The organism is Mycobacterium innocens, assembly GCF_900566055.1.
Taxonomy (GTDB): domain Bacteria; phylum Actinomycetota; class Actinomycetes; order Mycobacteriales; family Mycobacteriaceae; genus Mycobacterium; species Mycobacterium innocens.
Genome location: NZ_UPHQ01000056.1, coordinates 1 through 57671, shown reverse-complemented (window position 1 = coordinate 57671; position 57671 = coordinate 1). Strand labels below are relative to the sequence as shown.

The following is a 57671-nucleotide window of genomic DNA, read 5'->3' as shown; positions in this document are numbered from 1 at the left end:
TGCCAGGTGTAGCCGCCCCAGAGCACGGTGTTCTTGCCATGCTCGTCGAGATACCAGCTGCTGCAGCCGCCGCTGTTCCAGACCGAGCCGGCCAACTTGCGTTGCAGCTCGTCGTTGAAACGATCCTGGGCGGCGCGCGTGGGAGCCAGCGCCTGCGCGCCCAACTTGTCGCACTTGGCGATCGCGTCGGCGACGTAGTGGATCTGCGACTCGATCATGAACACCACGGAGTTGTGCCCCAGCCCGGTGTTGGGGCCGAGCAGGAAGAACAGGTTGGGCATCTCGGCCACGGTGATTCCGCGATGCGCCCCGATGCCCTCGCGGTTCCACCGGTCGACCAGATCCTCACCGTGGCGGCCCTTGATCTGCACGTAGGTGTAGGAGTCGGTGACGTGGAAGCCGGTGGCGTACACGATCACGTCGGCCGGGTGCTCAATGCCGTCGGCGGTGACGATCCCGTCGCGGGTGATCCGGGTGATGCGGTCGGTGATCAACGTGGTCTTGGGGTTCGCGACGGCCGGGTAATAGGTGGAGGAGTTGAGGATCCGCTTGCAGCCGATGCGATAGTGCGGGGTCAGCTTGCGGCGTAGCTCGCGGTCTTTCACCGAGCGGCGAATGTTGTATTTGGCGTAGGCCTCGATGAACCTCAGCGCGTTCGGACGCTTGGTCATGCCGAAGGCCAGCGCCTCCTGCGCCCAGTACAAACCCAGGCGCGCCAGCGCACGCAGCCCGGGAACGTTCTCCATAGCCTGGCGTAGCGCCGGCGGGATCTCGGGGTTGGAACGCGGCACCACCCACGGCGGAGTGCGTTGGTAGAGCTGAAGTTCGGCGACCTGGTCGACGATCTCCGGCACGATCTGGATCGCGCTGGCGCCGGTCCCGATGATGGCCACCCGCTTGCCGGTGAGGTCGACGCTGTGGTCCCACTCCGCGGAATGGAAAGCGGGGCCGGCGAATTCATGGCGCCCCTCGATGTCGGGGAAGGACGGGATGTGCAGCGCTCCGGCTCCCGAGATCAAGAACTGGGCAACATACTCGCGGCCGTCGGTGGTGAAGACGTGCCAGCGGTATTCCTCGTCGTCCCAGTAAGCGCGGTCGACCAAAGAATTGAACTCGATGTAGCGGCGCAGCCCGTACTTCTCGGTGACGCCCTTGAGGTAGTCCCAGATCTCGGGCTGGTAGGAGAACGGGTTCCTCCAGTCCGGCTTGGGCTCGAACGAAAACGAGTACAGGTGCGACGGGATGTCGCAGGCACAGCCGGGATAGCTGTTGTCGCGCCAGGTGCCCCCGACGTCGTCGGCCTTCTCCAAGATGATGAAGTCTCGGCCGGAGAAGCCCTGCTTCTGCAGCGCGATAGCCATGCCCAGACCGGAGAATCCGGTCCCGATGATGACGGCGCGGGTGTGCACCGGCGGCTGGTCGGACTGCGGCGCCGGGCCGGCTTCTGTGACGGCATTGGTCATGGTGGATCGGTCTTTCCTAGTGAGGCGAGCTTTGGGCCGCGCGGCCCAAGTACCCAGTACCCAGGGTATCGGTTAGAACGAGTGTTGACGATCCTTGCGGCGATGTCAACGCGGCCGGCACTCAGCTGACAGCGCGATTGCTGGGTACCGCGTCGTGGATCGGCTTTTCGGGGTCCATGGTGATACCCAGCGCCTCGGCGGTGCCGACGATGACGCCCATCATGATCGTGGTCAGATGCGCGACGAACTGCTCACGCGGCATCCGTCGCGGGCTGTCGGGCTCGGGACCCAGCCACCATTCGGTGGCCGAGGCGGCCGCTCCGAACGCGCTGTGCGCGGCGAGCTCGAGCGCCGCACGATTCAGATCCATCTCACGCAGTTCGTTGTTGAACAACTCGGCGAAGGTCAAAGTGATCTCCCGGCCTTCATTGAGCGTGCGCACCGTCGCCTCGGACTGCTTTGCGGAACGGCCCTGAATAAAGACCCGCAGCACATTGGGGTGCTTGTCGACGAGGATGACGTACTCCTCGACGCTGCGCCGGATGACCTCGCGGGCCGAGTCGGTGGCGAGGTTGATCGACGGGAAGATCGCCGCCCACAACATGTCGCGCAGCCGCTCCCCGATCGCGACGAACAGGTCGGACTTATCGGTGAAATGCCGGTAAATCTTGGGCTTGGCGGTGCCGGCTTCCTCGGCGATTTCCCGCACACTCAGCTCGGGCCCCAGGCGGTCGATGGCACGGAATGCCGCTTCGACGATTTCGTTGCGCACCTTCTTGCGGTGTTCGCGCCAGCGTTCACTGCGCGCGTCGACTTTGACCCCGGGCTTCACGCTGGGGTGGGGTCGGCTGATTCTCACCACGTCAAGCACCTTACCCCGTTGCGGCCGCTGACCTGGGCAGACTCCTCACCGAGTGTGTATCTGGCGACGCGACACCTTCCGGGTGGGCATCGCCGGATACACACTCGGCTTGCGCGCCTAGAGCATGCAGGACACGCACCCCTCCACTTCGGTTCCTTCCAGGGCCATCTGCCGCAGCCGGATGTAGTAGAGCGTCTTGATCCCCTTGCGCCAGGCGTAGATCTGCGCCTTGTTCACGTCACGGGTGGTGGCGGTGTCCATGAAGAACAACGTCAGCGAAAGCCCTTGATCCACATGCTGAGTGGCCGCGGCATAGGTGTCGATGATCTTCTCGTAGCCGATCTCGTAGGCGTCCTGGTAGTACTCCAGGTTGTCGTTGGTCATATACGGCGCCGGGTAGTAGACCCGGCCGATCTTGCCTTCCTTGCGGATCTCGACCTTGGACACAATCGGGTGGATCGACGACGTCGAGTGGTTGATGTAGGAAATCGACCCGGTGGGTGGCACCGCCTGCAGGTTCTGGTTGTAGATGCCGTGCGCCTGCACCGATTCCTTGAGCCGCCGCCAGTCGTCCTGAGTCGGGATGTGAATGTCGGCGTCGGCGAATAGCCGGCGCACCTTCTCGGTTTTCGGCTCCCAAATCTCCTCGGTGTACTTGTCGAAGAACTCCCCCGACGCGTATTTGGACCGCTCGAAACCCTTGAAGTGCGTGCCGCGTTCGATCGCGATCCGATTCGACGCGCGCAGCGCGTGGTAGAGCACCGTGTAGAAGTAGATGTTGGTGAAGTCGATGCCCTCCTCGGACCCGTAGAAGATGCGCTCACGCGCCAGGTAGCCGTGCAGGTTCATCTGACCCAACCCGATTGCGTGGGAGTCGTTGTTGCCCTGCTCAATTGAGGGCACCGACGTGATGTGGGTCTGGTCGCTCACCGCGGTCAGCGCTCGGATGGCCACCTCGATCGTCTGGGCGAAGTTCGGCGAATCCATCGTCTTGGCGATGTTCAGCGACCCCAGGTTGCACGAAATGTCTTTCCCCACTTTGACATACGACAAGTCCTCGTTGAAGTATGACGGCGTGGACACCTGCAGGATCTCCGAGCACAGGTTCGAGTGGGTGATCTTGCCGTCAATAGGATTAGCGCGATTGACGGTGTCCTCGAACATGATGTAGGGGTAGCCGGACTCGAACTGCAACTCGGCCAGCGTCTGGAAGAACTCCCGCGCCTTGATCTTGGTCTTGCGGATCCGCGGGTTGTCGACCATCTCGTAGTACTTCTCGGTGACCGAGATGTCGGCGAACGGCACCCCGTAGACCCGCTCGACGTCGTAGGGCGAGAACAGGTACATGTCGTCGTCGCGCTTGGCCAACTCGAAGGTGATGTCGGGGATCACCACGCCCAGGCTCAGCGTCTTGATGCGGATCTTCTCGTCGGCGTTTTCCCGCTTGGTGTCCAGGAAGCGGTAGATGTCGGGGTGATGGGCGTGCAGGTACACCGCGCCGGCACCCTGGCGCGCGCCCAGCTGGTTGGCATAAGAGAACGAATCCTCGAGCAGCTTCATGATCGGGATGACGCCCGAGCTTTGGTTCTCGATGTTCTTGATCGGCGCGCCGTGCTCGCGAATGTTGGTCAGCAGCAGCGCAACTCCGCCGCCGCGCTTGGACAGCTGCAGTGCGGAGTTGATCGATCGCCCGATCGACTCCATGTTGTCCTCGATGCGCAACAGAAAGCAATTGTGCACGACCGTGCCGCGAATCGTGTACGTGTGCGTCTCCTTGACGTGGAGGTTGTAGACCTTCGTCGGGGCTTCCCGCGTGCGCCGCAACTCACGGATCCCGTACACGTGCCGCCCATGCACAACCTGATAGGTCGTGCGCGTCGTCCCCTTCTGGCCGATATAGTTGTGCAGGTTCTTGCCGACGTCGAAGATGAACTCTTCGTTGGCGCCGGGCAGCCCGGGCACGAACACCTGTCCCGTCACGTTGCCTGCCCGGTTAACGTACTGGCGGATCCTGGAGACTATCCCGATTCGGCGCAAAAGAAGCTGCACCTGATCAATCAGTTCCGGGCCCAGGTCAAACTCCGGGCCAAGGTCGAGCACCATGCCGCCGCTGGTACTGCAGCCGTCGCCGCGGAACAGTCCGGCAAGCAATCCACGCTGAAACTCGTCATCGGCCGTTAAGACGTCGGGGGACAACCGCTTCGACCGATATCCCGTGCCCACCAAGGAGAGGAACAACGACGCAACGACCTTACTGTTGCAAATCATACGAACCGACTGGTCCGACACACTCTGGTGGATCGCGAGGTCCGCGGCAAACACGCGTTTGAAAGCCGCCGCCAACTCCTGCTGGTACTCGAGTTCGTGTGTGCCGATCGTAAAGTGGATGCCATTGGGCGTTCGGTCCGCGGGTCCCGATCGCTTGGAGATATGACCTTCGGCGAGGTACCAGCCGAGGACGAGGCCAAGATCGTACGACTCTTCGACGTAGCGATTCACCGATACGAAGCTCATATGGTGGCGCTGCTTGTCGCGGTGCTTGCGATCAGAGTTGACCTTACGTATGAGCCCATCGACCTCTTCGTATTCGCCCGCGCCGGCGTGCTCCATCAGGTCGTAGACCCGCCGCGCCCGTCCCTCCATTGGGGCTGCCGTCACGATGAAGTCCGAGGGACGAATGTCTTTGGCAGCCAACCACACGAAGCCGTTGAAGGGGTCCGCGCCGTCACCATCGATAAGTGTCTGCACATCGCGCGTGGTCCACACCAGGATTGGATGCTCGGGGGTGCACAGGATCGGTTCCCTGTGCCCGAAGTGTGAGATCGAAATGAGTGCTTGGTCATTGGGGTTCTCGACGACGGCTTCGACGGCGGCGAAGGACCCGTCGTGCGAGAGCACCCGGTCGCCCACCTGCAGAGTTTCGATTGCCTTAGGGCCGTCGGGGGTATCCACTGGGGTTCCGGCCGGGAAGCAACTCACCGGCTCACCGCGCTGTTTCTTGCCCGAGTTCAAAAACGTCGGGGTGGCCGGCTGGAAGCGGCCTTCGATGATCTCGTCGACCAGCTGCTCGGCCAGCGTGGTGTCACCGCCCGCCAACGTGAGCGAAACCATGACCACCCGGTCCTCGAAACGCTCCAGATACCGCCTCCCGTCGAAAGTCTTCAGGGTGTAGGACGTGTAGTACTTGAAGGCGCCCAAAAACGTCGGGAACCGGAACTTCTTGGCGTAGGCACGGTCCAGCAGCGACTTGACGAAGTTACGCGAGTACTGGTCGAGAACCTCACGCTCGTAATAGTTCTCGCGGATCAGGTAATCGAGCTTCTCGTCCTGGTTGTGGAAGAAGACGGTGTTCTGGTTGACGTGCTGCAGGAAGTACTGGCGCGCCGCGAGTACGTCCTTGTCGAACTGGATCTTGCCGTCCGCGTCGTACAAGTTCAGCATCGCGTTCAGCGCGTGATAATCCAGTTCCGCCTGGCCCCCCGAGAGGTGCGAGTGCGCGCCGGAGGTTACAGGCTCTGCAATGACGGTTGGTGACACGTCTGCTCCTTCCAAAATTCAGCCAGGCCCGCACGGACGGCGGCCACGTCGTCCTCGGTGCCCATCAATTCGAAGCGGTAAAGGTAGGGAACGTCGCATTTGCGCGCGACGACGTCACCGGCGTAGCCGAACTCCGGACCAAAGTTGGTGTTGCCGGCCGCGATGACCCCGCGCAGCAGCGCTCGATTGTGCTCGTTGTTCAAAAAGGCGATGACCTGCTTGGGGACATAGCCGCCGGCATTCAGTTTGGGTGCAACCCGGCCGCCGCCGTAGGTGGGCAGTATCAGTACGTAGGGCTCGTCGACCTCGATGCTGCCGTGCAGCGGTATCCGCGTGGCGGGCAGACCCAGCTTCTGCACGAAGCGGTGGGTGTTCTCCGACACGCTGGAGAAATAGACCAGGTTGCACGGCCTGATATCCATGGCACCGCTGTCTCCTTACCTAGCGCCTGCCCGTGTTATGCGCTCAGCGCAGCCAGGGCGAGCGCCTTGATGCGGTCGGGCCGGAAGCCGGACCAGTGGTCGTCCCCGGCCACCACGACCGGCGCCTGCAGATAGCCCAACGCCATCACGTAGTCCCGCGCCTCGGAATCCAGACTGATGTCGACCTTCTCGTAGGCGATGCCGTTCTTGTCCAGCGCCTTGTAGGTCGCGCTGCACTGCACGCATGCGGGCTTGGTGTAGACGGTGATGGTCATGGGCGTACCGCTCCTTTGCGGGAATCGGGGAACAGGAACTGGCAACGACTCAGGTGGTGCATCTTCGCTATGTTCAGCGGCCCGGCATGCTCCCAGATTCCCGTCGTGGGCCACCATGCTGATCGGACATGGCGATGCCGATTCCGGGAAGTTCAGCGGGCCCCGTGAACCTGGTGGGAGCCGGTGAACCTGGGATCTGCCGGTGCCCGAAACACTACACCTAGGGGGTCGTGACGAGAAGAGATACAAGATGTTCTGAATGACATTCTTGAAATTCGCAGGTCGTGGGCGTGTGTCCGAGCCGGTGTCGGCGTGTCGCAGATCACACAACCCGGCCGTGGTATCCATGTCGCCCGGTATATCACCGACCACCGACAGGCCCGTGGGTCGTCGTCCGGCAAGGCGGGCCCAGCAAAGGCGCAGTTCGCGCCCGGCCAGCGCCGTCAGGGGTTGGCGGAGCGGCGCGCCGGCCCGCCCGCGGTAACCGGGTCAGCCCACTTCGGCGGCCAGCTTGCCGACGATGTCTCGTAGATTGGCCGACATCTCGGAGCTGTCCGCGGGCGCCTTGCCCGCCAGGGACTGGAACGGCACCGACAGCTTGATCGCGTCGATCACCCGCGCGCCGGCGATCGCGAACGACTTGCGGGTCTCGTCGTGGGCCCATACCCCGCCGTATCGGCCCACAGACCCGCCGATGACGGCCAGCGGCTTGGCTTTCAATGCACCGTCGCCGAACGGGCGTGACAGCCAGTCGATGGCGTTCTTGATGACAGCGGGGATGGTGCCGTTGTATTCGGGGGTGACCACCAGAGCCGCATCCGCTTGCGCCGCGGCCTGTCGCAACGCGATCACCGCTTTGGGAACGCCATCAGGGGTATCGATGTCCTCGTTGTAAAACGGCAACTCCGCCAGCCCTTCGAACACCGTTACGCTGACGCCGTCGGGCGCAACGGCGGCCGCAAGCTCGGCGATCTGGCGGTTGACCGAACCCGTGCGCAGGCTTCCCACCAGCGCCAAGACTCTGATGCCGGAGATGCCGGAGATGCCGGAGATGCCGGAGAAATCGGAGATATCGGACATATTGCTTTCCCTTCGCGTCGGTCTCATCTTTGCACGGCTCAACCGGACTCTGGTCCGCTTTATTCCATCCGCGTTACTGTGCAGGGATGAGTGACGAGTTGCCGGCGTCGACTCGGCCGGAGCGCGGTGACGCGGCGCGCAATCGCGCCCTGCTGCTGGACGCGGCGCGCCGACTGGTCGCCAACCGTGGCGCCGACGCGATCACCATGGACGACGTCGCCGCCGCGGCCGGTGTCGGCAAGGGCACGCTGTTTCGCCGGTTCGGCAGCCGGGCCGGTCTGATGACGGTATTGCTCGACGAAGACGAGCGGGCCAGTCAGCAGGCATTTCTGTTCGGCCCGCCGCCGCTGGGCCCGGATGCGCCGCCGCTGGAACGCCTGATCGCGTTCGGCCGGCAGCGGATCTGCTTCGTCCATGCCCACCGCGAGCTGCTGTCGCAGGCCAACCGGGACCCGAAGACCCGTCACAGTGCGGCGGCGTCGGTGCACCGCACGCATGTGCGGGTGCTGTTGCGGTCGGCTCACACGACCGGCGACCTCGATGTCCAGACCGATGCCCTGCTGGCCCTGCTCGACGTCGACTACGTCGAGCACCAGCTCAACGAACACGGTCACAGCATGCAAACGTTGGGCGACGCGTGGGAAGGCCTGGCGCGCAAGCTCTGCGGGCGGTGACCGATCCCGATGCCGCGATGGATACTGCATGTCGACCTCGACCAGTTTCAGGCGTCGGTGGAGCGGCGCCGACATCCAGAACTGGCCGGGCTGCCGCTCATCATCGGCGGCAACGGCGATCCCTCCGAACCCCGCAAGGTAGTCACCTGCGCTTCCTACGAGGCTCGCGAGTTCGGCGTGCGGGCGGGAATGCCGCTACGTGCCGCCGCCCGCCGCTGCCCCGGCGCCGTATTTCTGGCGTTGGATCCGCCCGCCTATGACGCGGCCTCCGACCAGGTGATGGCGTTGTTGCGCGACCTGGGGCATCCGGTCGAGGTGTGGGGCTGGGACGAGGCGTATGTCGGCGTGGCTACCGGGGATCCCACCGACGTCGCCGAACAGATCCGCGCTGTGGTCTTCTCCGAGACCCAACTGTCGTGCTCGATCGGCATCAGCGACAACAAGCAACGCGCCAAAGTCGCCACCGGCTTCGCGAAACCGGCCGGCATCTTTGCGCTCACCGACACCAACTGGATGGCTCTGATGGCCGACCGCTCGGTCGACGCGCTCTGGGGAGTGGGTCCGAAGACAGCGAAAAAGCTTGCGGCCCTTGACATCACCTCGGTCAGAGGGCTCGCGAACGCCGCCGCCGAGGAGCTGACGTCGGCGTTCGGCCCGAGAACAGGGCTGTGGCTGCTCCTGCTCGCCAAGGGAGGCGGCGACACCGAAGTCAGCGCGACCCCTTGGGTCCCGCGCTCCCGCAGCCACGTCATCACCTTTCCGAAAGACCTCACCGAACGAACCGAAATGGAGTCAGCGGTAAGGGAATTGGCCAGCAAGGCACTCGACGAGGTGGTGGCCTCGGGGCGGCTCGTCACCCGGGTGGCCGTTGTCGTACGCACCGCAACGTTCTACACCCGCACCAAAGTCCGCAAGCTCGATGCACCCACCACCGACGCCGACGTCGTCATCGCCGCCGCCCTGCGGGTCCTGAACCTGTTCGAGCTGGACCGCCCGGTACGGCTACTCGGCGTGCGCCTCGAACTCCACATGCCCGCATAGCCCGATGCCGGGGCGGGCCGCCGCGCGCGTGAGATCTGGCATTGAATACGTACCGCGCGGCGCCGATACCGGGACCGCGAACTGGGCATTTCACAATTCGCGAAGGCTTGCCGAAGCATGGCCGGGCACAGTCGATCGTGACAACAAACTGCTCACGAGTGAACAACCTCGCCCGACGGTCATGGTCCACGGTTCACCATGCGGTGAGCGTCACGGCCGGTCGGGATGCGGTTGGGGCTTGGTCTGGGCAGCCCGACGGCGCCCGTTCTCCCGGCGCACGAGGAAACACCGCTTAACGGAGGACGGGCGAATGAATTTCTTGGTACTGCCACCGGAGATCAATTCCGCTCGGATCTTCGCCGGTGCCGGTGCGGGCCCAATGCTGCAGGCGGCGACAGCCTGGGACGGGCTGGCCGCGGAGTTGCGCATAGCGGCGGCCTCGTTCGGGTCGGTGGCGTCTGGTCTGGCGAATGGGTCTTGGCAGGGTGCGGCCTCGGCTGCGATGGCGGCCGCGGCGACGCCCCACTTGGCGTGGCTGCAGTCGGCGGCGGCCCAAGCCGAGCAAGCGGCCGGACACGCGAAAATCGCAGTCGACGTCTACGAGGCAGTGTGCACCGAGATGGTGCATCCGGCGTTCGTCGCGGCCAACCGTTCTTCGCTGGTGCGGCTATTGTGGTCGAACCTCTTCGGCCAGAATGCGCCGGCAATCGCCACAGCCGAGGCCCAGTACGAGGAGATGTGGGCGCAAGACGTCGCCGCAATGCTTGGCTACCATTCCACGGCTTCCACAGTCGCCACCGCGTTGAAGCCTTTCGCCCGCCCGCTGCAGAGCCTGGCGGGCCGGGCTCTGGGCCTGCTCGACGTTGGCAACTCGATAGCTGCCGGCGCGAGCGCGGCCCCGGCGGCAGCCGTTGCCGCGCCTGCGGGGCTTCTTCCGCCTGGCAGGTCGAGCATCCTCAATATCGGCTTCGCCAATTTTGGCGGCCTGAATTTCGGAAACGCCAACCTCGGTGATCTCAACCAGGGCAACGGCAACGTCGGCAACCTCAACTTCGGCTCGGGCAACCTGGGCAGCTTCAACCTGGGCTCGGGCAATCTGGGCAGCTTCAACATCGGCCTCGGCAACCTCGGCAGCAACAATTTCGGCTTTGGCAACAACGGCAGCTTCAACATCGGCTTCGGCAACACCGGCAGCGGCAACATCGGAATCGGCAACACCGGCAACGGCAACATCGGTTTCGGAAACGGCGGCTTCGGGGGGGACAACAACTTCGGGATCGGGCTGGGCGGCAGCAACCAGCTGGGCTTCGGCGGGCTCAACTCCGGCACCGGCAACACCGGACTGTTCAACTCGGGCAGCGGCAACACCGGCTTCGGAAACTCCGGTACCGGAAACTTCGGCCTCGGCAATTCGGGTTCGTTCAACACCGGCTCCGGTAATTCCGGTAGGGCGAATACTGGCTTCTTCAATGCCGGCATCGTCAACACCGGCATCGGCAACGTCGGCAACTACAACACCGGGAACTACAACGTCGGCGACTTCAACACGGGCGAGTTCAACCCGGGCGACACCAACACGGGGTCCTACAACACCGGCAACATCAACACGGGCTGGGCCAACACCGGCGATCTCAACACCGGAGCCTTCAACGTCGGCGACATGAACAACGGCTTTTTCGCCCGGGGCGACGGTGCGGGAAATGCTGGGTTCTCCTACACCATGACGATTCCAGAAATTCCGATAAATCTACCGTTGAGTGTTCCGTTGCATATTCCTGTCGAGGGTCGCACCACCGAAATCGTCCTAGCGTCGTTCAAGATCCCCGCAATCCCGTTGGGCTTCCCCGCTCTGAGAGGTACTGTCGGGCCAATACAAATGCCTCCCATCAGAGTAACGGGACCTTTCATCTCGATCACCGTAGGAAGCCCTCAAACGAAATTGGGTGTTTTTGTTGCCGGGGGTGTCGGCCCGATCAACATCCCGATCATCAATATCCCGGCCACGCCGGGTTTCGGGAACTCGACCGACGCGCCCTCGTCAGGCTTCTTCAATAGCGACAGCGGGGGCACTTCGGGTTTCGGCAACTTCGGACCCGACACCTCGGGCTTCTTCAACTTCACCCGCAACCTTGGCAGTTCAGGCGCCTTGAATGCCGGCCTGCTGCAATCGGGTATCCACAACTTCGGCAACTCCATCTCGGGCTTCGAGAACACCAGCAATCTCGATCTCGAATTCCGGGTCTTGAATTCGGGATTGGGCAATGTCGGCAGCCGCCTTTCGGGCGTTTTCCATAACAGCGCGGGCGCATCGACGTTCAACTTTGGCTCCGCCAACGGAGGTGGCCTTAACTTCGGCAGCGCGAACCTGGGTAGCTTCAACCTGGGCAACGGAAACATCGGCGGCTTCAACATCGGCGACGCAAATCATGGCAGCGCAAACTTCGGTTTCGCCAACTTTGGTGACAGCAATTTTGGTTTCGGCAACCTGGGCGATTTCAACCTGGGTTTCGGCAATACCGGCGTCGGCAACATCGGCTTCGGCAACACCGGGGACTACAACATCGGGTTCGGCAATACCGGCAGCGGAAACATCGGCTTGGCCAATACCGGAAACGGAAACTGGGGTGTCGGGTTCACCGGCAGCAATCTGTTCGGCTTTGGTGACCTGAATTCGGGGACAAACAATACCGGGCTGTTCAACTCCGGCGACGGCAACACCGGCTTCTTCAACTCCGGTAAGGGCAACTTCGGCATCGGCAACACGGGCAGCTACAACACCGGCGTCGGTAATGCCAGCACCGCTAACACCGGCATCGGAAACACCGGCTCGTTCAATACTGGCCTGTTCAATTCCGGCAGTTTGAACACCGGTTTGTCCAACACCGGCAGCACCAATACCGGTAATCTCAACAGCGGGTCCCTCAACACCGGAGATTTCAACACCGGAAGTGCTAATACCGGCTACTACAATAATGGCAACCTGAACACCGGCTCGTTCAACTCTGGAAAACCGCAACAACGGCTATTTCTGGCGCGGTGACAACCGGGGACAATTCGGCTTCGACTTTGGCATCACGATGCCCGGAATCCCTTTGAATATAGGCGTTAATGTCGATCTCGCAATACCCGTCACTGGCTTTATCGACGGCATAGCAGTCCAGCCGTTCAGCATGGACGTCCCGATAGACCTCAAGCTATTCATCGATTTACCTAGTCCCATTCCGAATGTGACCATTCCGCTGGGCGAGGGTGAGTCAATCACCGTCAATATACCCAAAATAGTTATCAACCGTTTCGACTTGACCGGGTTCAACGTAGGAAACGTAGGCGGCATACCATTCAGCAGGATGCACATTGAAATCATCAACAGCGTGGGCCCCATCTCGGTCCCGATCCTTCACATTCCCGCAGCACCAGGCGTCGGCAATTCCACCATTAATCCAACGTCGGGATTCTTCAATAGTGGCACCGGGGGCGGCTCGGGATTCTTCAACGCGGGTCAATTCATTTCCGGGTTCTCCAACCAAGGTGGGCGCTTTCTCTCCGGGGTCGAAAACATCGGCCAACTGACGTCGGGCATGGGAAACATCGGCAGTATCGTCACCGGCTGGTACAACACCAGCACTGCAGGATTGACCGGCGCGCTGCTCTCCGGCATCGGAAACGTCGGCAGCAGACTCGCCGGCTTCTTGCTCAGCGGCACCGGCCAGTAACAGGTCAGCGCGGCAACGGGCTGGGCTGAAGCGCGCGGGTGAAGATGGCGTTAACCTGGCGCATCACCACGCTGTAAGGCCACCACGCCAGCCGCTTGAATGCGTACAGCGCGCGGATATCCGGCGATGTGTAGATCAGGTACCGGTTCTTCGCCACGCCGACCAGGATTTTTTCGGCAGCCCTCTCCGGCGAGACGGCGTGGCCGCTGAAGCGGTCCACCCAACGCTTGACGTGGGGGTCGTCGCGGTCCACGCCGGCGATCTCGACCGTGTTGACCAGCGGTGTCCGCACCGCGCCCGGCACCACGACCGACACCCCGATGCGGTGTCGTGCGAGATCGAAGCGCAGCACCTCGGAAAGCCCGCGTAGGCCGTACTTGCTCGCGCTGTAAGCCGCATGCCAGGGCAGCGCGACCAGCCCGGCCGCCGAGGACACGTTGACCAGATGCCCGCCCCGGCCGGCTGCGACCATCGGCGGAACGAATGTCTCGATCACGTGGATGGGACCCATCAGGTTGATCGCGACCATCCTGCTCCACTGGTCGTGGGTCAGCCGGTCGACAGTCCCCCACGCCGAGACGCCGGCGATGTTGAGCACGACGTCCATGCTGGGGTGGCTGGCATGGACGTCCGCCGCGAACGCGGCCACCTGTGCGTAGTCGGAGATATCGAGGACCCGATGCTCGGGCACCTGCGCGCCGAGCGCACACGCGTCGGACACGGTCTGCCCCAAGCCGTCCGCGTCGCGGTCAGTCAGATAGAGTTCGGCACTCTGCGCCGCGAGCCGTAACGCGGTGGCACGGCCGATGCCGCTGGCCGCACCCGTGACCAGGCACCGTTTCCCTGCGTAATACCGCGGTTGCGCCATGGCGGTGACAATACCGGCGGCTCAGGCCTTGGGCGCACCGCCCCAGAGCGCGTTGAGCCACATCTGTTCGAGCACCCGCACCCGGCGGTCGGGGTCGCTGTCGCGGCCGACGAGCAGCGGGTCGCCGGTCAGCACGAGCGCGGTGGTGCCCGCCAGGGTACGAATCAATGTCGGCAGGTCGTCGCTGATCGGGTTGGCGGTGCCGGCTCGCATTTCGGCCTCGACGACGCCGACGATCTCGCGCAGCACCACGTCGAACTGCCGCTCGAGGATCTCGCGGATCTCAATGTCGGTGTGGCGGGCGGCATTACAGGCCACCATCACCGGGTCGTTGTGCGCGTAGACGACGGCGGCGCTACCGACCATCCGCTTGGCGAACTGCTGCGGCGACTCACCCGGCTGGCGCGGGGCGAAGTAGTGGGTGAGTTCTTCGAGTTCCTCGGCTGCCTCCGCCAATATCTGGGCCAGCACCGCGTACTTGGAGTCGAAGTAGAAGTAGAACCCCGAGCGGGCTACCCCGGCCCGGTTGCTGATGGTGCTGACCGACAGTTCCGCGAACGGCCGCTCCTGCAGTAGCTCCCGCACCGCCTGCAGGATCGCCAGCCGATGCTTGTCGCCACGCCGCCGCAATGCCGGCACAGCTTGCTGGGCGCGGGCGTGCTCACTCACATGCTGACCATGCACCAAGCCGCGCGAAAAGAAAACTTGACAGCCGTCAAGTTCGTTCCAAGGATGGATCTAGGTAGTGATGGCCGCCACAACCGGTAAGGAGCGTCATGGCCACGAGCAGGGCGACGATCAGCACCCCGGCATATCTCCTTGACCAAGCCCAGCGCCGGCTGACCCCGTCGTTCAACAACTTTCCCGGCATGGGCCTGGTGGAGCGTTGGCTGCTGAACACGCAATTTCCGGAGAAGAAGCTGGCCGACCCGCCGCCGGGCAGCGGGCTCAAGCCGGTCGTGGGTGACGCTGGGCTGCCGATCATCGGGCACATGATCGAAATGCTGCGCGGCGGACCGGACTATCTGATGTTCCTGTACAACACCAAGGGGCCGGTCATCTACGGGGACTCGCCGGTCTTGCCGTTCGTCGCGGCGCTGGGCCCGGACGCCGCTCAGGTCATCTATTCCAACCGCAACAAGGACTACTCGCAGCAGGGCTGGGTCCCGGTGATCGGCCCGTTCTTCCGGCGCGGGCTGATGCTGCTCGACTTCGAGGAGCACATGTTTCACCGGCGGATCATGCAGGAGGCGTTCGTCCGGTCGCGGCTGGTCGGTTACGTCGAGCAGATGGACCACGTGGTGTCGAAGGTGATCGCCGAGGACTGGGTGATCAACGATGCGCGCTTCCTTCTCTATCCGGCGATGAAAGAACTAACGCTCAACATCGCCTCGATGGTGTTCATGGGCCACGAACCCGGCACCGACCATGAGCTGGTCACCAAGGTGAACAAGGCGTTCACGACGACGACCCGCGCCGGCAACGCCGTCATCCGCACCAGCCTGCCGCCGTTCACCTGGTGGCGGGGCCTCAAGGCCCGGGAACTGCTCGAGCACTATTTCGCCGAGCGGGTCAAGGAACGCCGCGGCCAGGAAGGCAACGACCTGCTGACGGTGTTGTGCCAGACCGAGGACGAGGACGGCAACCGGTTCTCCGACGAGGACATCGTCAATCACATGATCTTTTTGATGATGGCCGCCCACGACACGTCGACGTCGACGGCCACCACGATGGCCTACCACCTGGCGGCTCACCCGGAGTGGCAGCAGCGCTGCCGCGATGAATCCGACCGCCTCGGCGACGGGCCGCTGGACATCGAATCGCTGGAGAAGCTGGAATCTCTCGACCTGGTGATGAACGAGTCGATCCGGTTGGTGACTCCGGTCCAGTGGGCGATGCGGCAGACCGTTCGCGATGCCGAATTGCTGGGCTACTACCTGCCCAAGGGCACCAACGTCATCGCGTTTCCCGGCTTGAATCACCGCCTGCCTGAATTCTGGACCGAGCCAATGACATTCGACCCGGAGCGATTCACCGAGCCACGCAACGAGCACAAACGACACCGCTACGCGTTCACGCCCTTCGGCGGCGGCGCACACAAGTGTCTTGGGATGGTGTTCGGCCAATTGGAGATCAAGACGATCCTGCACCGATTGCTGCGCCGCTACCGGCTGGAACTGCCGCGGCCGGATTACCACCCGAGCTGGGACTACGGCGGTATGCCGGTCCCCAAGGACGGCATGCCCGTAGTCCTCCGCCCGCTGTGACCGCCTGAGGCCGGCGAGCAGACACACAATCGCACGCAGCGAGCCGGCAGTGTGCGATTGTGTGTCTGCTCGCGGTCATGGGGTGAGCAGCCGGTTGGCGCACGCGATCAGCGCACGCAGCGCGGATTGAGTCGGATCCCGCGACCAGCCCATTGCCCACTCGCTGGCGATCCCATCGCTGCCACAGACGAAGGTGGCGGTGCATCCATCGGAGTACATCTGGTGGAACTTCAATGTCTCCACGGTGATCCCGCGGTCGTGCAACATCGAGGTCAGAGCCGCGATCGGGCCGCCGGCGGCCGCGGTCGACGTGCTGATGCGACCCGCGACCGCAATCATGGCCCGGAAATTCCGGGCCTGCGGACCGAGTCGCGCGGCAGGCCGATCCGGATCCGTGCACTCCCAGTGCCCCAACCGAACTGGGCCGGCGGTATGACCGTAGGTCGCGACGAAGCGTTCCCAAGACATGGCTGCGGCCTGTTCTCGCAGACCTCGCGGCACGTCCGCGCCGAAGTGCTCGGCAAACCAGGCGCCGGCGGTCGGCTGCGCCGGACCACTGGTCGGGTCGCGGTCGAGGGCGGGGAAAGTCATAGTGCCGGTCTTCTCTGATCAGTAGGAGCGACCGACGGTAGTAGCTTGCGACCCACAGCGGGGGGTCGGTCCGGATCAGACCCCGCTGCGGGTGCTGGCTACTACGGCACGCTCGAGAAGACGCACGAAGGGTGACACTAGACGTCCCGCGGCGACGCGCGCAAGGCGATTCTCAGCGTCGACGCGGCCATGCCGACCTGTGCCCGGCCCCGGCAACTCCGGCGTGTCGACCGTTGCGGGCCGACCGAGCTGAGTCACGGCCTTGCCGGGCGCCCTGCGCACCACGCGCACCCGCCAGGTTCCGCTGCGGCCAAGGGTGCATCCCCGCGACCGGATTCCACTGCTCAACGTCCCAAAACACCACGCCGTTCGGTGCTTTGGCGATAGCATCTGATGCGGCGGAATCGCCAACTATGGGTGCGGTCCAGCAAACGAAAGGCACGGTCGATGAGCGCAAAAGAGACCAGCAGGACGGTGCAGGCGGTCAAGACGGTGGTCGTAGTACTGGCCGCGGCGTCCGCGGTGCTAGCGGCCGGGTGCGCCGCTGAACGCGAGCCTGCCAACCCGATTACGAGCGTGGTGCCACAGTAGGGGTTGGCCCGCGCCGGGGTTTCGACCACGCCGCCACGCGCACCGGCAATTACAGATTTCGACCAGCCGTGAAATCATGACCTCGGCGACAGTTTGCGACGTACGCCGGCTAGCGCATTTCGCGTTCGGACCAGCTGCATCGCCGGCTCGCCGCATCTGGGCGAAGATAAGCCGCCGGACAGTTTCCCCCCGGCCCATATCCCTCAGGATCGCTCCGCGCGGGTTTGATTTTGCGGCAGGCCAGAGCCATTAAGACAAAACGGCCCGCCGCGGGAAGCGACGGCATAACATCTGCAGACAGTCATCGTCGGAATTCACACATCTGCGCAATGGCAATCGAAAGGCACCACCGATGAATGCAAAAAGCAAAGGGTCCCGGGCAGTTCGGATAGTTGTCGCGGCGCTGATCGCGGCGTTTGCAGCCACCGCGGCGGTGAGCTGCAACAGCACCGATAACTGCAAAACCACCACGTGTACGATTCCGGAGGTGCCGGCACCGAGCGGGTCGGTGGGATAGGTTCGACGCCCGTCCGCTGTGGACCTACCCCCACGGACGGACTCGCTAGCCCACGGAAGCCGCCGACGGCTTGAGCCGAAGGTATGCCTGAATGGTGGTGCCGTTTCCCGTGGTGTGGGTACGCACCAAATCCGCCATAGCGTTGACCAAGAACAGCCCGCGGCTTGCGGTTGCGCTGGTGCCCGGGAGTTGACGTCCAACGAGCGGCTGATCGAACCGTCCGCTGTCGCGCGCCTCGCAGACCAGGTGCTCATCATGACGCCAGAAGGCAAGCTGGCATGCTCCGTCGGCGTATTGCAGGCTGTTGGTGGCCAGCTCGGTGGTGATCAATCGCAAATCCTCCAGGCCGTCTTGCGACAGTCCGACCCATCCGGCGTAGTCCACGGCAAACGAACGCGCACGCCGCAGGTCTGTGCTGTCGCGCACCAGATAGGTCACGGCGCCCGGGTTACGCGGTAGCGGCTGATTGCAGCGCGCCAACGTCTCATCCGGGGCGTAATCGGCACTGTGATCAGCCGACCCGCATTTCCACAACAACGGATGGGTGGCACGGGCATCCGCCAGCAATTCGTCATCGAGCCGCTCGGCGTCGAAGAGACACAGCGCCATCACGCTGTGATCTGCCAATGCCCGGTTGACCAACGCCTCCTGCTGCACGCAGGCCAGACACTCGTCGGCGCTGCGGCCGGGCCAGACGAGTTGGCTGACGATCCGGACCCGCCGATCGGGGTACTTCGCCGCGAAGGAACTCGCTGTGGCCAGGAATCGGCTCGGATTGCGTGCGGCACGGGAAATGTCGATCATGCGCAGCTCCGCCGCAGCGCGACCGCGGGCACCCAGTTCGCCGCGCAGCAATGCCAGCCGGTCCGCTGGTAGCGCGACCAGAACCGGCTCCCCGAGCGCCAACCCGTCGGCCACGAAGCGTCCGACGAAATCCAGATACTCCCGCTGGGAGTGGTACAGCAGCGCGGAATGGACGAAGCCTTGTCGCTCGGTTTCCGTGCCAATCGTCATGTCAGCGCTCCCGCCCCTGCGCCGGCACCCGTGCTGGACCGGCTTTTCGTTCAGGTAAGCAGGTACCCGCCGGGGGCGTTGATTATGCGCGAGTTTGGCTCGACCGAGTTTCTAGAGCCACCATGACGTCGCCGCGTCCAGATGGCGACGGATGCGGTAGCGGGCCAGGCTGTCGTCGCCGGCGCGGATTGCCTGCAGAATTCGCAGGTGGGCGTGTTCGACGGCGACGACGTCGGCTGCGGTCGGTGGCTGCCCTCCGGTGCTGGACCAGTGCCGGCGAAAAAGTTCGGCGATTATCCGCAGAAACAGCTCCAACAGCGCATTGCCGGCCAGCTGAGCCAGGCCGATATGGAACCGGAATTCCTCGGCCGCGGCCTTACGCATTTCGCCTGCCGCCGCGTCGGCGGCGAAATCCGTGGACGGGTCCAGCGTGTCGAGCATGGCCGCCACGTCGGGCTCGTTGCGAAGCTGCACGACTTTCGCCACGTTGGCGATCTCGATCGCATCCCCCACGCAGCGTAGGTCTTCGCGACTCGGCTTGCGGTACTGCAGGTACAGCGCGATGGTGTCGATGCTGGCCTGCGCCTGGGGCCGGGTGACGACCAGCCCACCGCCGGGCCCCCGGCGCATGTGGGCGATCGTGTGGAATTCCAGCAGCCGCACCGCTTCCCGCAGCACCGCGCGGCTCACGCGATAACGCTCCAGCAACGCAGCCTCGGTTCCGAAAACCGAGTCGACCTGCCAACCGCTGGCGGCGATATCGTCGGCGATCGCGGCGGCCAGCACTTCGGCCAGCTTGCCGCGGGGCGCCTCGGGGTCCAGCCGCCGTACCTGTCGGGGCCTTGCCCGCCCGGACCGATCGGCGCGCCGATGCTGCCGCAGCCAGGCGGTCACCGCTTGCACGTGCCGCTCGCTGAGCGCCTTGGCGCGCGCGGAATCACCGGCGGTGACTGCCGCGGCGATTCCCGAATGGTCGTGGTGCAGCCGGTCCAGCGCCTCCAGCGCCTCGGTCGCCGAGTCGGTCCGCGAGGACAGCACGTAGCGCCTGGTCAGTCGCATCGAGACTTCGATAAACAGCTGTAGGACGGGGCTTTTCGATTGCTGTGCAAGCGCCACATGGAACTCGTCGCGCGCGGCGGGCAACCCCGGCTGCTGCTGCTCCGCACCCAACACCGCTCGCAGCCGCTCGATTCCGGCTTCGTCGATCTGTTCGGCGGCAAGAGCGGCGGCCAGCGGCTCGAGCACCAGACGCGCGTCGAGTAGGTCGTCCAGGGTGGTGCCCCGGTATTCGAGATAGATGACCACCGCGCGGGTCGCCGGTCCGGCATCGGGTGCACAGATGAGCAGGCCGCCGTTGGGTCCGCGACGCATCCGCGCCACCTGATGGTGCTCGACGAGCCGAACGGCTTCGCGCAGCACCGACCGGCTGGCGCCATATCGCTCTTGCAGAGCGCTTTCCGAGCCCAACGATGCCCCGACGGGCCAGCCGCGGCGGACGACCTCGGCCTCGATGCAGCGGGCGATCTGCGCGGCGCGCTTGTCGGTCCGGGCCGCCGGTGGCTCTACACTCAATGGAACTGCCCCACAACGCGTTTCAGCATGTCAGCAGCATGCATCCCGCCACCGGGCCCCCGCCCACGGACACCACGCCGACCTCCGGGCGCTGAGCCACCTGCCGCTCCCCCGCCTCGCCGCGCAACTGCAGACACCCTTCGTGCAACGCCCAGTAGCCGTGCATGCGCCCCGCCGAAAGTTGGCCTCCGTAGGTGTTCAACGGCAGCTCGCCGTCACGGGCGATCCGCGCCCCGCCCTCGACGAACGGGCCGGCGTCGCCGTCTGTGCAGATACCCAGCGCCTCCAGCCAGGCGATGGTCAGGAACGTAAAGCCGTCGTACAGCTGGGCGACGTCCAGGTCGGCCGGTGTCAGTTCGGTCCGCGACCACATCTGCGCCGCCGCGTCCGACATCGCCATCTTGGGATAGTCGTCGCGATGAAACCACCCGCCGGCGCCGTCGGATCCACCAATCGCCTCGACCGCCACGGCCCGGTGCGGGCAATCGCGGGCATACCCGGCGCTCGAGACCACCACCGCGATGGAACCGTCAATGGGCACATCGCAATCCAGCAGCCCGAATGGCGTCGACACCGGCCGCGCGCCCAGATAGTCGGCCATCGTCATCGGTTCGCGGTAGACCGCCAGCGGATTCAACGCCGCGTTGCGCCGGCCGTTGAGGGCAATCCAGCCCAACTGCTCCTTGGTGGTTCCGTAGAGCTCCATGTGCCGGCGGCAATTCAGCGCCAGCCAGTTCGCCGCCGAATAGGCGTGTGCGGCAATCAGATCGGTGATGTCGTCCATCGGCCCGACGGCGGGCCGCGGGGTGCCTTCCGGGAGGTCCAGCATCCGCGCCAGCGGCGGGGCCGGCGCATCGTCTTGCGGTTTCACCGGGACGGTGCCGCCCAGCATCTGGATGGTCCGGTAGACCACCACATGCCGGGCGCGCCGCTCGGCCACCGCCCGGCACGCCGACATCACCGGACTCAGCAAACCGCCCGTGCCGAAGCCGGATCCGCAATCCCCCGCGTCGATCCGCAGCTCGGCGTTGACCTCGGCGGCGGGGGTGTCGCCCAGGGTCGCGATGCCGTCGATGTCGGCGGCGACCAGACCGGCGTCGTCGATGGCGGTCCGCACCGCTTCCATGGTCAACTCGAGCCCCGGGATGCCGGTGCGCCGCCCGATGCGGGAGATGCCCAGGCCGGACAGGATCGCGTCCTTCTCGAAATAGTTCACGTGCACCGTCCGCCAGGCCATCCGTCCATGAATCAATAGACATGAATCAATAGAGTGTACTGTATTGAGCGTGTCCGCCCAGCCTCTGCTCATCGAGCATTGTGACAGTTGCGGATGCTGGGTGCATCCGGCGACCGGTGAATGCCGCGGCTGCGGCGGGCCTCTGGTGGCACGGCCGGTGTCCGGGCACGGCACGGTGTTCACCTATACGGTCAACTACCACCCGTACAACCCGGACATCCCGACCCCCTATGTGATTGCCCTGGTGGAACTCAGCGAACAGAGCGGGCTCCGTGTTGCGGCCAATATCGTTGGGTGTGAACCGGATTCGGTGACATGCGGAATGCCGGTGGTGATCCGGCCGGAGCAGGGTTCCGGCGGCGCGCCGCTGTTCGAGCCCCGCGCCTAGTGGCGCGAGCAGACGCAAAATCGCCCAAAATCCGCGATTTTGAGGCGATTTTGCGTCTGCTCGCGAGCGCAGGCCCCTGCTCGCCGAGCCCTAGTTGATCAACGGGTCACGCGGCATGCCGAGAATCCGCTCGGCGATCTGGTTGCGGGTCACCTCGGAGGTGCCCCCCGCGATCGCCATGCCGCGCGCGCCCATCACCATCCGGCCGACCACCGCACCGGGACCGTCGAGCAGCGCGATCTCGGGCCCCAGCAATGCCGCCGAGAGGGCAGCGCCTTCGATCATGTGCTCGGCCAGCTTCAATTTGGTGACATTGCCTTCCGGTCCCGGGCCTGCACCTTCGACGCTGCGCGCCGCACGACGCAGGTTCAGCAGCCGTAGCGCGTGATCTTCGGCCAGGAAGTACCCGACCCGAACCTCGGCTCCCGCCAACCGATCTGCTCTCCGTTGGGCCAGCTGCACCAGTTTGGCTGCCAGTCCTTCGTAGAACGACCCACTGCCGCCGATACTGACTCGCTCGTTGCCCAGCGTCGCCCGTGCGACCGTCCACCCGGAGTTGGGCGCTCCGACGACGTCCTCGTCGGGAACGAACACGTCGTTGAAGAACACCTCGTTGAATTCCGAGCCCCCGGTGATCTGTCGCAGCGGGCGCACCTCGACGCCGGGCGATTTCATGTCGATGATCACCGTGGTGATGCCGGCGTGCTTGGGGACGTCCGGGTCGGTGCGCACGGTGGCCAGGCCGCGGGCGCAATACTGTGCCCCGCTGGTCCACACCTTCTGCCCGTTGATCTTCCAGCCGCCATCCACCCGGGTGGCACGGGTCTTGACCGACGCCGCGTCCGAGCCGGCGTCGGGCTCGGAGAACAACTGGCACCAGATTTCTTCCTGACGCAGTGCCTTCTCCACGAATCTTTCGATTTGCCAAGCTGTTCCATGCTGGATCAGGGTCAGGATCACCCAGCCGGTGATCGAGTAGTCCGGGCGTTTGATGCCGGCCTTACCGAACTCCTCCTCGATCACCAACTGCTCTACCGCATCCGCGGCGCGGCCCCACGGTTTGGGCCAGTGCGGCATCACGTACCCGGTCTCGATCAGCTTGTCCAGTTGCGCCTTCTTGTCCAGAGCCGCGATCTCGGCGGCGTCGGCGCGGATCCGGGTGCGCAACTCTTCCGCCTCGGGCGGCAGGTCGAGGCTGTTGGCGCGGGTGGCCCCGGCCGCGGTGCGGTCGAAGACATTGCGGGCCGGCGCATCTCCGCCCAGCAATCCAGCGGTCACCAGCGCCCGGCGCAGGTGCAGATGGGCATCGTGCTCCCAGGTGAAGCCGATGCCGCCGTGCACCTGGATATTGAGCTCGGCGTTGCGCGCATAGGCCGGAAACGCCAGCGCCGCGGCCACCGCCGCGATCAGGCGGAACTGTTCTTCATCTTCGGATGCCGCACGGGCGGCATCCCACACCGCGGCAATGCCGGACTCCACCGCCACCAGCATGTTGGCGCAATGATGTTTTACCGCTTGGAAAGTCGCGATGGTGCGGCCGAATTGCTGCCGCACCTTGGCGTAGGCGACGGCGGCGTCGACACAGTCGGCCGCGCCGCCGACCGCCTCGGCGGCAAGCAACGTCCGTGCCCGCGCCAGCGCCGATTCGCGTGCCCCCGCCAGGATGTCGTCGGCGCTGACGCTCACCTTGGTCAGCCGAACGCGCCCGGAACGCCGGGTGGGATCGAGGTTTTCCGGCACGTCTATCGACACACCTGCCCGGCCGCGGTCGAGCACCAGCACGTCGTCCCCGGCCGTGACCAGCAGCAGATCGGCCAGCCCGGCACCCAGGACGACACCCGCGTCGCCGTCGGCGACGCCATCGGTGACCTGCACCCGGCCGTCGAGACCCACGCCCGCGGTGACGCTTCCGTTGATCAGGCCCGGCAGCAGCCGGGCTTTCTGCTCGGCAATGCCCTCCTTGGCGATCACCGCCGAAGCGATGACGGTGGGCACAAACGGTCCCGGCGCCACCGCGCGGCCGAGTTCTTCGATCACCACCACGAGTTCGGGCAGCCCGTAGCCGGACCCGCCGTGCTCTTCGCCGATGTGCAGACCCAGCCAGCCGAGTTCGACCACCTGAGGCCAGAAGGGCGGTCGCTGTTCCTCGGCCGCGTCGAGCAGTGACCGCGCTGCCCAGCGGGCCTTTTGGGCCGTCAGAAACCCGCGGGCTACCTCGGCGAGTTCGCGGTGGTCGTCGGTGAGTGCGATACCCATCAGGGCCCTCCTCGCGGCACTGCGCGGCCCGCGCCGTCGCGGGTCCTGCTGATTTTCTAAAGAGTGTACTCAATGCCCGGCGTGGGCCCGGCCGGCTCGTCGGTTACTTGGGCGCGAACCGCTGGCCGGCGTCCAGGCGGATGCACTGGCCGTTGAGCATCGGGTTGTCCACGATGGCCGCCGCCAGCTTTGCGTACTCGATGGGCCGGCCCATCCGCTTCGGGAAGGCCGCGTCTTTGACCAGCTGGGCCGCCATCTCGTCGGGAACCATGGCGGTCAGCCCGGTCAGGAACAGGCTCGGCGCGATGGCCAGCACCCGGATTCCCATCGATCCCAGATCACGGGCCATGGTCAGGCACATGCCGGCGATCGCGGCCTTGGCGGCGGTATAGGCGACCTGCCCGATCTGGCCCTCGAAGGCCGCGATGGATGCGGTGTTGATGATGACGCCGCGCTCCCCCGTTGATTCGGGGTCTTCCGGGTCGTTCTTGGCCATGTGCGCGGCCGCCAGCCGGCTGATGTTGAAGGTGGCGATGAGGTTGAGATCGATGACCGACTGGAAGGATTCGAGGTCGTGTGGGCCGGATTTGGTCAGGGTCCGCTTGGCGATGCCGCCGCCCGCGGTCGTCACCGCGACATGCAGGCCGCCGAGGTCGTCGACCGCCGTTTGCAGGGTCTCTTCGGTTCCGGTGAAGTCGGTGACGTCGACCGGGTAGAACGCGCCGCCGAGCCCCTCGGCGACGGCCTTGCCGTCGGAGTTCTCGCGGTCGAGCACCGCGACGTGCGCGCCACGTTCGGCCAGCAACTCGGCGGTGGCCCGACCCATACCCGACGCACCGCCGATGACCACGACCTTCTTGCCGCTGATCTCCATCCGGACCTCCCTGTATTGGCTTGTCAGAATTCTGGCAATCTGTAACGTTATCTAGGCACGCTAGCGTGTCGGCCCGGAACGGTTGTCGGCGAGTCATGCCAAGCTGAAGCGTGCTCCTTCTCGACGTGGCCACTACCTCACTTGACGTGGGCGCCACCTCGTCGCGGCTGAGCAAGATCGAACGCATCGCCGACCTGCTTCGCCGCGCCGCACCCGACCCCGAGCTGGTGGCGACCATCGTGGCGTGGCTCTCCGGGGAACTGCCACAGCGCCACATCGGCGTCGGCTGGGCGTCGTTGCGGGCGCTTCCGCCGCCGGCTGGGCATGCGACGCTGACCGTCGCGGGCGTCGACGCGGCTTTCTCCGAGATCGGCGCCACCTCGGGCAGCGGCTCGCAGGCGCGCCGCGCACAGCTGGTCTCCGAGTTGTTCTCGGCGGCAACCGAATCCGAGCAGACCTTGCTGCTGCGGCTGCTCAGCGGTGAGCTGCGCCAGGGTGCGCTGACCGGGATCATGACCGACGCCGTCGCCAAAGCGGCCGCAATCCCCGCCAGCGCAGTGCAGCGCGCCGCCATGCTGGGCGGTGATCTGCCGGCGGTCGCCGCCGCGGGCCTGACCGGCGGGGCGGCGGCGCTGGACGCCTTCACCCTACGGGTGGGCCGGCCGGTGGGCCCGATGCTGGCGCAGACCGCGACCGGTGTGACCGACGCGCTCGAACGTCATGACGGCACAACGATATTCGAGGCAAAGCTGGACGGCGCCCGAGTACAGATTCACCGCGCCGGCGACGACGTCACCGTCTACACCCGAAGCCTCGACGACGTCACCGCCCGGCTGCCGGAGGTCGTGGAGGCAACGCTGGCGCTGCCGGTGCGCGAGCTGGTCGCCGACGGTGAGACGATCGCGTTGCGACCCGACCACCGTCCGCATCGCTTCCAGGTCACCGCGTCCCGGTTCGGCCGATCGGTCGATGTAGCGGCCGCCCGTGCAACACAGCCGCTTTCGGTGTTTTTCTTCGACATCTTGCATCATGACGGCGACGACCTGCTCGACGCGCCGACCACCGAACGGCTGGCCGTCCTGGACGCCGTCGTGCCCGTCAGACACCGGGTGGACCGGCTGATCACCTCCGATGCGGCTGCCGCGGCCGCCTTTCTGGACGCGACTTTGGCCGCCGGTCATGAAGGCGTGATGGCCAAGGCGCCGGGAGCGCCGTACCAGGCCGGGCGTCGCGGCGCGGGATGGCTCAAGGTCAAGCCGGTGCACACGCTGGATCTGGTGGTGCTGGCCGTGGAGTGGGGTTCGGGCCGCCGTCGCGGAAAGCTGTCCAACATTCACCTGGGCGCGCGGGATCCGGCCAGTGGCAAATACGTCATGGTGGGCAAGACCTTCAAGGGGATGACCGACGCCATGCTGGACTGGCAGACCGCCCGGTTCACCGAGCTAGCCATCGGTGGCACGGACGGCTATGTCGTCCAGCTGCGCCCCGAGCAGGTGGTCGAGGTGGCGGTGGACGGGGTGCAGGGGTCGTCGCGTTATCCAGGCGGAGTCGCGTTGCGTTTTGCCCGCGTGCTGCGGTATCGAGACGACAAGGGCCCCGACGACGCCGACACCATCGACACCGTGCGCGCGCTGTACTGATCCAGGTTGCGCGACAGTGAATCTGGCGACGCGACACGCCGGTGACGCATCGCCAGATTCACACTCACCCGGCTATAGCCTGGCGAATTGCGCCCTGTCGTCGGTGAATTCGTCCAGCATCCCCGGCGTCAACGTCGGCCGGACCTCGCCGATCGCGGTGAGATAGTCCTCGGTGGTCGCCGGCTCCCCGCGGCCATGCGCCATCTCACGATCGAAGGCCACCTGCGCTCCCTTGCGGGCGGCGAACTCGATGTCGGCCGGGGTGAACAGCTCGGTGGCCGCGACCAGCCGGTCGATGTCGATGCCCGAGTTTGCTCGGCCCAGATAGCGTTTCCATACCGCCAGGCGCGCCGGCTGATCCGGCGGGCCGACCGGTATGACGTAGTCGAACCGTCCGGGCCGCAGGAGCGCCGAGTCCAGCGAGTGCACGGAATTGGTGGCGCAGACCAGCAGCCGCCCGTCGTGCTCGCGAAACGACGGGATGAGTTTCAGCAGTTCGTTGGTGACACCGGTTTCGACGGTGCTGGCACCGGCGCGCGCCACCGCGATCTCCTCGACCTCGTCGATGAACAGCACCAGTTCGTCGAGTTCGTCGAGTTCTGCGAACACTTCCCGAAGGGATGCCGCCAGACCGCCCGGCGCCGCGGCGGCCAGCCGCGACGGGAACAGCTCGACGAAGGGCCAGCCCAGCCTCGACGAAATCCCTTTGGCGAAACTGGTTTTCCCCGTCCCCGGTGGCCCGAAGAGGATCACCGCCTTGGGTGGGCGCACGCCGTAGCGGTCGGCGATCTCGGGGTGAGCCAGCGGGGCGATGATCCGCTGCTCGATGATTTGTTTCTCCTGTTCCATCCCGGCCAGGTCCTGCCACAACCCCGGCGGCAGCAGCCGCCCGCCCAGCTCGGCGAGCACATTGGCCTGGTCCGGCCGCAGCAGTTCGACCGTCTCGTAGTACACCAAACCGTCGCGACGGGTATAGCCGGAGTTGTCCAGCGCCGCCGATCCCGTCGCGCCGGCGGGCAGCACCGTGCAGATCTTGCGCACCCCGGCCGACCGCAGCCGGCGCTCCAGATCGGCCAGCAGCGCGCTGCCGATACCGCGCTGCCGCCAGCGTGACGCCAGCGCGATCAGCAGGATCCAGGCCCGCTCACCATCGGTCCGGGCGACGGCCATACCGACCACCTCGTCACCGACCTCGGCGACGACCGCGGGCTGGCCCGCCCGAGCGGCCGCCATCACCTCGGCGACAGTGAAAACCGGTTCCGGCGATCCCGGAGTACGGCTTTGGTCCCACACCTGGATTGCCTGGTCCAGGTCGTCGTCGTCGTAGTCACGCAATCGCCATAACGGCATCAACCAACGGTATGCCTATTGCCGGGCTGCGCACAGCACCGTGGTAATGCAAGGATCACCGGGAACACCCGAGCGTGCACCATTGAGGGAGGGCCGGTGGCCGGCGACGTCAGCTACATCCGCACCGACGCCGACCTGCCTCCCGTCGCCGTCGTCGACCACACCCCGATCACCCTGAAGCACAAGATCTTCATCGCCGCCGTCGCCGTGATCGGTGCGGTCGCCTGGGCGATCCTCGCGTTGGTCCGCGGCGAAACGGTCAACGCCGTATGGCTGGTGGTCGCCGCGGGCTGCACCTACGTCATCGCGTTCCGGTTCTATGCCCGGTTGATCGAGGCGAAGATCGTCGCGCCGCGAGATGATCATGCCACCCCCGCCGAGCTCCTGCACGACGGTATGGACTACGTACCGACGGATCGGCGGGTACTGTTCGGCCACCATTTCGCCGCCATCGCCGGGGCCGGGCCGCTGGTCGGTCCGGTGCTGGCCGCCCAGATGGGCTACTTACCGAGCACGCTGTGGATCGTGCTCGGCGCGGTATTCGCCGGCTGCGTGCACGACTATCTGGTGTTGTGGATCTCCACTCGGCGCCGCGGCCGTTCCCTCGGGCAGATGGTTCGCGACGAACTCGGCCCGACCGCCGGTGCAGCCGCCCTGATCGGGGTTCCGGCCATCATCGTCATGGTCATCGCGGTGCTGGCGCTGGTGGTGGTGCGCGCTCTCGCGCAAAGCCCGTGGGGTGTGTTCTCGATTGCCATGACCATCCCCATCGCCCTGTTCATGGGCTGCTACCTGCGGTTCCTGCGGCCGGGGCGGGTGACGGAAGTGTCGGTGATCGGGGTGGTGTTATTGCTGCTCGCCGTGGTCAGCGGCAATTGGGTAGCCGAAACATCCTGGGGTGCAAAGTGGTTCAGCCTATCGCCGGTCACGCTGTCATGGTTGCTGATCGGCTACGGCTTCGCGGCGTCGGTGTTGCCGGTGTGGTTGCTGCTCGCGCCGCGCGATTACCTGTCGACGTTCATGAAGGTGGGCACCATCGCACTGCTCGCCATCGGGGTGCTGGTGGTTCGGCCGGTCATGATGGCTCCGGCCGTGTCGCGGTTCGCCGGCGCCGGCAACGGGCCGGTGTTCACGGGTTCGGTGTTCCCCTTCTTGTTCGTCACCATCGCTTGCGGCGCACTGTCCGGATTCCACGCGCTGATCTCGTCGGGAACGACGCCGAAAATGCTGGAGAAGGAAGGTCAGATGCGACTGATCGGCTATGGCGGCATGATCACCGAGTCGTTCGTGGCGGTCATCGCGCTGCTCACCGCGTCGATCCTGGACCAGCATCTGTACTTCGCGCTCAACGCCCCGGCGGCCCAGACCGGCGGCACCGCGGCCAGCGCCGCCGAGTACGTCAACGGGCTGGGCTTGCGAGGGAACCCGGCTACCGCGGACCAGATCAGTCAGGCCGCCGCCAGCGTGGGCGAGCGCTCGATCGTCTCACGCACCGGCGGGGCGCCGACGCTGGCCTTCGGCATGTCCGAAATGTTGCACCGGGTGTTCGGCGGCATGGACCTCAAGGCCTTCTGGTACCACTTTGCGATCATGTTCGAGGCGCTGTTCATCCTGACCACCCTCGACGCCGGCACCCGCGCCGCGCGTTTCCTGGTCTCCGACGCGCTGAGCAACCTCGGCGGGCCGCTGCGCAAACTGCAGAATCCCAGCTGGCGCCCGGGCGTCTGGGCGTGCAGCCTGGCAATGGTCGCCGCCTGGGGCAGCATCCTGCTGCTCGGCGTCACCGATCCGCTCGGTGGCATCAACACGCTGTTCCCGCTCTACGGCATTGCCAACCAGCTGCTGGCGGCGATCTCGCTGACGGTGATCACCGTCGTGGTCATCAAGAAGGGCCACCTGAAGTGGGCCTGGATACCCGGGGTGCCGTTGCTGTGGGATCTGGCGGTCACGCTGACGGCGTCGTGGCAGAAGGTGTTTTCCGCCGACCCGGCGGTCGGCTACTGGACTCAGCACTACCAGTATCTGGCGGCCAGAAACGCCGGCAAGACGGCGTTCGGTTCGGCGGCCAATGCCGACCAGCTCGACGACGTCATCAGAAACACCTTTGTCCAGGGCACCCTGTCGATCGTCTTCGCGACAGTCGTAGTCGTGGTGTTTGTCACCGGGGTTATCGTGGCGCTCAAGACAATTCGTGGGGCGGGCCGGCCGTTGGCCGAGGATGAGCCGGTGCCGTCGAAGCTGTTCGCGCCCGCCGGCCTCATTCCGACGGCCGCGGAACGCGAGCTGCAACGAAGATGGAACGAGCTGCCCGGGTCTGCCACGAAACCCCTTGGCGCTCGGAAGCATTGACCTCAGACCGGATCGAACCCGGAGATCAGCCAGCGCCCGTCGACCTTGTCCAAGGTCACCCGGACGCTGGACGCGGTGTAGGTGGGCGCTTCGGTGCCCACAATCGTGGTCTGGTTGACGAACAGCAGCACCACCCCGTGGTTCGGCTGGGCCGACACCGCCGCCGCGGCCGGTACGGTGGCAACCGCCGAAATCTGTTTCCGCTTGGCGCCGGGGATGACCACGTCACGGGTCAGCGACGTGTATTCGTCTTTGAAGTGGCCGGTCAGCCGGTCACGTGCGGCACCCAGGTCGCGCTCGGCCGTGTCGGGCCGGTAGGACAGCAACTCGACCGTCGCCGCCCGCGCCGCCTGGATCACCTCGATGCGGCCGGTGCCGTCCGGCGCCGACGAGCAGTGCCACTTCAGGAAACCGGCCGCCAGCGCGAGCGCTAACGCCAGGCCCGGCAGCACACCGTAGGCCAGCAGCCGCGGCCACCGGATTCGGCGGTGAGCATCGGCGGCGGCGTCGGTGGTGGTCGCGGTATCGGATTCGGCGGTTACCGGCGGTGGCGTACTCACGGCACGAACTCCACGTTGGAGACCTTGGCCTGCGCGCCCACCCGGCGCACCCCCAGCCGCATCCGCCATGCTCGCGATTCCTCTTGGTCCGCATAGATGTTCGACGTTTTCACGGTCACGGCAACCAGCACCTGCGCCTGGTCCCCGGACTGCGATTCCAGCGCAGCTTCCGTCACCGTGCCGACCGATTTCGACTGGGTCCGCACCACGACGTCGATGTACGGCTGCGATCGCTTGGCGAAGTTGTCGTAGAGCTGGCCCGTTGCCCCATCCAGGATGCGTTGCACGTCGGCGTTGGCCTGGTGGAAGTCGATGGTGGTGAGGTTCAGCGCCCCTTGGCGACCGGCCTGCAGAAAGAGCCTGCTCTGCTGCTCGGTCTGCTGCGACTGATGGACCCGGAATCCAAGGAAAGCAACCAGCGCGGCCAACCCAAGCACCACCACCACCATGGCCAGCACCGCCGGTCGAGCGGTGCCCCGACCGCTGGGCGGCGCCTCGGCCGACTCGCTCAATTCGGGGGCAGCAACATCGACTGCCATGTGCGCTCCTTCCCGCCGGCCGCAGCCAGATCGGATTGGGTGTAGACCTGCCCGTCCGGGCCGAGGTAGGTACCGGTCGCCGGGTCGTATTCGGCGGCAGCTATCGGAAACGGTGGTGCGGGCGGCGTTCCCGGCGCCGCGGCGCCCGGTGCGGGCGGTGTGCCGGGGGGCAGCTGCGGAACGGGCTGGCCCGACAGCGTGGCGTTCGGGTCGCCCTTCCAGTTGTAGCCGTCGTTGAGCGGAACATAGCTTTCGCCGCTCTCACACATCGCGACCGTCGGCGCACGTTTGCCGGGCTGGCCGACGCACGGCGTATTGCGAACGCCGCGAACGTTGTTCGGCGAGTCCTGCGGCACCCGGCAATACAGGTCCCCGGCCGGGCGGTCGGGGTAGTCCTCCCAGGACGGCACGCGGCGCTGCTGGGCCGGCAGGTAGCCGGTGGTGCACGACGGCGGCAGGTTAAGTCGCATGTTGAAGCTGAGGAAGACGCCCTTGTAACCCTGCTTGGTGTTGCGGTTGGGCACGCCGATCGCCTGGATGGTGGCCACCGCCTGGGGCAGCAGCACCAGCAACTGCTCGATGCCAGGGTGATAGGTGACCGCCACCTGACCGACGCCGATCAGGTTGGACAGCAGCACCGGTAGGGTCGGGTTGACCCGGTCGAACAACTGCCGGACTTCCGCGGCGGCCGGGCCCGCTTGTTGCAGCACGGTCCGGACGGCGGTGTCGTTGCGCTGCAGCCCCCGGCTGAGGTCGGCCAGATGCGCGGCCCACCGTTGTACCGCATCCGGCGAGTCGGCCTGCGCATCCAGCACCGGCTTGGACTGGTCGATCAGGGTGAGCAACGGACCCAGGTTCCGGCGCGCTTCGATGGACAGCGAACCGGCTCCGGTGACCAGCCGGGCGATATCCGGCCCGAGGCCGCCCACCGCGGTATAGGCCTCGTCGACCGTCGTCTTCAGGCTGTCGCGCGGGATCGACTCCATGCCCCGGTTCACCGTATCCAGCAGCGTGTCCAGATCCGGCGGCACCGAAACGCGTTCGGCCGGAATCACATCCCCGTCCTTGAGCGGTGGGGACTCCCGGCGCGGCAGCAGCGTGACGTACTGCTCACCCACCGCCGACTGGCTGTGCACCTGGGCGTCGACATCGGAGGGGATGTCGACACCCGACTTGAGTGAAAGCACCGCCGCGACACCGGTATCAGTGAGCCGCACGCTTTCGACCCTGCCGACTTCGGTTCCGCGATAGGTGACGTTACCGCTGGGGTACAGGCCGGCGGCTTGCGGCAGCTGCACGGTGACCCGGTAGCGCCCGATACCGAACATCGCCGGCAGCTGGATGTAGTCGAAGATCATCACCCCTCCGCCGACGAGCGCGACGATCACGAAGATGGCCAGCTGGACGAGGATTCGTCTCGACAACGGCGGCATGTCAACGCCCCTGATCCCAATGGTACGGAGCGACAAGCGGATTTCCGGCGGTGTAAGGACTCGGCATCTGGCCGATGGTGCGGCCCCACTGCAGCTCCAGCTCGGTCAGGTTGCCCTCCCACCGGGTGCCGGTGAGAAACGAGGCGTCGAGCCGGCTCAGCGTCAGGTCGATGATGGCCGTCAGGTTGGCGTAGTCCCCGCGGGCCCAGTTGCTGATCGTGTCCTTGGGAAACGGATAGGTGGTGAGCAAGCTCAACGACCGGGTCAGTGCCGGACCGGCATTGGCCAGCGATTCCACCACCGGCCCAAGATCTTTCAGCTGCTTGACCAAAGCGTCCTTGGTCTGGTTGGCGGAGTCCGCGGCCAGCGCACTGAACTTGGCGAATTGATCGAGCGCATCGACCAGCTGCTGCCGTTCGTCCGCCAGCGTCCGAAGCGCGTCCGGGATGGTCCGCAGCGCGCGATCCACCACCGGCTGTTCCTTCGCCAACTGGCCGACCACGTTGTTCAGACTTTCGGCCGCGGCGATGATGTCGCCGGTCTGGTCACCGACCAGGCCGACATACCGGTCCACCTGTTGGATCAGGCTACGCAGGTCGGCGGCCCGTCCGGCCAGCGCGACGCTCAATGCTTCGGTGATGTCCTGAATCTGGCCGATACCACCACCATTGAGCAGCAGCGAGACCGCGGCCAGGGTCTGCTCGGTCGACGGGTAGCTGCCGGCCGACGACAGCGGGATCAGTGATCCCTGCGTCAACTTGCCCTGGGGCGCGACGTCGGTGGGCGGGGCCAGTTCGATGTGCAGTGAACCGAGCAGGCTGGTTTGGCCGAGGGTGGCGGTCGCGTTGGCCGGCAGGTCGACGTCGCCGTCGAGCCGGATGGTCAGCAGCGCATGCCAGCCCTGCCGCTCGATCTTGGCGACGTTGCCCACCGTGACGTCGCCGACCTGCACGCGGGAGTTCTGCTCCAGGGTGCCCACGTCCGGCAATTGCGCCTGAATGGTGAACGAGCCGGGGCCGCGGCCCGCGGTGCCCGGCAACGGGATCGAGTTGAGGCCTCGCCAACCACAGCCGGCCAGGCCGGTCACAGCCAGCACCGCCAGCGCGCACACCGCGCCGAAACGCCGCACCGCACCCATCAGGAGCCTCCTTCGAAGGGCAGCAGCAAGCCGCGCAGCCCGGCGGCGGGATCGGTCGGATGAACCTCGGCCGGTAACGATGGACTATCAACGGCCGCAGCCGAATTGGAAGGCGGGGGAACATAGTCCGGCCGCATCCAGTCCTCGCTGTAGGTGACCTCGTTGGGCCGCGCCACCGCACCGACGATCAAGTTCTCCCCCAACGGGGGGAAGTTGTATTGCCGGCTCTTGATGATCGGCGCCAGATATTGGACGCACAGCTTCGCCGACTGTTCGTAACCCAGCCGCGACGCTGCTTGGATCGCCCCGCACAAGAAGGCAATCGGGTTCGCGAAGTTGTTGAAGGCCGGCGCACCGCTGAGGGTGCCCTGCGCCGGCTGGTAGATGTTCATGAAGTTCTGCAACTCGGTCGGGGCGATGTGCAGTGCCTGCTTGATGTCGTCGAGGCTGTCGTTCAGCGCCGTGGACACCGACGCCAGCTTGTCCGACGTTTCGCCCAGCGCCTCCCGGTTTTCGGCCACGAAGCCGCGGACGTCGCCGACGATGTCGGCCAGCGCCGCGACCGCGTTGGCAACCTCATCGGGGTCGTTGGTCAGCAGCCCGGTCACTGTGGCCAGGTTCTGGTTCAGCTGACGCATCAGGTCGGTGCTGCTTTGCAGCGCCGACACCAGAATCGACAGGTTCTTCACCGTGCTGAAGATATCGTTGCTGTGGTCGCCGAGTGCCGAAACCGCCTGGGACAGTTTGACAATGGTGTCCCTGATGGTCGCTCCCTGGCCCCGCAGGTTGTCGGCGGCGGTGTTCAGCAACGCTCCCATCGCGCTCACCCCGCCGGGTTGGCTCGGTTGCAGCATCTGGGTGAGCTTCGCCAGGTCCTGACGTAGGTCGTCCCACTCCACCGGGACAGCGGTGCGCTCCAGCGGGATCACCGCGTGGTCGGGCAGCCGCGGCCCGTCGGTGTAAGCCGGTGTCAGCTGAATAACGCGCGCGGTTACCAGCGACGGGGACAGGATCACCGCCTTGACATTGGCGGGAACTTGGTATTTGGCGTCGTAGGAGAAGGTGATCTTGACCCGCTCGGGTTGCGGCTCGATCTTGTCGATCGCGCCGACAGGCACCCCGAGGATGCGCACTTCGTCGCCGACGAAAATGCCGTTGCTGTTCTTGAAGTAGCCGACAACCGTCGTTTTGCGGGTCGCGGCCGCGGCCTGCCATGCCACCACAACCCCGGCGATGGAGGTGAGCACGAGCAGGGCGGCCACGCCGATGCGGGCATTGCGGCGGTTCACGGCGCGGTTCATCATTGGCCCGCTTGCTGACCGGGTTTCGCGGGCCGGGACGGTTCGCCGGGCGCGGGAACGTACACCGGCGGCCGCGTCGGCGGCGGCGGCGGGGCCGTCTCTCCGGGGGCCAGCGCCGGCGGTCCCGGCGGTGGCCCGCCCGGCGGCGGCCCCGGCGGCGGCTCGCGGTACGGATAGCGGGGATCGCCGGGATTACCGGTGATCGCGTCCGGAAGGTTCAGCCGCGGCTCCCCGCCCTGACCGGTGCGCGGGAACGGCACCGGCAGCGCGGGTGTGCCCGGCTGACCGAGCTGCGGATCGGTGAGCTGCGACGGCAGCAGCACATTGGGATCCAGACCGAGATCGGAGAACGCGGCGTCGACGAACGGCTGGATGAACTGACCGGGAATCAGGTTGGTGATGTAGAAGTTGAACCACGGACCGGTGGACATCGACTCACCCAGTGACAGCGCGTAATCGTTGAACTTCTTGATTGCCAGCTGGATTCGCTGCTTGCGGTTGTCGACGATCGTCAGGACCCGGTCGAGCTTGTCCAGGATCGGGTTGAGGGTCTGCCGGTGATCGGCGATAAAGCCCTTGATTTGCCGGCTGATCGCCGAGATGTTGCCGGAGATCGCATCCAGCGCGCGGCTTTGGCTTTCCAGCTGGGCAAGCATGGCGTTGCTGTCGGCGACCAGCCGGGCGATCTGCTCGCTGCGCTCCGACAACACCGTCGCGGCTTTGTTGGCGTTGGCCAACAGATTTCGCAGTTGAGCGTCGCGCTCGTTGAGCGTCTGGGAGAACCGCGCCACACCGGCCAGCGCAATTCTCAGGTCGGGTGCGGTACCGGAGAAGGTGTCCGCCAGCACGGCCAGTGATTCCGACAGCTTGTCGGTGTCCAGCCCGCTGATGGTGGCGCCGAGATCGCCGAGCGCGTCGGGCAGCTGATAGGGCGACGTCGTGCGCTCGAGCGGAATCGGCCCGCTTAGCCTGCCCTCTCCGCGGGGTGTGATTTCCAGGATCCTGGCGCCGAGCACGCTTTTCGTCTTGATTGCGGCCTCGGTGCGGTCGCCGAGCCGGATATGCTTGTCGACCTCGAAGCGGACCAGCACTTTGGGTCCGTCCAGCGCGATGCTGTTGACCTTGCCCGCCTTGAGTCCCGAAACCTGCACCGTGGTGCCGGTCTGCAGGCTGCCCGCCTCGGCGAAGTAGGCCGAGTAGTCCCTGCCGGCCTTGACGAACGGCAACCTGCTGTAGGTCAGCGCGGCCAGCACCGCCGCGGCCACCACCACCAGGCCGACCACGCCGACGACGAGGGGATTGCGTTCGGAGAACGATTTCATCGCGGCGTGCACCTTCCCGAGGGCTGGCCGATCACCTTGACGTAAATCGGTTGGCCGCCTTTGCCGTTCAGCTTCAAGAGCAGGTCGCACATGTAGAAGCTGAAGAAGTCGCCGTAGAGGCCTTGCCGATTCAGCATCTGGTAGGCGTCCGGCAGCGTGTTGAGCAGATCGTCGAAATAGTCGCGGTCGGCCAGTATGACGTCCGCGATCCGCTCCGACTGGTGAATGATGTCGGCCAGCGGCGCGCGGCCTTGCGCGAGCAGATCGGCGATCGATCCGGCGGCCGCGTTGGCGTAGCCGATACCGGTGCTGATCTCCTGCTTGTTGTCGGCCAGGGTGGACAGCAACTGGGACATTGAATCGACCGCCTTGGCGAATTGGGAACTTTGGTCACCCAGTGAGCCCAGCACGGTGTTCAGGTTGACGATGACCTGCCCGATCAGCTGACCGCGGTCCGCCAGCGTGTTGGTCAGCGCCGCCGTTCGCGCCAGGAACGAACTGATCGTCGCGCCCTCACCCTGGAATGCCTTGATCAGCTCGGTCGACAAGGCGTTGATCTGATCGGGATCCAGCGCGTGGAACAACGGCCGGAAGCCGCCGATCAGCGCGTCCAAGTCCAACGCCGGCGATGTCTGCGCCAGCGGAATCATGTCACTGGGCCGCAGTTGTCTGCTGCCGCCGCTCCCTTCCTCGAGCGCCAGATAGCGGCCGCCGATCAGGTTCTGGTAGCGGATGACCGCTTTGGTGCCCTCGGTCAGGACCACGGAGTTGTCTGTGCCGAACTCGACGATCGCGGTTCCGTCGTCCTGGATCGAGATGCGTTTGACCTGGCCGACTTCCACGCCGGCGATGCGGACGAAGTTGCCGCTCTCCAGTCCCGACACGTTGCTGAAGTGCGCCCGGTACGGCTTTTCGTCCCCGAAGCGCAGGTCGGCGAAGATCGCCAACATCGCGATCAGCCCCAGCGTGCACACGACCATGAAGATCGCCAGCCGCCAGATGGCACTGCCCAGGTTCTCTCTCATCGCGTTGGCTTCTCCTCCGGCGTCACGGCGACGGTGTCGCTTCTCGAGGGAGCGGCGGGGCCGGTGTCGGCTGCAGCTGCGCCGGCGCCGGGACGACGAACGGCTCGGATCCCGGTGGCGGCGGCCCTGGTTCGCGCGGAGCGCCGGGCGGCGGCGCCGGCGGCAGGCCCGGGTACAGCGGGGTTCCGTCCGGTGCGTACTGCGGAGCGCCGTAGGGCGGCGCACCCGGGTACGGGATGGGGCCGGGGGCCGGCCCGCCCGGATAGCGGACGCTGGGTGGTTCAGGCTGTCCCCGGGTGACCGGGAGGTAGTCGGCGTATCCCGGGAAAGCGATTCCGGGGTTGGGCCGGATATCGAGCCCCGTTCCCCAGCCGGTGTTGGTAATCAGTTGGCGCAGCGGCCAGTTGGCGGCGACGTCGGGCAGCGATCCGCAGCCCGGCTTACCGCCGGGCCCGCCTTTGGCGCCGACGATCGGAAGGTTCTGCGGAAAGCGGTATTGGTCGGCGCCGAACAACGGAGTGCTGTCGATGATCAGTGAATAGCCATTGGCGCCGCCGGTGGCATCCAGATAGCCGGTGTCGAGGGCGATCTTGGCGCCGACCAGCATGCACGTCAGAACCCCGTGGTACTTCGTCAGCAGGCTGGTCGTCGGGTCGAGCAGGTTCACGGCGGTGATCAGCCTGTCCTTGTTCGCACCCAGCAGCGCAATACCGCTGCGCGACAGGCCGATCATCTCCGCGAGCAGCGAATCCAGCGCCGGCGCCTCCCCGGCAATGGTGGCGCTGGTGACGCCGGCCGCGTCGAGGACCTTCAGGATGTCTTGTGCCGCAGCACCATAGGTGTCGCTGAGACGGGTGACCGCCTGCGTGTCCGCCCGGACCGTTTCGGCGCGCGGATTGATCGCGAGCAGCACCTGGTTGGCGTCGGTGATGCTCTGACCTACCGTCGCACCGTGCCCGCGCAGACCTTCGGCCAGCGCGGACAGCACCCCCTGCAGCTTCGCCGGGTCGATCTGGTTGAGCACCTTGACCAGGTTGGCGAACATCGTGTTGACCTCGGTGCCGACATTCTCGGCCCGAAGCACCGTCCCGGCGGCCAGACGCTGCGGGCTGGGGTAGCGCGGGTACACCAGGTCGACGTACTTGGCGCTGAACAAGGTGGTGGCCCGGATCCGGGCCTGCACGTTGGCCGGGATGTATCTGATCTGATCCGGTTGGATGGCCAACGTCAAGATCACGTAGTCTTTGCCGGCGGTGATCTCGCTGACGCGGCCCACCTGCACTCCGCGCAGCTTGACCTTGCCGCCGCGATCCATCACCAGGCCGGCCCGGTCGGATAGCACCGTCACCACAACCGATGACTTGAACGAACCGGAGAACAGCGCAGCGGTCAGCGCGACGGCGCCGATGACGGCGATCACCAGCACGAGCGTCCACCACCCGGGATGCGTTCGCTGCGAACGTGATTCCGACATGGCCCCGGCTCCCCTGGCTACCCGGCTATCCCGACAGATTGAAATGGCCGGACTGCCCGTGCACGGATAGCGAGATCGCCAGCACGACCAGCGTCAACACGATGAGCGAGGTGCGCACCGAGTGGCCGACCGCCGCGCCCACTCCGGCGGGCCCGCCCTGAGCGGTGTAGCCGTAATAGGTGTGTACCAGCATGATGGCGATGGCCGCGGTGATCACCGTGAGGAACGACCAGAGCAGGTCCGTCGAATTGAGAAAGGTACGGAAGTAATGGTCGTAGACGCCGGTGGACTGACCGTAAACCCCGGTCGTGCCGAACCGGGCTGCCTGGAAAGCACATACCACCGCTATGCAATACAGCGGGATGACCACGACCACACCGGCTACCACCCGGGTGGAGACCAGGTAGGCCACCGACCGGACGGCCATCACCTCGAGCGCGTCGATCTCCTCGGCGATGCGCATTGCGCCCAGCTGCGCAGTGGCACCGGCGCCGATGGTGGCCGCCAATCCGACACCGGCGACCGCCGGCGAGATGATGCGCACGTTGACGTAGGCGGAGATAAAGCCGGTCATGGCCTCCACCCCGATGCCGGACAGCTGGTTGTAGCCCTGCACGGCGATGACGGCACCGGTCGACAAGGTCAGGAAGCCGACGATGACCACCGTGCCGCCGATCACTGCCAGCGCGCCGGTGCCCAGGCTCATCTGGGCGATCAGTCGGATGATCTCGCGGCCGTAATGGCCGAACGCCGTTCGCATTTCGGCGATCGTCCGGCCGTAGAAGGCCACCTGGGAGCCGATGCGATTCCAGCCGGCCACCAAGCCACTCGCCCGGTGACCGATCCAGGCGAGCCGCTCGACCGGGGGGTTGGCGCTCATTGCGGGCCTACGTAGAAGATGGCCGTCGCGACGATGTTGATCACGAACAACGCGATGAAGGAGTAGACAACCGTCTCGTTGACGGCATTGCCGACACCCTGCGGGCCGCCGCCGACGGAAATGCCTTTGTAGCAGGCGATCAGGGCTGCGGCCATGCCGAACAGCGCGCCCTTGACCAGGCCCAGGATCAATTCAGGAAGGTGGGTGATCAGCGTCAGGCCCGCGGCGAACGCACCCGGCGTGACGTGCTGGACGAACACCGAAAACACGAACGAGCCGGCGAGGCCGACCAGGGTCACCAGGGACACCAACGACACCGCGACGACGGTGGCCGCCAGCACGCGGGGCGCTGCCAGCCGGCGAATCGGGTCGACGCCCATCACCCGCAACGCGTCGAGTTCCTCGTGGATGGTCCGGGCGCCCAAATCGGCGCACATGGCGGTGGCTCCGGTGCCGGCGACGACGAGCACCGTCACGATCGGCCCGATCTGGGTGACCGAGGCGGTGGCTGCGCCGGTGCCGGAGAAATCGGCGGCGCCGAACTCCACCAACAGGATGTTGAGGGTGAATACCACCAGAACGGTGAACGGAATCGCCAGCAACACCGTCGGAACGATGGAAACCCGTGCCACGAACCAGCTTTGCAGCAGAAACTCCCGCCACGGGAAGGGCAGTTTGAACATCGCAACGAAGGTGTCCAGCGACATGGCGAAGAATTCGCCGACGGAACGCAGCGGCTTGGTGACGGTGTCGGATGAAACCATCGGCGCGGCTTCCCTTTCCTGTTGCGCTCTATTGCGCTCGAGTGTGTTGCTGCGTTCTTGAAGGGACTATGGTCGCAACCTCGCACTTCTAGGAAGAGTCGTTTGTCAGGACTGCGTAGACGAAGGTCCTCTGCAGCTTGAGCACCGGACATCCTCACGAACCTGCCGGTGGAATGTATCCGCCGGCCGATTGCCGCAACTGCCAGATCTGGGCCGGGCACAATTCGCCGACCGCCTGGCTGATCAGATAGGAGGCCTGATGCTCGTCGGAGGTGTCGAAGTCGCTTTTGACCTCACTCATGATCTGTGGGTAGCGCTCGCCGGACCGCACCTTCTCACAGATGCCGTTCCCATACGCGAGCGCGGCCGCGGCGTCGGGAAAGTTATAGCCCGGACGCACTGTCGCGTTGACCAGGTAGGCCACCGCGTCGGCGTGGGCCGCGGGCGAGCCGGTGGACACCACGACGACCGACCCGACGGCGGCCATTGTCAGGCCGAGCCCTTTGACGCCGAGTGATCGGCCGGTGCGCCGTACACGGCGACGACCACGCTGCGGTCCAAGCTGTTCTCCGACCACACGCCCATCTGCGTATAGGCGCAGTTCTGCATGATCGCCAGGTATGCGGGGTTGTAGTACCACTGGTTGATCACCTCGATGCCGCTGATCGCCAGGGCCGGGTTGATAGCCACCGTCTCGGCGACGCTGCCGCGATAGCCCGCGGCGGTCGCGCGGTCCTGCACGGTCGAGCCATCAGAGCCGAGGTCACCGTCGAGGGCGCGGTTGTTGAGCACGTCGACGGTGTGCCATTGCGCTGCGAGTTGCAGCTGCAGGTTGATCCGCACATCGTTGGTGCAGCCGGCGTTGTGCTGCACGGTGTAGACGTTCGCGACGACACCGTCGTTGAGCCGCTTGTTGTCCGCGTTCGCGGGCGGCGTAGCGGCGAGCGCTGCGGCCGCGAGCGCAGCGGACAAGATCGGGCGAACCGCAGTCACTCGTGCGATTCGGCGATCCACTTGCGCGCTTCGTCGACATCGGCGTTCGAGAATGCACGGTACTCGCCGGGCCACAGAAAGCCGAAGAACTGGCTGAATTTCGCCACATGCGCCATCCATTCCACGTCGGTGACCGAGGCGGCGCGTTCCCAGTCGAAGAAGTGGCCGAAACCGAACTTCGAATCCTCCCAGACCGCACCGGGATCGAATTTCTGGAAATCAGGCGGTATTTCACAATAGATCCGCACCTTACTGATGGCGGGCCAGCCGGTCTTCGAAGTCGGGCACCAGTACGGTGTCGTAGTCGGTTTTCGTGACGTGCCCATGGAAGGCGAACGCGGCGACGTCGTCGGGAAAGCCCTGCAGGCGCTCGATCACCATGCCTCCTCGTGTCCGCCCATCCGATGCGATGCCGGTCTGGTCATCGTCTCCTCGCCGGGCGCCGTGGCGTAGAGGCCAAAGTCACCGAAACACCAAGCACCCCGGCGCCACCACCGACGGCACGCCGGACAACGCGGGTAGTGCCGGACTGCCCGGCATCGGGCCTAAAGTTGGGTGCGATGAGAGTCGGTATCGACTTCGGCACCACCCACACCGTCGCCGCGGTCGTCGACAGAGGCAACTACCCCGTCGTTTCCTTCGACGGGGTAGAGGCTTGGCCATCGCTCATCGCGGCGAACGCGGCCGGAGAGATCAGGTTCGGGCTGGACGCCGCCGCCGTGCGCCGCGAGCCGGGATGGTCGGTGCTGCGCTCGTTCAAACGTCTGCTCAACGACGCCGGACCGCACACCGAGGTGAACCTGGCCGGCCGCGATTACCCGCTGGCCGAGTTGCTCACCGGCTACCTGGCGCGGTTCAAAGACGATCTTCGGCATCGCTCCAACGCCGGACTCGAGCCCGGCGAACCGATCGAGGCGGCGATCAGTGTGCCGGCCAATGCGTCCAGCGCGCAACGCTTGATGACGCTGGACGCCTTTCTCGCGGCGGGCTTTCGCGTCGTTGCCATGCTGAACGAACCGTCTGCGGCCAGCCTCGAATATGCCCACCGGTACCGCTCCACCATCACCGCCAAACGCGAATACGTCCTGATCTACGACCTCGGCGGCGGCACCTTCGACGCCTCGCTGCTGAAAATGACGGGCCAGGTCAACGAGGTCGTCGTCAGCGAGGGCATCCAGCGTCTGGGTGGCGACGATTTCGACCAGGCGATACTGCAGCTCGTCGTGTCCGGCGCGAGGCTACCGGAAGCTGCCGAAGCATCCGACCTGCTGCGCGAGGAATGCGCCGCACGCAAGGAGGCCATCGGGCCGCAGACCCGCCGCTTCCTGGTGGACCTGACGGTGGTCGACGGGATCGACCGGCCGCCGTTCGCCTGCGGCATCGACGACGTGTACGCGGCCTGCACGCCGCTCGTCGACAAGACCATGGACGTGCTCTCGCGCGTGCTGCGTGACCCGGTGGCAACCGGAAGCGGCGTCGCCTGGTCCGAGGTAGCAGGCATCTACCTGGTGGGCGGGGCCGGCAGCTTTCCGCTGATTTCCCGGATGCTGCGCGCCACCTTCGGGGAGAAACGGGTGAAACGCTCGCCGCACCCGTTTGCCGCGACGGCCATCGGGCTGGCGGTCTTTCTCGACACGAAAGCGAATTTCCAGTTATCCGAACACTTTTCGCGACATTTCGGAGTTTTCCGCGAGGCGCGGGCCGGCGCCGACGTGGTGTTCGACCCGATCGTGCCCAAGGACGCCTCGCTTCCCGCCGACGGGCATTCGCCGCTGATCATCAGGCGAACCTATCGGGCGGCCCACAACATCGGACATTTCCGGTTCGTGGAGTGCAGCCGCCTGGTCGACGGCCGTCCCGACGGGGACGTGACCCCCTACGATCCCGTCTACTTCCCCTTCGACCCTGCCCTGTATGACCGCCACGACCTCGGGCGGCAACCCGTCGGCCGGTGCAACGACGGGCCCGATGTCGAGGAACGCTACGTCGTCGGCCCCGGCGGCGCGGTGGAAGTGACCCTGACGACCCAGCCCACCGGCTTCAAGCGCACCTTCCGGCTGGAACGACGCGCCCCCGCTGCGAGCTGAGCACGGCCATGGAGCTGTACGACGTCATGCGAACGACGTTCGCGGCGCGCGAGTTCACCGACGACCCGCTGCCCGACGAGGTGTTATCGCGCATCTTCGGCAACGCCCGGTTCGCCCCCAGCGGCGGCAACCGGCAAGGCGCCCACATCACCGTGGTGCGCGACGCCGACGTCCGTCGTCGCCTGGCCGAGCTGGGCATCCCGGCCGCTCGTCGCTACCTCGCGCAGTTGACGGCCGGTGAAAATCCTTGGAACTCCATTCATCCCAGCGGTGTGCCGCAGGAGGTTGTCGACAGCACCGCAGTTCCGGACGCATTCGTTGCTTCGGTTACGAAAGCTCCTGTGGTACTGGTGGTTTCCGTTGACCTGGAGGTGGTCGCGGCGCTGGATCGGGACCTGGACCGGGTCGGCATCGCCGCCGGCGCGTCGGTGTATCCGTTGGTGTGGAACATCCTGCTGGCCGCTCGAAACGAGGGCTACGGCGGCACCATCACCACCATGGCGATCGCCGGGGAGGAGCACGTCCGCGCATTGCTGGGCATTCCGGGCCATCACGCGGTCGCCGCGATCGTGCCGCTCGGCAGGCCCACCCGCCAGCTGACGAAGCTGCGCCGCCGGCCGGTTGCCGAGTTCATCACCCGGGAGCGTTTCGGCGGCCCGGCATTCGACGGCTAAGCCGGTCTGGGCAGCTGCCTCAGTCGATGGCGTCGCGATAGATGTCCAACAGCCGAAACCTGGTGGCATCGAGATACTCTCCGAGTACGGCGATGACACGCTTTTGCAGTTCGTACCCGAGTTCGTGGTCCTCTTCGCATTTCTGGCGCAGGCACTTGCCGTCGAAGACGATCGCCCGTGTCATCTCAGCCGCGCGCGCATCGAAGCGCCAGTGGTAGGGCGGCACCAGCCACGACCATCCGAGGATGTCGCCGTCGCCGAGTGTCTGCACGACCAGGCTGCCGTGGCCGGGAGAAGACGTTTCGAGCGCGATCTTGCCGACGCGAATCAGGTAGAAGTGATCCGCGTGCTCACCTTCGCGGCAGATCAGCTCGCCGGCGTTGAAGCGCACGTTCGCCGCACACCCGACCGCCAACTGCAGATAACGAGGGTCCATCCCGCTGAAGAACCGATGCCCGGCCAGCACGCCTTCCAGGGTCCGCACTGTGAATTCCTTTCGTTGGTGCCCATTCAGGCCACAAGCCCGGCGGCTTCCTCCAGTTGCGTCAGCGTGGGCTCGATCGCATCGGCGAGGTCGTCGATATCGTCAGCGACCTCCGGGGTGGTGACGAAACCGAAATCGATGGACCCGCGGTAGCTGAAGCAGGTGACGTTCAGGCCCACCTCCATCGTCAGGGGGCCGATGGGTATCAGGCTTTCCACCACCGCGCCGGCCAGGTAGATCGGGAAGTCGGGCCCGGGAACGTTGGAGACGACGAGGTTTATCGGGGCGACGCGGCCGCCGATATGGCTGGCGGTGTAGGCCCGGACGGCCAGGGCCAGCAGGCCCGGCGGCGTCGTATCGGTCAGGCCCATGATCTGGTGGGCGGTGAGCGCTTTGGCCATCTCCTTGGCGCCCCGGGAATTTCGGTAGATGGTGTTCAGCCGCTCCGCGACATCGACGACGTTGGTGGCCAGACTCATCGTCATCGACGCGATCTGGTTGGCGGACTGCGAGTCATCGCGGTGGGTCGAGACCGGGATCTGGGCGATCAGCGGCCGCTCCGGCAGCTCCCCACGATCCTCGAGGTAGCCGCGCAGAGCACCCGAAACCATCGCCATCACCACGTCATTCAGCTTCACGCCGAAGGCCTGCTTGACGGCCCTGACCCGCTGCAGCGGCACCCGGGTGAAAGCGACCCGCCGCTCGGGCGTGAGGTCGGCGTTGAACCGGGTGGTCGGCGCCTGGAAGAAGTGCGGCGGTTTGTTGGCCAGTCGCCGCACGGCCAGCTGCTGAACCAGCGTCTGCTGCAGGATCCGCGCCAACCGGTAGGGGGTCGCAACGGTGACGTTGAACATGGCGCCCAGCGCGCGCCGCTCGAAACGCGGCATGCCGGCCGCCGACGACTCCTGGACTCCGACGGCCGGTGGCCGCGGTTCCGGCGTGACGTCCAGCATGATCTCACTCAGGCCGGCGCCCGACACCCCGTCGATCAGGGCGTGATGGATTTTGGTCAGGGTCGCGGCACGACCGCCCTCGAGACCCTCGATGAACCACATTTCCCAGAGGGGTCTGCTGCGCTCCAGCGGATAGGACATCAGGCGGCCGACAAGCTCCTCCAGCTCGCGGCGTCCGCCCGGTGAGGGCACCGCGACGCGCCGGATGTGATAGTCGATGTCGAGCTTGGTGTCCTCGACCCACCATGGACGGTCCAGGCCAAGGGGCGCGCCGGCGACCCGGCACCGCAGCAACGGCAGCTCCGGAAGACGGGCAGCCATGAGGTCTTTGACCACATCGAAACTGAAACTCGGCGCCTCGGAGGGATCACAGATCGCCAGACCGCCGATGTGCATTGGGCAGGTATGGGTCTCGGCGAACCAGAACGCCGCGTCCAGAGCGGACAACCGCCTCACGACGACAGCGTAGAACGTCGCGGGCCAGGCAACCTCGAAAACACCCCTATCCGCCAAGATTGGTTTGACCGCGGTCGGGGTCGGGTTTGTCGAGTCCCAAGAGTTCGAGCGCCAGCGACTTCAGCGCACGGTAATCGACCTTGCCGAGCACGGTGCGCGGCACCTGGTCGACCATGAGCACCACCTTGGGCGCCTTGAACCCGGCGATGAGCTTGCGGCTGTGGTCTTGCAGCTGCTCCAGGCTCAATGTCGCACCGGCGCGCAATTGCACCAGCGCGGTGACCTGTTCGCCCCACCGTTCGTGCGGGGTGCCGACCACCGCGGCGTCGAACACGTCGGGGTGTTGCAGCAGCACGCCCTCGACCTCCTCGGGGTGGATCTTCTCGCCGCCGGAGTTGATGGTGACCGCGCCGCGGCCCAGCAGCGAGATGGTGCCGTCCGGCTCGCGGCGGGCGAGATCGCCGGGCAGCACCCAGCGTTTGCCGTCGATGTCTTTGAAGGCGGCCGCCGTCTTTTCCGGGTCGTTGAAGTAGCCGAGCGGAATGGCGCCGCCGCGCGCCAGCATGCCGACCTGGCCGACCGGGCAGGGCCGCAGCTGCTCGTCGACCACCATCACGTCGGCGTCCGCGTCGAATATCGGCGTGGTCCTGGGCTTTCCGTCGTCGAAGCGGTTCAGCGTAACGCCGGACTCCGAAGCGCCCAGAGTGTCCCTGATGATGCGGTTGGGCAGCGCCTCGCGCAGCTGTGCGCGTACGCCCGCCGACAACGGCGCCGCCCCGTTGGCCACCGCCAGCACGCTTCCCAGATCCCACCGGTCCGGTTCGGCCAGCAGCGCTTCGGCGAGCGGGCGGGCGGTGGCATCGCCTAGGACGGCGATCGCGGTGACCTTGGCCCTGGAGGCCAGGTCGAGCGTCTTGGCCGGGTCGAAACTGCGCTGGGTGGTCACCACGAAAGTGCCGCCGGCCACGTGGCAGTTGCCCAGGATCCACTGGGTGCCGCCGTGCATCAGGGGTCCGACGGTGAGCACCCGCACCGGGAACTCGTTGGCGGCCGCCTCCGCGCCGAGCTGCTCGACGCTGCCCAGCGGGGCATTCCAGCGCTGGGCGTTCAGCGCGCCGCGGATCAGGTCTTCCTGGCGCCACACCACACCCTTGGGCAGACCGGTGGTGCCGCCGGTGTACAGGATGTAGAGGTCATCGCCGCTGCGGCCGGTGACACGGCGCTGCGGTGACGCGCTGTCCAACGCCGCGTCGTAGTCCTCACCCAGCACCAGCAACCGCCCCAGATGCGGCAGCGCGGGCCGGATCTCATTGACCAGATCGACATAGTCGGGGGCGACGACCGCCAGCACGGATCCGGAGTTTCCGTAGATGTGCATCAGCTCGTTCTGCCGGTAGCGGTAGTTGACGTTGATCGGGACCGCGCGCGCCTTGAAGGCCCCATAGAACGCGTCGACCCACTCGATGCAGTTCATCGCGTGCACCGCGACGCGGTCACCGGGTCGGACGCCCGCGGACACCAGGTGGTTGGCCAACCGCGTTGCGCGCTGGTCGATTTCGCCGTAGAAGTACTCGCGGTCCTCGGTGATGACGGCGGTTCGGTCGGCGACCGAGTCGGCCATCTGCTCGATGATGTCGGCCAGGTTCCAGGGCCGTGCACTCATGGCACCAAGCTAACCCCGGGCCGGGCGCGACCGGGCCGGATTTCCCTGGAAAGCTCGGTGTGCATACCGCGTTCCGTGGCGTTAGCGGGACTCGAAGGAGAAGACATGCCCACCAACAGCATTGTCGTGATCGGGGCCGGCTGTGCCGGTCTTTCCGCCGCGTACACGCTGCGTAAACACGGTGTCGAGGTCATCACCTTCGAGGCGGGCGATGTGGTGGGCGGGCGTTGCCGGACCGTCGTCGAGGACGGGTACGAATTTGTGGCCGGCGCGGGCAGCACCGAACCGCAATGGGCCACCACTTTCGAGTACCTGGCGGAACTCGGTCTGTTGGACCGGATATATTCCATCCAAAAGCAGCGTTACGGGTTTGTCCGCAACGGCAAAGTGCGCACGTTGTTCGTCGGCGGCAATTTCCGAGAAACCATCAAAACACTGCCGGAGAACGTGAAGTTTTTCTTCACCGGGATTCCCTGGAAAACGTATCCCCAGACGGTGAAGGCGTTTGTCGCACTGCGCCGGTACATGAAATTGGTGGACACCAAAAATCAAGACTTCGGCGCCTTGGCCGAGATCTCCAATACCAGCGCCGAAGATTTCGTGTTGGCACACGGCGGGCGAGAGGCCCTGGAATGGGTGTTTCACCCATTCTTGTCGACCATGATCCTGGCGCGCCCGAAGGATATTTCGGTCGTCCATCCGATCCTGCTCTTCTCCTTGATGAAGGGGATGCGATCGATGGAGGGCGGCCTGGGAAGCATCACCGCCGGGTTGTACGAGCGGGTGCGCGACTGTGTCCGTCTCAATATCCCGGTGACCAAGGTGGTTATCGAGAACAACAGGGTGCTGGGCGTGGAAACGAAGGACGGCTTTGTCGAGGCGGAGCGGGTGGTCTGCGCCGTCGACGCCGTGGTCGCACGGCAGTTGATCCCCGATCTTCCCGAAGCGATGCACCGCGCCCTTGCCACGTGTAAATACAGCTCCACTTACTATTATCAGTTCGGTCTGGACAAACCGCTCGTCGAGCAGCAAGACACGCCTTTCTACGTCGTCATGATCCCTGCCGACGAACAGACGGTCCTGGATTTTGCCTCCCTGGGCAGCAACTCGAGGGATAAGCCGGTGGTCATTGTCCCCACTCGTGGCTGGGAAGATGAAAAGCTCGCCGAACTGAGCGAGGAAGAACGCCGCCGGCTGGTGATCTCCGAGGTGCAGAAAATATGCCCCGCCTTCCCCGACGAGCCGAAAATCACCAAGGTTTTCCGCTGGGATCGCGCCATCAACCTGCAATCCCCCGGGCAGTTCGTGGCAATTCAGGACCTGCTCGACAATCACCTGCACGATGTCAGCGGTTTGTACCTGGCGGGCGAGTATCTGTTTCCGATCGCGTGCACCGAGGGCGCGCTGGCGACCGGTAAGAAGGCGGCCGAGACGGTCATTGACGATCTTGCGCGAGCCCGCTAGCGCGCGGCTCGCAGGGCGCGGCAGCGGCGGAAGACACGCCCGCCGCCGGCGGCCTGGCCGCGTGGTGCCAAGGTTGTCTGGACCGAAAGGAGACATTCTCAATGTCCACATGGCTTATCACCGGCTGCTCGAGCGGGCTCGGGCGTGCGCTCGCCGAAGCCGCGATCGACACCGGCCACAACGTCGTCGTCACCGCACGTGACCTCACCACGGTCGCCGAGCTGGCCGACGCAACGCCCGACCGGGTGCTGGCCGTGGCTCTCGACGTCACCAAACCCGACCAGGTCACCTCCGCGGCGCGCGCGGCCGAAAAGCGGTTCGGCGGCGTCGACGTGCTGGTCAACAACGCCGGCTACGGATACCGCTCCGCGGTCGAAGAGGGCGACGACGCCGACATCCGCGCCCTGTTCGAGACGCATTTCTTCGGCAGCGTCGCGATGATCAAGGCCGTACTACCTGGCATGCGGGCTCGCCGCTCCGGCTCGATCGTGAACATCTCCTCGATCACCGTTCAGCTGACCCCGGTGGCCTCCGGCTACTACTCCGCCGCGAAGGCCGCCGTCGAGGGCATGAGCGGGGCGCTGCGCGGTGAGCTTGCGCCCCTTGGCATTTCGGTCATCGTCGTCGAACCCGGGGCATTTCGCACCGACTTCGCCGGCCGCTCGCTGACCCAGTCGGCCACAGTTATCGACGACTACGCCGCCACCGCCGGGCTGCGCCGCATCGAAAACGACACGATGCACGGCACCCAACAGGGCGACCCTGCCAAGGCTGCGGCGGCAATCATCACGGCCGTCGAATCACCCAAGCCGCCAGGGTTCTTGCTGCTCGGGCCCGACGCGCTGATGGCCTACCGCTACATCGCCGACACCCGTGCCAACGAGATCGCCACCTGGGAACAGCTCAGCGCCGGCACCGATCTCGACTCCTGATACCGGCAGCGAAAGCGGATCACCCCGACGTGGTCCGCCGGACCGCATACAACCGAACCTCGCCGTGAATCCCCCTGAGATGGCGTGCGCCGACGAACGACCACTCGAGGCCCGGCGCGTCGCCCATCGCCGCGCGTGCGGCCTCGGTCAGCCACACCGCGCCCGAAGGCGCCGCGTGGGTGACCCGGCTGGCCAGGTTGACCGGGCTGCCGTACCAGTCTCCGGAACGGCTGATGGCGCGTCCGAACGCGAATCCCACCCGCAGCCGCAGGATTTTCTCGGCGGCCGCCGCCTCGACCAGGTCCAGCACCGTGGTCAGCAGTTGCGGCGGTTCGGCGCAAACCAGCATCACCGCGTCGCCGATCGTCTTGACGAACTGCACCGGACTCGCCGTGACATCGTGAGCCAGATCGCTGAGCCGAAAGGCGATCAGTCCCAGGTCGTCCGGCGGCAGCTGCTCGCCCAGCCGCGTGAATCCGACGAGATCGGCAAAGGCGACCGCAACGTCCCGCGCACCCGGCAAGGTGCCGGCGGCGCGCTCGGCCACGTTGATCGCCTCGGTCTCGAACGAATGTCGCAGCACCAGCCGCAACAAATCGTCGACCATCGGGCCAAGCAGCGGCTCGGCCTGTTGCGCCAGGTGTTCGAAGGCCTTCGCCAGGTCGAGCTCGGTGGCGCCCGGGCGCAGCGACGCCTGCAGGGCCGCCCGGCGCAGCGCCACCGCCGGGCCGGTGAGGCCCTCGACCAGAAGTCTCACGACCAATCCGACCCGTGCCGGATCCAAGCCCAGGTCGACCAACCGCGCGGCGTTGAGCACCGCCTCCGCGTCGGCGCGTGACCGCAGCGGCGAATCGGGGTCGTAGACCCGAACCAGCCCGGCCGCACGGTGCAGGCGTTGCAGCAGGTCGAGGCTGACACCACTGGACTCCGAAATCTCGCGGGCCGAAACCGTGGTTCCGTCGTCGCCGATCGCGCGGTTGGCGGGCAACAGCATCGGAATGAACGCGCTGCGGATCTGGTCGACGTCGAACCCACGATCCAGCAGCCAGGTAATGAGCTCGGCACGCTCCTGACGCGCCCGGCCGTCGAGGTGATCGAGCAGCCCCAACGACTCGACGTCTGTGTTGTCCGGCTCTACTGACACCGCGTCAACGTACAACAACCTGGGGCCTTCCGACCCTCGTTACGTCCCACCGCAGACCTCTAGCATCGGCTCATTCGGGAGACCCACAGTCCCCTTCACCGAGTCAAGGATCCGACCATGACCACTACGCACACCGAAAATGCCGCCCCAGTCGACACACCCGTGGTCGGCGAGCACCGCAGACGCGAGGTCGACGCCATCGTCGACGCGGCAGCGCAGGCGGCCCGGGCATTCCGCACGCTCGACCAGCAGCAGGTCGATGCGATCGTCGAGGCGATGGTGCGCGCCGGAGTTCGCGCGGCGGGGGAACTGGCCGGTGTGGCGATCGAGGAGACCGGGTTCGGCGTCTTCGAGGACAAGGTGGTCAAGAACTACGTGGCCACCGAGTTCCTCCACGACTATCTGCGCGACAAGAAATCGGTGGGGGTCATCGACGAGGACGTCGAGCACAACATCGCCTACATGGCCGAGCCGATCGGGGTGGTGCTGGCCATCACGCCGGTGACCAACCCGACCTCGACGGTGCTGTTCAAGGCGATCGTAGCCGCCAAGACCCGCAACGCCATCCTGTTCCGGCCGTCGCCGCATGCGGTGCGCTCGTGTGAACGCAGCCTGGCAGTCCTGCGCACGGCGGCCGAGGCGGCGGGGATGCCGCCGGGGGCGCTGCAGGTCATTCCCGACGCCGCCCACGAGGTGACGCACTACCTGTTCAAACACCCGCAGGTCGATTTCATCTGGGTGACCGGTGGCCCGAAGATCGTCGCGCTGGCGAATGCGGCCGGAAAGCCGGGCCTGTCCGTCGGGCCCGGCAACGCGCCCATCTACATCCACAAGACGGCGGACCTCAAGGGCGCCGTCGTCGACATCCTGATCTCGAAAACCTTTGACTCCTCGGTCATTTGCCCGGCCGAGCAGACCTGCGTCATCGACGACGGGATCTACGACGAGGTGATCGCCGAGTTCGAGCGGATGGGCGCCCAGCTGCTCACCCCCGAGCAGGCCAAGGCGGTGGCCGAGTTCGCGTTCGGCTGCGGTGACAAGATCTCGCTGGCGGCGGTCGGACAGAAGGCGTCGGAATTGGCCGCACGGGCCGGGTTCAGCGTGTCACCGACGGTGAAGGTGCTGCTGGCGGCGCTGCCGGCCGACCTGGACGAACTCGCCGCGCACCCGTTGGTGCAAGAAAAGCTGATGCCGGTGCTCGGGGTGGTGCGCGCGCGCAGCGTCGCGCACGCCATCGACGTCGCCGTCCTGGTCACCGAGCATGGCGGCCTGGGCCACACCTCGGCGGTCTACGCCAACGACGAAAAGGTGATCGAGGCATACGGTTTGGCGGTTCGCACCGGCCGCATCCTGGTCAACGCGCCCACGTCGGTCGGCGCACTCGGCGGCGTCTACAACAACCTGACGCCCACGTTCTCGTTGGGCTGCGGCACCTGGGGCGGGTCGAGCACCACCGAGAACGTCAACTACCGGCAACTGCTCAACATCAAGACCGTCTCGCGCCGCCGCACCCCGCCGCAGTGGTTCCGCGTCCCGTCCAACACCTACTTCAACGAAGGCGCGTTGGACAACCTGCGCGAACTGGACTGCGAAACCGTCGTTTTGGTGACCGATGCCCTGACCGAGGAGCGCGGCGTGGTCGACACGCTGCGCTCCAAGTTGCGCACCAATCACGTGCAGGTGTTCGCCGAGGTCACCCCGGAGCCCGACGAGTCGACCATCCGCCGCGGCGTCGCGCTGCTGCAGCGGGTGCAACCCGATCTGTTGATCGCCGTCGGCGGCGGCTCGGTGCTGGACGCCGGCAAGGCGATCCGGCTGTTCTACGAACACCCGGAGAAGAGCCTCGACGAGCTGACGATGCCGTTCCTCGACCCCCGCAAGCGGGTAGCCGACTATCCGGTCGACCGTCATCGCATCCAATTGGTCGCCGTCCCAACGACATCGGGCACCGGGTCGGAAGTGTCGCCGGCGGCGGTGTTGACGGTGCGCGGCAAGAAGGAGACGCTGGTCGACTACAGCCTGGTGCCCGACCTGGCGATCGTCGACCCGGTGCTGACCTCGTCGATGCCGCAGCAACTGACCGCCGACACCGGCATCGACGCGCTGACCCACGCGCTGGAGGCGGGTGTTTCGATCTTCGCCTCGCCCTACACCGATGCGTTGTGCGCCCAGGCGGCGCGGCTGATCTTCGACGCGCTGCCGCGAGCGTATGAGCATCCCGACGACCTGTCCGCGCGCACCGCCATGTCCAATGCGGCAACCCTTGCCGGACTTGCGTTTTCGAACGCGTTTGTCGGCACGAATCACGCACTCGCCCATGCCGTTGGCGCGAAATTCGGCATCTCGCACGGCCGGGCGAACGGGATTTTCCTGCCCCATGTGTTGCGCTACAACGCAAGTCTGCCAAGCAAATTCATGCCCGCGCCAGGGTACTCGGCCTACGTCGCGCCGGCCAAGTACGCGCAGCTCGGCCAGCTGATCTTCGGTGGCCACGAGCCCGACGAGTGCCGCCGCCGATTGTTCCAGGGGGTCGACGACCTGCTGGACCTGCTGAAGATGCCGCGGTCGCTGCGGGAGTTCGGCGTCGAGGAGGAGCCGTTTCTCGTGGCGCTGCCGGCGTTGGCGATGACGGCCTTCGAGGATCTGAGCAACCGCACCAACCCGCGGATGCCGTTGGTCAGCGAGATCACCACATTGCTTCGGCTGGGCTACTACGGTGACGGCGGCGTTGGGCAGTCACCCGGCCGCGAAGACCGGGGGGCATCGCAAAGCTGAGGGACAGCTGGCGCTGGCGGCACAGCCGGATCGACTCAGGTCTTGCCGAAGCCGATGACGAGATGCCGTACGGATAGTTACCGAAGTCCCTTGACTCGCAGCAGAACCCACAACGATAGTCAGCGCAGCACCGAGAGCCCAGAAGATAGCGGAGCCGGCGAGCGATTCAGCCTTTGCCGCGGAGAGCGTCGATCGAGTAGCGTCCGGCACCGGCAAAGACCAGCAGGAAGAATCCGAAACAGAACAGTATCGCTGGGGTGCCGCTGTTACCCCCGGGTGCATCACCGATCGGCCACAGCGAACGTGGTTGATGAATCCACAAGTAGGCGACCGCCATTGTGCCTGAGGCAAGGAACGCCGCGGCGCGGGTGAACAACCCGGCCGCGATCAGCAGTCCGGTGACTAATTCGATCACCCCGGCATACCATCCCGGCCAGGCGCCGAATTCGACGGCGTGCGTCGTCCGGACGGGCCAGCCGAAGAGGATCATCGAGCCGTAGCCGGCGAACAGCAAGCCGTTGACGAACCGGAACAGGCTCAGCACCGCCGGCGTGTAACCGACAAGACGGTGGTTGAGATTCGGTGCCATGCCACAACGCTACGGCGCGACCATGGGTTGCCGACCGCGACGTCACCCGGGCGTAACGGACTGGGTGGCGCTCCCCGCGCCAGGTCGGTCGCTTCTCGATGTGCTTGGGCCGACGCACGTTTCGGCGCGCAGCAAGGATGCCGATGCTGCCCAGCACGATGTGGTCGACGCGCCGCCTCAATAGTGTACGATCGTACATGTACGTTTGTACATAAGGAGGAGTCTTGCCGTACCTGTTGCTGTTCTTCGCGATCTTCGCCGAGGTGGTAGCCACCAGCCTGCTGAAAAGCACGGAAGGCTTCACCCGGCTGTGGCCGACCGTGGTCTGCCTGGGCGGTTACACAATCGCGTTCGCCCTGCTGGCGGCGTCGATTTCACGCGGTATGCAGACGGACGTCGCCTACGCACTGTGGTCGGCGATCGGCACGGCCGCCATCGTGCTGATCGCCGTGTTGTTCCTCGGCTCACCGATGTCGGTGGCGAAAGTCGTCGGCGTGGGGCTGATCGTCGGCGGGGTGGTCACGTTGCAACTGGCCGGCGCGCATTGACCGCGGAATCCCAGCGCCGCCCCCGCGACCCCGCCGGTCGGCGGCAGGCGATCATCGAAGCGGCCGGGCGAGTGATCGCCCGCCACGGCCTTGGCGACCTCACGCACCGCCGGGTCGCCGCGGAGGCAGATGTACCGGTCGGGTCGACCACCTACTACTTCAGCGACCTCGCCGCGCTGCGCGAAGCCGCGCTCACGCACGTCGCGACCAGCGCGGCCGACTGGTTAGAGCAATGGCGAAGCGATCTCGACGAATCCGCCGACCTTCCCGCTACCCTGGCCCGGCTCACCGCCGACTACCTAACCGACCTGGACAGGCACCGCACACTCAACGAGTTGTACGTCGCGGCAAGTCACCAGCCCGAGTTGCAGTCCCTGGCCCGGCTGTGGCCGGAGGGCCTGGTCACTTTGCTCGAACCGCGCATCGGCCGACGAGCCGCCGAAGCGGTCACCGTCTTCCTCGACGGCGCCACGCTGCATTCGCTGATCACCGGCCAGCCGCTGAGCCTGGCGGCGCTCACTGACGCTATCGCGCGGTTGATTGCGGACCGCGTTGGATGAAGCGCATTGGCTCATGGGTCCATCTTCATCTCGCCAAGATCGCGGATAACTTCAGGACGCTCCGGTGCCTCAGATCCCGCGAGATCCCGCGCCGGTGCCGCCCTGAGCACGCCTGACTGCAGCGCGTCCGTCCCACCACCAGTCGAAGGGAGACCGACAGGCTGCATCGGGCCAAGCGGCCGACACAATATCGTAAACAGATATCGGGTTACGATAGCAGTTGGTTCTGCTTGGGGTCGGTATTGGCGATCCACCGATCAAGTGATCGGCCCGGCGAAGAAAGGTCTGACCGTGATAGAGCAGCCGCCTCCGGCCCTGGGCCGGCGTCACCTTCTCGGGATCTCGCTATCGGCAGCCGGCGTGCTCGCCGGATCGGCATGCGGCAACTCGCAACCCAAGACACGCCAGCCCGACGCACCCGCAGGCGACGAAGCGCCGGTCACGCCACCTGAAGACTTGATGCGTGAGCACGGAGTACTCAAGCGGGTCTTGCTGATCTACCGAGAAGGGATCCACCGCCTGCAGGCCAGCGATCAGGCTCCCACGCAAGCCCTCAACGCGGGCGCGCAGATTATTCGAAGCTTCATCGAGGACTATCACGAGCACCTGGAAGAACAGTATGTCTTCCCCACGTTGGAGCAGACGGGCAAGCTCACCGACATCACCGCCGTGTTGCGCACCCAGCACCAACGCGGTCGCGCGCTCACCGACCGGGTGCTCGCCGCCACCACCGCAGCTGCCGCGCCCGACCAGCCGGCGCGAGATGCCCTGGTGCAGGGCATGTCGGCGTTCATCCGGATGTATGAGCCGCATGAGGCACGCGAAGACACCGTCGTCTTCCCTGAGTTTCGCGACGTCTTGCCCGCCAAGGAGCTTCGCGACCTGGCTGAGACATTCGAAGCCGAAGAGCACCGGCGCTTCGGCCGGGCCGGCTTTCAAGGGGTGGTCGACAAAGTCGCCGATATCGAAAAGAGCCTTGGCATCTACGACTTGAGCCAGTTCACCGCGACCTAGCGGGAGTTTCCGGCCTTCGTGGTTGAGCGGCGTGTCTTGTGTTGTGGTGCTTGAGGTTTGTGGGTTTGGAGTGTATTACCCATATATGGCGTCGATCGTGGGTAAGCGACGCGGCAAGCAGACCTATTACTACCTGGTGGAATCGGCCCGAGTGCAGGGCAAGCCGCGCATCGTGTCTCAGCAGTATTTGGGCAGCGCGGAGGAGGTGATGGCGAAGCTGTCCGAGACGCCGGCCGGGCAGCCGATCCGTAGCCAGCACAAGCAGTTCGGGGATCTGGCTGCGGTGTGGTCGATGCTGGCCCGGCTGGATGTGGCCGG

General features: G+C 65.7%; 48 protein-coding genes and 6 pseudogenes (1 of these 54 running past the window's edge). 18 read left to right on the top strand and 36 right to left on the bottom strand.

The features are described 5' to 3' along the window. The 8 genes and pseudogenes from EET03_RS07195 to EET03_RS07170 all read right to left on the bottom strand — a co-directional run. Positions 1 to 1463 carry the 5' portion of a flavin-containing monooxygenase gene (locus EET03_RS07195; protein WP_075542420.1) on the bottom strand. The gene continues 103 nt to the left of window position 1, outside the view, so only the first 1463 of its 1566 coding nucleotides appear in the window; it begins with the start codon at positions 1461 to 1463; its stop codon lies beyond the left edge, outside the window. 121 nt (positions 1464 to 1584) lie between these two features. After that, positions 1585 to 2325: a TetR/AcrR family transcriptional regulator gene (locus tag EET03_RS07190; RefSeq protein ID WP_063469156.1), complete on the bottom strand. Its 741-nt coding sequence runs from the start codon at positions 2323 to 2325 to the stop codon at positions 1585 to 1587. 117 nt (positions 2326 to 2442) lie between these two features. Continuing rightward, positions 2443 to 4059 (bottom strand): annotated as a pseudogene (nrdE, locus tag EET03_RS32650) (class 1b ribonucleoside-diphosphate reductase subunit alpha); the annotation flags it as partial. A gap of 24 nt (positions 4060 to 4083) precedes the next feature. After that, positions 4084 to 5304: pseudogene (locus tag EET03_RS32645) on the bottom strand (LAGLIDADG family homing endonuclease); the annotation flags it as partial. Beyond that, a pseudogene (locus EET03_RS32640) lies at positions 5293 to 5862 on the bottom strand (ribonucleotide reductase N-terminal alpha domain-containing protein); the annotation flags it as partial. The pseudogenes EET03_RS32645 and EET03_RS32640, both read right to left, overlap by 12 nt. Beyond that, complete coding sequence (gene nrdI, locus EET03_RS07180) at positions 5832 to 6284, bottom strand: class Ib ribonucleoside-diphosphate reductase assembly flavoprotein NrdI (RefSeq protein ID WP_075542422.1); 453 nt, start codon at positions 6282 to 6284, stop codon at positions 5832 to 5834. The pseudogene EET03_RS32640 and the gene nrdI, both read right to left, overlap by 31 nt. Before the next feature lie 35 nt (positions 6285 to 6319). Further along, positions 6320 to 6559: a redoxin NrdH gene (locus tag EET03_RS07175; RefSeq protein ID WP_036391258.1), complete on the bottom strand. Its 240-nt coding sequence runs from the start codon at positions 6557 to 6559 to the stop codon at positions 6320 to 6322. Between the two features lie 489 nt (positions 6560 to 7048). Beyond that, positions 7049 to 7639 (bottom strand): NAD(P)H-dependent oxidoreductase, encoded by a 591-nt coding sequence (locus EET03_RS07170; protein WP_082274593.1) that lies wholly within the window; start codon positions 7637 to 7639, stop codon positions 7049 to 7051. A gap of 86 nt (positions 7640 to 7725) precedes the next feature. Here EET03_RS07170 and EET03_RS07165 point away from each other — a divergent pair, with 86 nt between their 5' ends. The 4 genes and pseudogenes from EET03_RS07165 (at position 7726) to EET03_RS31245 (ending at position 13067) form a co-directional block, all read left to right on the top strand. Next, a complete protein-coding gene (locus EET03_RS07165; RefSeq protein ID WP_075542423.1) occupies positions 7726 to 8313 on the top strand; it encodes a TetR/AcrR family transcriptional regulator in 588 nt (195 codons plus the stop codon). 9 nt (positions 8314 to 8322) lie between these two features. Continuing rightward, positions 8323 to 9354, top strand: a complete 1032-nt coding sequence (locus EET03_RS07160; protein ID WP_099194036.1) for a DNA polymerase IV — start codon at positions 8323 to 8325, stop codon at positions 9352 to 9354. A 310-nt stretch (positions 9355 to 9664) separates the two neighbouring features. Beyond that, positions 9665 to 12361, top strand: a pseudogene (locus tag EET03_RS07155) (PPE domain-containing protein); the annotation flags it as partial. A gap of 70 nt (positions 12362 to 12431) precedes the next feature. Then, positions 12432 to 13067, top strand: coding sequence for a hypothetical protein (locus tag EET03_RS31245; protein ID WP_244232270.1), 636 nt, complete (start codon positions 12432 to 12434; stop codon positions 13065 to 13067). Between the two features lie 4 nt (positions 13068 to 13071). Here EET03_RS31245 and EET03_RS07150 read toward each other — a convergent pair whose 3' ends face one another. Then, positions 13072 to 13935, bottom strand: a complete 864-nt coding sequence (locus EET03_RS07150) for an SDR family oxidoreductase (RefSeq protein ID WP_075543408.1) — start codon at positions 13933 to 13935, stop codon at positions 13072 to 13074. Between the two features lie 21 nt (positions 13936 to 13956). Continuing rightward, positions 13957 to 14604: a TetR/AcrR family transcriptional regulator gene (locus EET03_RS07145; RefSeq protein ID WP_099194035.1), complete on the bottom strand. Its 648-nt coding sequence runs from the start codon at positions 14602 to 14604 to the stop codon at positions 13957 to 13959. A gap of 107 nt (positions 14605 to 14711) precedes the next feature. Here EET03_RS07145 and EET03_RS07140 point away from each other — a divergent pair, with 107 nt between their 5' ends. Further along, a complete protein-coding gene (locus EET03_RS07140; protein ID WP_075543410.1) occupies positions 14712 to 16202 on the top strand; it encodes a cytochrome P450 in 1491 nt (496 codons plus the stop codon). A gap of 75 nt (positions 16203 to 16277) precedes the next feature. Here EET03_RS07140 and EET03_RS07135 read toward each other — a convergent pair whose 3' ends face one another. Continuing rightward, positions 16278 to 16793 carry a 2-isopropylmalate synthase gene (locus EET03_RS07135; RefSeq protein ID WP_075543411.1) on the bottom strand — a complete coding sequence of 172 codons (516 nt, stop codon included), beginning with the start codon at positions 16791 to 16793 and terminating at the stop codon, positions 16278 to 16280. 447 nt (positions 16794 to 17240) lie between these two features. On the opposite strand from EET03_RS07135, the gene EET03_RS30110 reads away from it, so the two are divergent. Continuing rightward, on the top strand, positions 17241 to 17384 hold the full coding sequence (locus EET03_RS30110; protein ID WP_167470601.1) for a hypothetical protein: 144 nt from the start codon (positions 17241 to 17243) through the stop codon (positions 17382 to 17384). Positions 17385 to 17946: 562 nt separating this feature from the next. Here the strand turns inward: EET03_RS30110 and EET03_RS07120 are convergent. The 3 genes from EET03_RS07120 to EET03_RS07110 form a co-directional block, all read right to left on the bottom strand. Further along, on the bottom strand, positions 17947 to 18915 hold the full coding sequence (locus EET03_RS07120) for a sensor histidine kinase (protein WP_075543414.1): 969 nt from the start codon (positions 18913 to 18915) through the stop codon (positions 17947 to 17949). A 111-nt stretch (positions 18916 to 19026) separates the two neighbouring features. Further along, entirely contained in the window at positions 19027 to 20487 is a 1461-nt protein-coding gene (locus tag EET03_RS07115) for a FadR/GntR family transcriptional regulator (protein ID WP_075543415.1), read from the bottom strand. Between the two features lie 22 nt (positions 20488 to 20509). Beyond that, positions 20510 to 21703, bottom strand: coding sequence for a thiolase family protein (locus tag EET03_RS07110; protein ID WP_099194343.1), 1194 nt, complete (start codon positions 21701 to 21703; stop codon positions 20510 to 20512). A gap of 70 nt (positions 21704 to 21773) precedes the next feature. On the opposite strand from EET03_RS07110, the gene EET03_RS07105 reads away from it, so the two are divergent. Further along, positions 21774 to 22112: a Zn-ribbon domain-containing OB-fold protein gene (locus EET03_RS07105; RefSeq protein ID WP_075543416.1), complete on the top strand. Its 339-nt coding sequence runs from the start codon at positions 21774 to 21776 to the stop codon at positions 22110 to 22112. A gap of 90 nt (positions 22113 to 22202) precedes the next feature. On the opposite strand, the gene EET03_RS07100 is transcribed toward EET03_RS07105, so the two are convergent. Both EET03_RS07100 and EET03_RS07095 read right to left on the bottom strand, forming a co-directional pair. After that, positions 22203 to 24368, bottom strand: coding sequence for an acyl-CoA dehydrogenase family protein (locus tag EET03_RS07100; protein WP_099194034.1), 2166 nt, complete (start codon positions 24366 to 24368; stop codon positions 22203 to 22205). A 103-nt stretch (positions 24369 to 24471) separates the two neighbouring features. Continuing rightward, positions 24472 to 25242 carry an SDR family NAD(P)-dependent oxidoreductase gene (locus EET03_RS07095; RefSeq protein ID WP_075543418.1) on the bottom strand — a complete coding sequence of 257 codons (771 nt, stop codon included), beginning with the start codon at positions 25240 to 25242 and terminating at the stop codon, positions 24472 to 24474. A gap of 110 nt (positions 25243 to 25352) precedes the next feature. Here EET03_RS07095 and EET03_RS07090 point away from each other — a divergent pair, with 110 nt between their 5' ends. Then, positions 25353 to 26882 carry an ATP-dependent DNA ligase gene (locus tag EET03_RS07090; protein ID WP_075543419.1) on the top strand — a complete coding sequence of 510 codons (1530 nt, stop codon included), beginning with the start codon at positions 25353 to 25355 and terminating at the stop codon, positions 26880 to 26882. Between the two features lie 72 nt (positions 26883 to 26954). Here EET03_RS07090 and EET03_RS07085 read toward each other — a convergent pair whose 3' ends face one another. Beyond that, positions 26955 to 28232: an ATP-binding protein gene (locus EET03_RS07085; protein ID WP_075543420.1), complete on the bottom strand. Its 1278-nt coding sequence runs from the start codon at positions 28230 to 28232 to the stop codon at positions 26955 to 26957. Positions 28233 to 28328: 96 nt separating this feature from the next. Between EET03_RS07085 and EET03_RS07080 the strand changes: the two genes are divergently transcribed. After that, on the top strand, positions 28329 to 30581 hold the full coding sequence (locus EET03_RS07080; RefSeq protein ID WP_244232269.1) for a carbon starvation CstA family protein: 2253 nt from the start codon (positions 28329 to 28331) through the stop codon (positions 30579 to 30581). A gap of 2 nt (positions 30582 to 30583) precedes the next feature. On the opposite strand, the gene EET03_RS07075 is transcribed toward EET03_RS07080, so the two are convergent. From EET03_RS07075 to EET03_RS32330, 14 genes and pseudogenes are all read right to left on the bottom strand, one after another. Beyond that, entirely contained in the window at positions 30584 to 31141 is a 558-nt protein-coding gene (locus EET03_RS07075; RefSeq protein WP_075543421.1) for a hypothetical protein, read from the bottom strand. Continuing rightward, positions 31138 to 31680 (bottom strand): mammalian cell entry protein, encoded by a 543-nt coding sequence (locus EET03_RS07070; RefSeq protein WP_075543422.1) that lies wholly within the window; start codon positions 31678 to 31680, stop codon positions 31138 to 31140. Before EET03_RS07070 ends, EET03_RS07075 begins: the two co-directional genes overlap by 4 nt. After that, complete coding sequence (locus tag EET03_RS07065; RefSeq protein WP_075543423.1) at positions 31650 to 33113, bottom strand: MCE family protein; 1464 nt, start codon at positions 33111 to 33113, stop codon at positions 31650 to 31652. The genes EET03_RS07070 and EET03_RS07065 overlap by 31 nt, the downstream gene beginning before the upstream one ends. A 1-nt stretch (position 33114) precedes the next feature. Further along, positions 33115 to 34251: an MCE family protein gene (locus EET03_RS07060; protein ID WP_075543424.1), complete on the bottom strand. Its 1137-nt coding sequence runs from the start codon at positions 34249 to 34251 to the stop codon at positions 33115 to 33117. Continuing rightward, complete coding sequence (locus EET03_RS07055) at positions 34251 to 35552, bottom strand: virulence factor Mce family protein (RefSeq protein WP_075543444.1); 1302 nt, start codon at positions 35550 to 35552, stop codon at positions 34251 to 34253. The genes EET03_RS07060 and EET03_RS07055 overlap by 1 nt, the downstream gene beginning before the upstream one ends. Beyond that, a complete protein-coding gene (locus EET03_RS07050; protein WP_075543445.1) occupies positions 35552 to 36874 on the bottom strand; it encodes an MCE family protein in 1323 nt (440 codons plus the stop codon). The genes EET03_RS07055 and EET03_RS07050 overlap by 1 nt, the downstream gene beginning before the upstream one ends. Beyond that, a complete protein-coding gene (locus EET03_RS07045; RefSeq protein ID WP_075543425.1) occupies positions 36871 to 37899 on the bottom strand; it encodes an MCE family protein in 1029 nt (342 codons plus the stop codon). Before EET03_RS07045 ends, EET03_RS07050 begins: the two co-directional genes overlap by 4 nt. Positions 37900 to 37921: 22 nt before the next feature. Beyond that, entirely contained in the window at positions 37922 to 39373 is a 1452-nt protein-coding gene (locus EET03_RS07040; protein WP_075543426.1) for an MCE family protein, read from the bottom strand. Positions 39374 to 39398: 25 nt separating this feature from the next. Next, a complete protein-coding gene (locus EET03_RS07035) occupies positions 39399 to 40253 on the bottom strand; it encodes an ABC transporter permease (protein WP_075543427.1) in 855 nt (284 codons plus the stop codon). Beyond that, complete coding sequence (locus EET03_RS07030) at positions 40250 to 41017, bottom strand: MlaE family ABC transporter permease (protein ID WP_075543428.1); 768 nt, start codon at positions 41015 to 41017, stop codon at positions 40250 to 40252. Before EET03_RS07030 ends, EET03_RS07035 begins: the two co-directional genes overlap by 4 nt. 154 nt (positions 41018 to 41171) lie before the next feature. Then, the gene (locus tag EET03_RS07025) at positions 41172 to 41504 is read right to left on the bottom strand and encodes a DUF732 domain-containing protein (RefSeq protein WP_075543429.1); all 333 of its coding nucleotides are present in this window, start codon (positions 41502 to 41504) and stop codon (positions 41172 to 41174) included. A 20-nt stretch (positions 41505 to 41524) separates the two neighbouring features. Then, positions 41525 to 42019, bottom strand: a pseudogene (locus tag EET03_RS07020) (CAP domain-containing protein); the annotation flags it as partial. After that, positions 42007 to 42258, bottom strand: coding sequence for a SpoIIAA family protein (locus tag EET03_RS07015; RefSeq protein WP_244232268.1), 252 nt, complete (start codon positions 42256 to 42258; stop codon positions 42007 to 42009). The gene EET03_RS07015 and the pseudogene EET03_RS07020, both read right to left, overlap by 13 nt. Position 42259: 1 nt before the next feature. Further along, complete coding sequence (locus tag EET03_RS32330; RefSeq protein ID WP_279637627.1) at positions 42260 to 42388, bottom strand: hypothetical protein; 129 nt, start codon at positions 42386 to 42388, stop codon at positions 42260 to 42262. Positions 42389 to 42570: 182 nt separating this feature from the next. On the opposite strand from EET03_RS32330, the gene EET03_RS07010 reads away from it, so the two are divergent. Next, positions 42571 to 44097: an Hsp70 family protein gene (locus tag EET03_RS07010; protein WP_099194033.1), complete on the top strand. Its 1527-nt coding sequence runs from the start codon at positions 42571 to 42573 to the stop codon at positions 44095 to 44097. Between the two features lie 8 nt (positions 44098 to 44105). After that, on the top strand, positions 44106 to 44771 hold the full coding sequence (locus EET03_RS07005) for a nitroreductase family protein (protein ID WP_075543431.1): 666 nt from the start codon (positions 44106 to 44108) through the stop codon (positions 44769 to 44771). 19 nt (positions 44772 to 44790) lie between these two features. Here the strand turns inward: EET03_RS07005 and EET03_RS07000 are convergent, their stop codons facing one another. From EET03_RS07000 to EET03_RS06990, 3 genes are read right to left on the bottom strand one after another with little or no spacing between them, the layout of a single operon-like run. Then, a complete protein-coding gene (locus EET03_RS07000; protein WP_075543432.1) occupies positions 44791 to 45255 on the bottom strand; it encodes a cyclic nucleotide-binding domain-containing protein in 465 nt (154 codons plus the stop codon). Between the two features lie 26 nt (positions 45256 to 45281). Next, entirely contained in the window at positions 45282 to 46664 is a 1383-nt protein-coding gene (locus tag EET03_RS06995) for a WS/DGAT/MGAT family O-acyltransferase (protein WP_075543433.1), read from the bottom strand. A 46-nt stretch (positions 46665 to 46710) separates the two neighbouring features. Further along, entirely contained in the window at positions 46711 to 48327 is a 1617-nt protein-coding gene (locus EET03_RS06990; protein WP_075543434.1) for an AMP-binding protein, read from the bottom strand. A gap of 105 nt (positions 48328 to 48432) precedes the next feature. Here EET03_RS06990 and EET03_RS06985 point away from each other — a divergent pair, with 105 nt between their 5' ends. Both EET03_RS06985 and EET03_RS06980 read left to right on the top strand, forming a co-directional pair. Further along, the gene (locus tag EET03_RS06985; RefSeq protein ID WP_075543435.1) at positions 48433 to 49791 is read left to right on the top strand and encodes a protoporphyrinogen/coproporphyrinogen oxidase; all 1359 of its coding nucleotides are present in this window, start codon (positions 48433 to 48435) and stop codon (positions 49789 to 49791) included. A 101-nt stretch (positions 49792 to 49892) separates the two neighbouring features. Next, on the top strand, positions 49893 to 50723 hold the full coding sequence (locus EET03_RS06980) for an oxidoreductase (protein WP_075543436.1): 831 nt from the start codon (positions 49893 to 49895) through the stop codon (positions 50721 to 50723). 19 nt (positions 50724 to 50742) lie between these two features. Here the strand turns inward: EET03_RS06980 and EET03_RS06975 are convergent, their stop codons facing one another. Next, positions 50743 to 51867: an adenylate/guanylate cyclase domain-containing protein gene (locus EET03_RS06975; protein WP_099194032.1), complete on the bottom strand. Its 1125-nt coding sequence runs from the start codon at positions 51865 to 51867 to the stop codon at positions 50743 to 50745. A gap of 117 nt (positions 51868 to 51984) precedes the next feature. On the opposite strand from EET03_RS06975, the gene adhE reads away from it, so the two are divergent. Further along, on the top strand, positions 51985 to 54642 hold the full coding sequence (gene adhE / locus EET03_RS06970) for a bifunctional acetaldehyde-CoA/alcohol dehydrogenase (protein ID WP_075543438.1): 2658 nt from the start codon (positions 51985 to 51987) through the stop codon (positions 54640 to 54642). A gap of 166 nt (positions 54643 to 54808) precedes the next feature. On the opposite strand, the gene EET03_RS06965 is transcribed toward adhE, so the two are convergent. Beyond that, complete coding sequence (locus EET03_RS06965; RefSeq protein WP_075543439.1) at positions 54809 to 55231, bottom strand: DoxX family protein; 423 nt, start codon at positions 55229 to 55231, stop codon at positions 54809 to 54811. A 224-nt stretch (positions 55232 to 55455) separates the two neighbouring features. On the opposite strand from EET03_RS06965, the gene EET03_RS06960 reads away from it, so the two are divergent. The 4 genes and pseudogenes from EET03_RS06960 to EET03_RS06945 form a co-directional block, all read left to right on the top strand. Then, complete coding sequence (locus EET03_RS06960; protein WP_075543440.1) at positions 55456 to 55779, top strand: DMT family transporter; 324 nt, start codon at positions 55456 to 55458, stop codon at positions 55777 to 55779. Continuing rightward, complete coding sequence (locus tag EET03_RS06955; RefSeq protein WP_075543441.1) at positions 55776 to 56339, top strand: TetR/AcrR family transcriptional regulator; 564 nt, start codon at positions 55776 to 55778, stop codon at positions 56337 to 56339. Before EET03_RS06960 ends, EET03_RS06955 begins: the two co-directional genes overlap by 4 nt. Positions 56340 to 56600: 261 nt before the next feature. After that, positions 56601 to 57353 (top strand): hemerythrin domain-containing protein, encoded by a 753-nt coding sequence (locus tag EET03_RS06950; protein ID WP_244232267.1) that lies wholly within the window; start codon positions 56601 to 56603, stop codon positions 57351 to 57353. Positions 57354 to 57438: 85 nt separating this feature from the next. Beyond that, positions 57439 to 57671: pseudogene (locus EET03_RS06945) on the top strand (IS1634 family transposase); the annotation flags it as partial.

Coding starts and splice junctions, on each gene's coding strand:
- nrdI (WP_075542422.1), bottom strand. CDS start 6,284: ATGGATATCAGGCCGTGCAACCTGGTCTATTTCTCCAGCGTGTCGGAG.
- EET03_RS07175 (WP_036391258.1), bottom strand. CDS start 6,559: ATGACCATCACCGTCTACACCAAGCCCGCATGCGTGCAGTGCAGCGCG.
- EET03_RS07170 (WP_082274593.1), bottom strand. CDS start 7,639: ATGTCCGATATCTCCGATTTCTCCGGCATCTCCGGCATCTCCGGCATC.
- EET03_RS07165 (WP_075542423.1), top strand. CDS start 7,726: ATGAGTGACGAGTTGCCGGCGTCGACTCGGCCGGAGCGCGGTGACGCG.
- EET03_RS07160 (WP_099194036.1), top strand. CDS start 8,323: ATGCCGCGATGGATACTGCATGTCGACCTCGACCAGTTTCAGGCGTCG.
- EET03_RS31245 (WP_244232270.1), top strand. CDS start 12,432: ATGCCCGGAATCCCTTTGAATATAGGCGTTAATGTCGATCTCGCAATA.
- EET03_RS07150 (WP_075543408.1), bottom strand. CDS start 13,935: ATGGCGCAACCGCGGTATTACGCAGGGAAACGGTGCCTGGTCACGGGT.
- EET03_RS07140 (WP_075543410.1), top strand. CDS start 14,712: ATGGCCACGAGCAGGGCGACGATCAGCACCCCGGCATATCTCCTTGAC.
- EET03_RS07135 (WP_075543411.1), bottom strand. CDS start 16,793: ATGACTTTCCCCGCCCTCGACCGCGACCCGACCAGTGGTCCGGCGCAG.
- EET03_RS30110 (WP_167470601.1), top strand. CDS start 17,241: ATGAGCGCAAAAGAGACCAGCAGGACGGTGCAGGCGGTCAAGACGGTG.
- EET03_RS07120 (WP_075543414.1), bottom strand. CDS start 18,915: ATGACGATTGGCACGGAAACCGAGCGACAAGGCTTCGTCCATTCCGCG.
- EET03_RS07100 (WP_099194034.1), bottom strand. CDS start 24,368: ATGGGTATCGCACTCACCGACGACCACCGCGAACTCGCCGAGGTAGCC.
- EET03_RS07095 (WP_075543418.1), bottom strand. CDS start 25,242: ATGGAGATCAGCGGCAAGAAGGTCGTGGTCATCGGCGGTGCGTCGGGT.
- EET03_RS07085 (WP_075543420.1), bottom strand. CDS start 28,232: ATGCCGTTATGGCGATTGCGTGACTACGACGACGACGACCTGGACCAG.
- EET03_RS07070 (WP_075543422.1), bottom strand. CDS start 31,680: ATGGCAGTCGATGTTGCTGCCCCCGAATTGAGCGAGTCGGCCGAGGCG.
- EET03_RS07065 (WP_075543423.1), bottom strand. CDS start 33,113: ATGCCGCCGTTGTCGAGACGAATCCTCGTCCAGCTGGCCATCTTCGTG.
- EET03_RS07060 (WP_075543424.1), bottom strand. CDS start 34,251: ATGGGTGCGGTGCGGCGTTTCGGCGCGGTGTGCGCGCTGGCGGTGCTG.
- EET03_RS07055 (WP_075543444.1), bottom strand. CDS start 35,552: ATGAACCGCGCCGTGAACCGCCGCAATGCCCGCATCGGCGTGGCCGCC.
- EET03_RS07050 (WP_075543445.1), bottom strand. CDS start 36,874: ATGAAATCGTTCTCCGAACGCAATCCCCTCGTCGTCGGCGTGGTCGGC.
- EET03_RS07045 (WP_075543425.1), bottom strand. CDS start 37,899: ATGAGAGAGAACCTGGGCAGTGCCATCTGGCGGCTGGCGATCTTCATG.
- EET03_RS07040 (WP_075543426.1), bottom strand. CDS start 39,373: ATGTCGGAATCACGTTCGCAGCGAACGCATCCCGGGTGGTGGACGCTC.
- EET03_RS07035 (WP_075543427.1), bottom strand. CDS start 40,253: ATGAGCGCCAACCCCCCGGTCGAGCGGCTCGCCTGGATCGGTCACCGG.
- EET03_RS07030 (WP_075543428.1), bottom strand. CDS start 41,017: ATGGTTTCATCCGACACCGTCACCAAGCCGCTGCGTTCCGTCGGCGAA.
- EET03_RS07025 (WP_075543429.1), bottom strand. CDS start 41,504: ATGGCCGCCGTCGGGTCGGTCGTCGTGGTGTCCACCGGCTCGCCCGCG.
- EET03_RS07010 (WP_099194033.1), top strand. CDS start 42,571: ATGAGAGTCGGTATCGACTTCGGCACCACCCACACCGTCGCCGCGGTC.
- EET03_RS07005 (WP_075543431.1), top strand. CDS start 44,106: ATGGAGCTGTACGACGTCATGCGAACGACGTTCGCGGCGCGCGAGTTC.
- EET03_RS06990 (WP_075543434.1), bottom strand. CDS start 48,327: ATGAGTGCACGGCCCTGGAACCTGGCCGACATCATCGAGCAGATGGCC.
- EET03_RS06985 (WP_075543435.1), top strand. CDS start 48,433: ATGCCCACCAACAGCATTGTCGTGATCGGGGCCGGCTGTGCCGGTCTT.
- EET03_RS06980 (WP_075543436.1), top strand. CDS start 49,893: ATGTCCACATGGCTTATCACCGGCTGCTCGAGCGGGCTCGGGCGTGCG.
- adhE (WP_075543438.1), top strand. CDS start 51,985: ATGACCACTACGCACACCGAAAATGCCGCCCCAGTCGACACACCCGTG.
- EET03_RS06965 (WP_075543439.1), bottom strand. CDS start 55,231: ATGGCACCGAATCTCAACCACCGTCTTGTCGGTTACACGCCGGCGGTG.